Annotated in this window: 56 protein-coding genes (1 of these 56 cut by a window edge); 30 read left to right on the top strand and 26 right to left on the bottom strand. The window is 60.8% G+C overall.

Going from position 1 to position 52,676, the window contains the following annotated elements; translation table 11 throughout:
• Positions 1 to 213 precede the first annotated feature (213 nt).
• Positions 214 to 825, bottom strand: coding sequence for an LpxA family transferase (locus HX818_RS11510; protein WP_087693858.1), 612 nt, complete (start codon positions 823 to 825; stop codon positions 214 to 216).
• 114 nt (positions 826 to 939) lie between these two features.
• Here HX818_RS11510 and HX818_RS11505 point away from each other — a divergent pair, with 114 nt between their 5' ends.
• Together HX818_RS11505 and HX818_RS11500 are read left to right on the top strand one after the other, a co-directional pair.
• Positions 940 to 1,905 (top strand): threo-3-hydroxy-L-aspartate ammonia-lyase, encoded by a 966-nt coding sequence (locus HX818_RS11505; protein WP_177020112.1) that lies wholly within the window; start codon positions 940 to 942, stop codon positions 1,903 to 1,905.
• Positions 1,902 to 2,279: a RidA family protein gene (locus HX818_RS11500; protein WP_177020111.1), complete on the top strand. Its 378-nt coding sequence runs from the start codon at positions 1,902 to 1,904 to the stop codon at positions 2,277 to 2,279. Before HX818_RS11505 ends, HX818_RS11500 begins: the two co-directional genes overlap by 4 nt.
• A 1-nt stretch (position 2,280) precedes the next feature.
• Here HX818_RS11500 and HX818_RS11495 read toward each other — a convergent pair whose 3' ends face one another.
• A complete protein-coding gene (locus HX818_RS11495; RefSeq protein WP_003212543.1) occupies positions 2,281 to 2,907 on the bottom strand; it encodes a transcriptional regulator in 627 nt (208 codons plus the stop codon).
• Positions 2,908 to 2,964: 57 nt separating this feature from the next.
• Here HX818_RS11495 and HX818_RS11490 point away from each other — a divergent pair, with 57 nt between their 5' ends.
• Together HX818_RS11490 and HX818_RS11485 are read left to right on the top strand one after the other, a co-directional pair.
• On the top strand, positions 2,965 to 4,074 hold the full coding sequence (locus HX818_RS11490) for a DSD1 family PLP-dependent enzyme (RefSeq protein WP_177020110.1): 1,110 nt from the start codon (positions 2,965 to 2,967) through the stop codon (positions 4,072 to 4,074).
• A gap of 150 nt (positions 4,075 to 4,224) precedes the next feature.
• Positions 4,225 to 5,145, top strand: a complete 921-nt coding sequence (locus HX818_RS11485) for a pyridoxal-phosphate dependent enzyme (RefSeq protein ID WP_177020109.1) — start codon at positions 4,225 to 4,227, stop codon at positions 5,143 to 5,145.
• A gap of 114 nt (positions 5,146 to 5,259) precedes the next feature.
• Here HX818_RS11485 and HX818_RS11480 read toward each other — a convergent pair whose 3' ends face one another.
• The 4 genes from HX818_RS11480 to aldA all read right to left on the bottom strand — a co-directional run bounded on the left by HX818_RS11480 (position 5,260) and on the right by aldA (position 10,928).
• Positions 5,260 to 6,870, bottom strand: a complete 1,611-nt coding sequence (locus HX818_RS11480; protein WP_177020108.1) for a GMC family oxidoreductase — start codon at positions 6,868 to 6,870, stop codon at positions 5,260 to 5,262.
• Between the two features lie 27 nt (positions 6,871 to 6,897).
• Entirely contained in the window at positions 6,898 to 8,115 is a 1,218-nt protein-coding gene (locus HX818_RS11475) for a mandelate racemase/muconate lactonizing enzyme family protein (RefSeq protein WP_008432553.1), read from the bottom strand.
• A gap of 1 nt (position 8,116) precedes the next feature.
• The gene (locus tag HX818_RS11470; protein ID WP_177020107.1) at positions 8,117 to 9,427 is read right to left on the bottom strand and encodes a nitrate/nitrite transporter; all 1,311 of its coding nucleotides are present in this window, start codon (positions 9,425 to 9,427) and stop codon (positions 8,117 to 8,119) included.
• A 76-nt stretch (positions 9,428 to 9,503) separates the two neighbouring features.
• Positions 9,504 to 10,928: an aldehyde dehydrogenase gene (aldA, locus tag HX818_RS11465; RefSeq protein ID WP_177020106.1), complete on the bottom strand. Its 1,425-nt coding sequence runs from the start codon at positions 10,926 to 10,928 to the stop codon at positions 9,504 to 9,506.
• Positions 10,929 to 11,136: 208 nt separating this feature from the next.
• Here aldA and ccoN point away from each other — a divergent pair, with 208 nt between their 5' ends.
• Positions 11,137 to 12,564 carry a cytochrome-c oxidase, cbb3-type subunit I gene (gene ccoN, locus HX818_RS11460; RefSeq protein ID WP_003212552.1) on the top strand — a complete coding sequence of 476 codons (1,428 nt, stop codon included), beginning with the start codon at positions 11,137 to 11,139 and terminating at the stop codon, positions 12,562 to 12,564.
• Positions 12,564 to 12,785, top strand: a complete 222-nt coding sequence (locus HX818_RS11455) for a cbb3-type cytochrome c oxidase subunit 3 (protein ID WP_177020105.1) — start codon at positions 12,564 to 12,566, stop codon at positions 12,783 to 12,785. The genes ccoN and HX818_RS11455 overlap by 1 nt, the downstream gene beginning before the upstream one ends.
• A 110-nt stretch (positions 12,786 to 12,895) precedes the next feature.
• Here the strand turns inward: HX818_RS11455 and HX818_RS11450 are convergent, their stop codons facing one another.
• The gene (locus HX818_RS11450) at positions 12,896 to 13,390 is read right to left on the bottom strand and encodes a hypothetical protein (protein WP_003212554.1); all 495 of its coding nucleotides are present in this window, start codon (positions 13,388 to 13,390) and stop codon (positions 12,896 to 12,898) included.
• Between the two features lie 126 nt (positions 13,391 to 13,516).
• On the opposite strand from HX818_RS11450, the gene HX818_RS11445 reads away from it, so the two are divergent.
• A complete protein-coding gene (locus tag HX818_RS11445) occupies positions 13,517 to 14,212 on the top strand; it encodes an aspartate/glutamate racemase family protein (protein WP_177020104.1) in 696 nt (231 codons plus the stop codon).
• Here the strand turns inward: HX818_RS11445 and HX818_RS11440 are convergent.
• The 3 genes from HX818_RS11440 to HX818_RS11430 form a co-directional block, all read right to left on the bottom strand.
• Positions 14,209 to 14,721, bottom strand: coding sequence for a GNAT family N-acetyltransferase (locus HX818_RS11440; RefSeq protein ID WP_177020103.1), 513 nt, complete (start codon positions 14,719 to 14,721; stop codon positions 14,209 to 14,211). The two genes, HX818_RS11445 and HX818_RS11440, sit on opposite strands and share 4 nt — an antisense overlap.
• 78 nt (positions 14,722 to 14,799) lie before the next feature.
• A complete protein-coding gene (locus HX818_RS11435) occupies positions 14,800 to 15,945 on the bottom strand; it encodes a glycerate kinase (protein WP_177020102.1) in 1,146 nt (381 codons plus the stop codon).
• A gap of 91 nt (positions 15,946 to 16,036) precedes the next feature.
• On the bottom strand, positions 16,037 to 17,143 hold the full coding sequence (locus tag HX818_RS11430; RefSeq protein ID WP_003212558.1) for a sugar diacid recognition domain-containing protein: 1,107 nt from the start codon (positions 17,141 to 17,143) through the stop codon (positions 16,037 to 16,039).
• Positions 17,144 to 17,304: 161 nt separating this feature from the next.
• Here HX818_RS11430 and HX818_RS11425 point away from each other — a divergent pair, with 161 nt between their 5' ends.
• Both HX818_RS11425 and HX818_RS11420 read left to right on the top strand, forming a co-directional pair.
• Positions 17,305 to 18,615, top strand: a complete 1,311-nt coding sequence (locus HX818_RS11425; RefSeq protein WP_003212559.1) for an MFS transporter — start codon at positions 17,305 to 17,307, stop codon at positions 18,613 to 18,615.
• A gap of 254 nt (positions 18,616 to 18,869) precedes the next feature.
• A complete protein-coding gene (locus tag HX818_RS11420; protein ID WP_023658819.1) occupies positions 18,870 to 19,223 on the top strand; it encodes a hypothetical protein in 354 nt (117 codons plus the stop codon).
• A gap of 65 nt (positions 19,224 to 19,288) precedes the next feature.
• On the opposite strand, the gene HX818_RS11415 is transcribed toward HX818_RS11420, so the two are convergent.
• The gene (locus HX818_RS11415) at positions 19,289 to 19,993 is read right to left on the bottom strand and encodes an SDR family oxidoreductase (protein ID WP_177020101.1); all 705 of its coding nucleotides are present in this window, start codon (positions 19,991 to 19,993) and stop codon (positions 19,289 to 19,291) included.
• Positions 19,994 to 20,093: 100 nt separating this feature from the next.
• Here HX818_RS11415 and HX818_RS11410 point away from each other — a divergent pair, with 100 nt between their 5' ends.
• The 3 genes from HX818_RS11410 (at position 20,094) to rarD (ending at position 23,102) form a co-directional block, all read left to right on the top strand.
• The gene (locus HX818_RS11410; RefSeq protein WP_008432540.1) at positions 20,094 to 20,996 is read left to right on the top strand and encodes a LysR family transcriptional regulator; all 903 of its coding nucleotides are present in this window, start codon (positions 20,094 to 20,096) and stop codon (positions 20,994 to 20,996) included.
• 76 nt (positions 20,997 to 21,072) lie between these two features.
• Positions 21,073 to 22,083, top strand: coding sequence for an aldo/keto reductase (locus HX818_RS11405; RefSeq protein ID WP_008432538.1), 1,011 nt, complete (start codon positions 21,073 to 21,075; stop codon positions 22,081 to 22,083).
• A gap of 137 nt (positions 22,084 to 22,220) precedes the next feature.
• A complete protein-coding gene (rarD, locus tag HX818_RS11400) occupies positions 22,221 to 23,102 on the top strand; it encodes an EamA family transporter RarD (RefSeq protein ID WP_023658818.1) in 882 nt (293 codons plus the stop codon).
• Here the strand turns inward: rarD and HX818_RS11395 are convergent.
• The 3 genes from HX818_RS11395 to HX818_RS11385 form a co-directional block, all read right to left on the bottom strand.
• Positions 23,071 to 24,303 (bottom strand): dermonecrotic toxin domain-containing protein, encoded by a 1,233-nt coding sequence (locus HX818_RS11395; RefSeq protein ID WP_256346350.1) that lies wholly within the window; start codon positions 24,301 to 24,303, stop codon positions 23,071 to 23,073. The genes rarD and HX818_RS11395 overlap by 32 nt on opposite strands.
• A 158-nt stretch (positions 24,304 to 24,461) precedes the next feature.
• Complete coding sequence (hppD, locus tag HX818_RS11390; protein WP_003212566.1) at positions 24,462 to 25,538, bottom strand: 4-hydroxyphenylpyruvate dioxygenase; 1,077 nt, start codon at positions 25,536 to 25,538, stop codon at positions 24,462 to 24,464.
• 249 nt (positions 25,539 to 25,787) lie between these two features.
• Positions 25,788 to 26,711, bottom strand: coding sequence for a DMT family transporter (locus tag HX818_RS11385; protein ID WP_177020100.1), 924 nt, complete (start codon positions 26,709 to 26,711; stop codon positions 25,788 to 25,790).
• Positions 26,712 to 26,788: 77 nt separating this feature from the next.
• On the opposite strand from HX818_RS11385, the gene HX818_RS11380 reads away from it, so the two are divergent.
• The 3 genes from HX818_RS11380 to HX818_RS11370 all read left to right on the top strand — a co-directional run bounded on the left by HX818_RS11380 (position 26,789) and on the right by HX818_RS11370 (position 29,892).
• Positions 26,789 to 27,661, top strand: coding sequence for a LysR family transcriptional regulator (locus tag HX818_RS11380; RefSeq protein ID WP_003212568.1), 873 nt, complete (start codon positions 26,789 to 26,791; stop codon positions 27,659 to 27,661).
• 124 nt (positions 27,662 to 27,785) lie between these two features.
• The gene (locus HX818_RS11375) at positions 27,786 to 29,330 is read left to right on the top strand and encodes an EAL domain-containing protein (RefSeq protein ID WP_177020099.1); all 1,545 of its coding nucleotides are present in this window, start codon (positions 27,786 to 27,788) and stop codon (positions 29,328 to 29,330) included.
• Positions 29,331 to 29,526: 196 nt separating this feature from the next.
• A complete protein-coding gene (locus HX818_RS11370; protein WP_003212570.1) occupies positions 29,527 to 29,892 on the top strand; it encodes a histone-like nucleoid-structuring protein, MvaT/MvaU family in 366 nt (121 codons plus the stop codon).
• Between the two features lie 170 nt (positions 29,893 to 30,062).
• On the opposite strand, the gene HX818_RS11365 is transcribed toward HX818_RS11370, so the two are convergent.
• Entirely contained in the window at positions 30,063 to 30,599 is a 537-nt protein-coding gene (locus HX818_RS11365) for a DUF4946 domain-containing protein (protein WP_008432526.1), read from the bottom strand.
• Positions 30,600 to 30,792: 193 nt separating this feature from the next.
• On the opposite strand from HX818_RS11365, the gene gloA reads away from it, so the two are divergent.
• Positions 30,793 to 31,314: a lactoylglutathione lyase gene (gloA, locus tag HX818_RS11360; protein ID WP_008432524.1), complete on the top strand. Its 522-nt coding sequence runs from the start codon at positions 30,793 to 30,795 to the stop codon at positions 31,312 to 31,314.
• Positions 31,315 to 31,377: 63 nt separating this feature from the next.
• On the opposite strand, the gene ahpF is transcribed toward gloA, so the two are convergent.
• From ahpF to HX818_RS11345, 3 genes are all read right to left on the bottom strand, one after another.
• Positions 31,378 to 32,943: an alkyl hydroperoxide reductase subunit F gene (gene ahpF / locus HX818_RS11355; RefSeq protein WP_003212573.1), complete on the bottom strand. Its 1,566-nt coding sequence runs from the start codon at positions 32,941 to 32,943 to the stop codon at positions 31,378 to 31,380.
• A 127-nt stretch (positions 32,944 to 33,070) separates the two neighbouring features.
• Positions 33,071 to 33,634: an alkyl hydroperoxide reductase subunit C gene (gene ahpC / locus HX818_RS11350; RefSeq protein ID WP_003173835.1), complete on the bottom strand. Its 564-nt coding sequence runs from the start codon at positions 33,632 to 33,634 to the stop codon at positions 33,071 to 33,073.
• Between the two features lie 149 nt (positions 33,635 to 33,783).
• Positions 33,784 to 34,710: a site-specific integrase gene (locus tag HX818_RS11345; RefSeq protein ID WP_177020098.1), complete on the bottom strand. Its 927-nt coding sequence runs from the start codon at positions 34,708 to 34,710 to the stop codon at positions 33,784 to 33,786.
• Positions 34,711 to 34,871: 161 nt separating this feature from the next.
• On the opposite strand from HX818_RS11345, the gene HX818_RS11340 reads away from it, so the two are divergent.
• Positions 34,872 to 35,879 carry a DNA-binding protein gene (locus HX818_RS11340; RefSeq protein ID WP_177008525.1) on the top strand — a complete coding sequence of 336 codons (1,008 nt, stop codon included), beginning with the start codon at positions 34,872 to 34,874 and terminating at the stop codon, positions 35,877 to 35,879.
• Here the strand turns inward: HX818_RS11340 and gorA are convergent, their stop codons facing one another.
• Together gorA and HX818_RS11330 are read right to left on the bottom strand one after the other, a co-directional pair.
• Positions 35,880 to 37,238, bottom strand: coding sequence for a glutathione-disulfide reductase (gorA, locus tag HX818_RS11335; RefSeq protein ID WP_177020097.1), 1,359 nt, complete (start codon positions 37,236 to 37,238; stop codon positions 35,880 to 35,882).
• Between the two features lie 56 nt (positions 37,239 to 37,294).
• On the bottom strand, positions 37,295 to 39,433 hold the full coding sequence (locus HX818_RS11330; RefSeq protein ID WP_177020096.1) for a TonB-dependent siderophore receptor: 2,139 nt from the start codon (positions 39,431 to 39,433) through the stop codon (positions 37,295 to 37,297).
• Between the two features lie 133 nt (positions 39,434 to 39,566).
• Between HX818_RS11330 and HX818_RS11325 the strand changes: the two genes are divergently transcribed.
• Entirely contained in the window at positions 39,567 to 40,334 is a 768-nt protein-coding gene (locus HX818_RS11325) for a helix-turn-helix domain-containing protein (protein WP_177020095.1), read from the top strand.
• 55 nt (positions 40,335 to 40,389) lie between these two features.
• Here the strand turns inward: HX818_RS11325 and galU are convergent, their stop codons facing one another.
• Complete coding sequence (galU, locus tag HX818_RS11320) at positions 40,390 to 41,229, bottom strand: UTP--glucose-1-phosphate uridylyltransferase GalU (RefSeq protein ID WP_003212579.1); 840 nt, start codon at positions 41,227 to 41,229, stop codon at positions 40,390 to 40,392.
• Between the two features lie 307 nt (positions 41,230 to 41,536).
• Here galU and HX818_RS11315 point away from each other — a divergent pair, with 307 nt between their 5' ends.
• Both HX818_RS11315 and HX818_RS11310 read left to right on the top strand, forming a co-directional pair.
• The gene (locus HX818_RS11315) at positions 41,537 to 41,722 is read left to right on the top strand and encodes a hypothetical protein (protein WP_003212580.1); all 186 of its coding nucleotides are present in this window, start codon (positions 41,537 to 41,539) and stop codon (positions 41,720 to 41,722) included.
• 144 nt (positions 41,723 to 41,866) lie between these two features.
• A complete protein-coding gene (locus HX818_RS11310; protein WP_003212581.1) occupies positions 41,867 to 42,151 on the top strand; it encodes a hypothetical protein in 285 nt (94 codons plus the stop codon).
• On the opposite strand, the gene HX818_RS11305 is transcribed toward HX818_RS11310, so the two are convergent.
• The 4 genes from HX818_RS11305 to HX818_RS11290 all read right to left on the bottom strand — a co-directional run bounded on the left by HX818_RS11305 (position 42,152) and on the right by HX818_RS11290 (position 44,562).
• Positions 42,152 to 42,382: a hypothetical protein gene (locus HX818_RS11305; RefSeq protein ID WP_003212582.1), complete on the bottom strand. Its 231-nt coding sequence runs from the start codon at positions 42,380 to 42,382 to the stop codon at positions 42,152 to 42,154. It abuts the gene before it with no gap.
• A 63-nt stretch (positions 42,383 to 42,445) separates the two neighbouring features.
• Positions 42,446 to 43,369 (bottom strand): c-type cytochrome, encoded by a 924-nt coding sequence (locus tag HX818_RS11300; protein ID WP_177020094.1) that lies wholly within the window; start codon positions 43,367 to 43,369, stop codon positions 42,446 to 42,448.
• Positions 43,366 to 44,016, bottom strand: coding sequence for a c-type cytochrome (locus HX818_RS11295; RefSeq protein WP_256346349.1), 651 nt, complete (start codon positions 44,014 to 44,016; stop codon positions 43,366 to 43,368). Before HX818_RS11295 ends, HX818_RS11300 begins: the two co-directional genes overlap by 4 nt.
• A 195-nt stretch (positions 44,017 to 44,211) precedes the next feature.
• A complete protein-coding gene (locus HX818_RS11290; RefSeq protein WP_003212585.1) occupies positions 44,212 to 44,562 on the bottom strand; it encodes a hypothetical protein in 351 nt (116 codons plus the stop codon).
• Positions 44,563 to 44,774: 212 nt separating this feature from the next.
• Between HX818_RS11290 and HX818_RS11285 the strand changes: the two genes are divergently transcribed.
• From HX818_RS11285 to ada, 5 genes are all read left to right on the top strand, one after another.
• The gene (locus tag HX818_RS11285; protein WP_003212586.1) at positions 44,775 to 45,077 is read left to right on the top strand and encodes a DUF1883 domain-containing protein; all 303 of its coding nucleotides are present in this window, start codon (positions 44,775 to 44,777) and stop codon (positions 45,075 to 45,077) included.
• Between the two features lie 11 nt (positions 45,078 to 45,088).
• The gene (locus HX818_RS11280; protein ID WP_177019849.1) at positions 45,089 to 45,253 is read left to right on the top strand and encodes a hypothetical protein; all 165 of its coding nucleotides are present in this window, start codon (positions 45,089 to 45,091) and stop codon (positions 45,251 to 45,253) included.
• Positions 45,254 to 45,335: 82 nt separating this feature from the next.
• Positions 45,336 to 46,052, top strand: a complete 717-nt coding sequence (locus tag HX818_RS11275) for a 2OG-Fe(II) oxygenase (RefSeq protein ID WP_177020093.1) — start codon at positions 45,336 to 45,338, stop codon at positions 46,050 to 46,052.
• Complete coding sequence (gene alkB, locus HX818_RS11270; protein WP_102604914.1) at positions 46,042 to 46,722, top strand: DNA oxidative demethylase AlkB; 681 nt, start codon at positions 46,042 to 46,044, stop codon at positions 46,720 to 46,722. Before HX818_RS11275 ends, alkB begins: the two co-directional genes overlap by 11 nt.
• A gap of 76 nt (positions 46,723 to 46,798) precedes the next feature.
• On the top strand, positions 46,799 to 47,863 hold the full coding sequence (ada, locus tag HX818_RS11265; RefSeq protein WP_008432501.1) for a bifunctional DNA-binding transcriptional regulator/O6-methylguanine-DNA methyltransferase Ada: 1,065 nt from the start codon (positions 46,799 to 46,801) through the stop codon (positions 47,861 to 47,863).
• A 6-nt stretch (positions 47,864 to 47,869) separates the two neighbouring features.
• On the opposite strand, the gene HX818_RS11260 is transcribed toward ada, so the two are convergent.
• Entirely contained in the window at positions 47,870 to 48,454 is a 585-nt protein-coding gene (locus HX818_RS11260; protein WP_177020092.1) for an ABATE domain-containing protein, read from the bottom strand.
• Positions 48,455 to 48,630: 176 nt separating this feature from the next.
• Between HX818_RS11260 and HX818_RS11255 the strand changes: the two genes are divergently transcribed.
• From HX818_RS11255 to modC, 5 genes are all read left to right on the top strand, one after another.
• A complete protein-coding gene (locus tag HX818_RS11255) occupies positions 48,631 to 49,509 on the top strand; it encodes an alpha/beta fold hydrolase (protein WP_177020091.1) in 879 nt (292 codons plus the stop codon).
• Between the two features lie 110 nt (positions 49,510 to 49,619).
• On the top strand, positions 49,620 to 50,684 hold the full coding sequence (locus tag HX818_RS11250; RefSeq protein WP_177020090.1) for a nitronate monooxygenase family protein: 1,065 nt from the start codon (positions 49,620 to 49,622) through the stop codon (positions 50,682 to 50,684).
• 119 nt (positions 50,685 to 50,803) lie between these two features.
• Complete coding sequence (modA, locus tag HX818_RS11245; protein ID WP_256346348.1) at positions 50,804 to 51,571, top strand: molybdate ABC transporter substrate-binding protein; 768 nt, start codon at positions 50,804 to 50,806, stop codon at positions 51,569 to 51,571.
• Positions 51,572 to 52,252, top strand: coding sequence for a molybdate ABC transporter permease subunit (gene modB, locus HX818_RS11240; RefSeq protein WP_003212595.1), 681 nt, complete (start codon positions 51,572 to 51,574; stop codon positions 52,250 to 52,252).
• Positions 52,252 to 52,676, top strand: the 5' end (the start) of a protein-coding gene (modC, locus tag HX818_RS11235) for a molybdenum ABC transporter ATP-binding protein (RefSeq protein ID WP_177020089.1). 661 nt of this gene lie beyond the right edge of the window; 425 of the gene's 1,086 nt are visible here — the first part of the coding sequence; the start codon lies at positions 52,252 to 52,254; the stop codon falls past the right edge of the window. Before modB ends, modC begins: the two co-directional genes overlap by 1 nt.

Raw genomic sequence — 52,676 nt, 5'->3', positions numbered from 1 at the left:
GCCGTGTAGGCCGCTGTGCTCTTGCTTTTGATTTTGATCTGGCTCTGACTGCCCCAATAAGCCCGAGCCACAGCGAGGCGCCGACAGGCGGGGCAGAGCCCTGTGCTTACTTTGGGCTGGGCCGGCATTCCGGCTTTTCCAAAGCGAGTCGCTGTAAGAGCGAAACCATAAGCAGCCGTTACTCAACTAACGGATATGTACACCAAAAACCCCCTACCCCTCACAATCGAAAACCTCCCCACGCCTAACCACACTACCCGCCGCAAGCACCGCTCCCGGTGCCAACACACCATTGGCTCCAACCCGCGACTGATCCCCAAGCAGCGCGCCAAACTTGTCACAGCCGGTGCGCTGCAACTGCCCGTCAATGCGCACCTGCACTTCCTTGTCGTCACGCTCGTTCCGGTAGTTGGCCACGATACTGCCGGCTTCCAGGTTAACCCCGCGGCCCAATACCGAATCACCGACAAAGTTGAAATGCGCCAACTTGCTGCCGCTGAAGACAAAGGACGTCTTGAGCTCGGCACCCGGTCCGAAGATGCAATATTCATCCACCCAGCAACCGCCGCGAAGGTAGGCACCGGCAGCGATAAAACAGTGGGCGCCGATGATCAGCGGCGCTTTCAAAACAGCGCCCGCCTCCACGACCGCAGTACGGTGCACGGCAATCTCGTCATGAATCTCATAGTCATCATCAGAAAGCCCCGCCAGCAATTTGCGAACGATTTCCGGCGCCTGGGTCACCAACTCCCACGGCGCAAGATCCACCCAGGGTGCCAGCGGCGAACGGGAAAAATCAGCGATGTAATCGGTCAGTCGAATCAACGTCGAGCCCTCTACAGATCAGAGAAGCCCGAAACGCTAGCATGAAATGCAACTTTACAGTTTGTATAGATATGGATATTTTATCCATCCAACGACATTCGAGAGGTCCCTCCCATGCCACCGTCTTCCTACCATGACGTAATCAAAGCCGCCGAGCGCCTGGAAGGCTTCGCCCACCGCACGCCGGTGTTCACCTCGCGTACCCTCGATGCCGAGACCGGCGCTCAGGTGTTTATCAAGTGCGAAAACCTGCAACGCACCGGCTCGTTCAAGTTTCGCGGCGCCTTCAATGCGCTGTCGCGTTTTGATGAGCAGCAGCGCAAGGCTGGCGTCGTGGCGTTTTCCTCGGGTAATCATGCGCAAGGCATCGCGCTGGCCGCCCGGTTATTGCAGATGCCGGCCACCATCGTGATGCCCACCGACGCCCCCGCCGCGAAGGTCTCCGCTACCCGGGAATACGGTGCAAGCGTGGTGTTCTATGACCGCATCACCGAAGACCGCGAGCAGATCGGTCGCACACTCGCCGAGCAACACGGCATGACCCTGATCCCCTCTTTCGACCACCCGGACGTGCTGGCCGGCCAGGGCACTGCCGCGAAGGAGCTGCTGGAGTTCACCGGCCCGCTGGACGCGCTGTTTGTCGGCCTGGGTGGTGGCGGCATGCTCTCCGGCACCGCGCTGGCCACCCGTGCGCTGGCGCCCGATTGCCTCTTGTACGGGGTCGAGCCCGAAGCCGGGAACGACGGCCAGCGCTCCTTCCAGAGCGGCAGCATCGTGCACATCGACACGCCCGTCACCATCGCCGACGGCGCCCAGACCCAGCATTTGGGTCAGCACACCTTCCCGATCATTCGCGAGCAAGTCACTGACATTTTCACTGTCTCGGACGCCGAATTGGTGGCCTCGATGAAGTTCTTCATGCAGCGCATGAAGATGGTCGTGGAGCCCACCGGCTGCCTTGGCCTAGCGGCCCTGCGAAACCTCAAGCATCAGTTCCGGGGCCAGCGCGTGGGCGTCATCGTGACCGGCGGCAACGTCGACCTCCAAACGTATGCGCGGCTGCTGAGCGCTCCACAATGAACCTCATCCACACCCCCGCAGCCTCGGCGACTGCCGGTCACTACTCCCAGGCCGTAAGCCACCAGGGCACGCTGTACATCTCCGGTCAATTGCCGGTGAGCCCTGACGGGCGTCATAACCTCGAGGCTTCGTTTGCCGAACAGGCTCAAGTGGCCCTGGACAATCTGTTGGCGATTTTGAAGGCCGCAGGCGGCTCACCCGCAGACCTGGTGAAAGTCACGGTGTACGTGGTGGGGGTAAAACACTGGCCTGAATTTGATGGCTTGTACGCCGCTGCGCTGGGAGGTCACCGCCCGGCCCGCGCGGTGGTGCCGGTGCCGGAACTGCACCACGGCTATCTGATTGAAATCGAAGCCGTGGCGCGCTCGGCATAGGTCATTTGGCGTAGGTGTAGACCGCCGCCCGCGAGACCCCAAGGTGTGAGGCAACCGTTTCCATGGCACGCCGGATGTCCATCACGCCGGCTTCTTTCAGCTCTTGCATCAGCAGCCGCCGGTCGGCGGCCTTGAGGGCACGTGGGGTGGTCGCCAGGCGTGCGGCGAACTGGTCGATGCGTGCACGAATGGCGTCCGCACCGGACGGGTCGAGAGACTCGGCGGGCCGGTCGCCGCTGACCGAGCCGAACTGTTCCAGCATGCCCTGCAAGCCACGGAACAACGAGAGGTCGACGTTCATGCACAAGGCCGCCACGTACTTGCCGGTGGAGTCCTTGATGCCGATGGAAGTGCTCTTGACCTGACGCCCGTCGGCGAACTGGTTCTGGTAGTTGGCGATCACCTGCGGGTACTCGGGATCGGCAATCCGCGCCAGGCCCAGCTCGGTGGCCGGGTCACCCGGCTGCCGCCCGGAGAGGTTGTTGTGGATGGCCATGATTGCGTGCTGCGGGTCGCGCAGGTCGTGCAGCACGACCTCGCAAAACGGGCTGAAGGTCTTGCTCAGGCCTTCGGCAATCTGTTCGAGCTGGCTGATCAAGGCCGCTTGTTCGGGAGTGTGTTTTTTCATTCAGACAACATATCCAGTACTGGATAGACCGTCAATTTACCTTTTGGAGTGTGCACGATGGAAACCCCGACAGCTTTGCTGGATGTGAGCCGGATGCAGCGCAATATCCTGCGTATGCAGCAGCGTGCCGATGACTTGGGTGTGAGCTTGCGGCCCCATGTGAAGACCCATAAATGTGCCGAGGTGGTGGCGGCGCAAATCGCCGCCGGGGCCACGGGGATTACGGTTTCGACGTTGAAGGAGGCCGAGTATTTTTTCGACCTCGGCATTCGGGACGTTCTGTATGCGGTGGCGATGGCGCCGCATAAATTGCCTCAGGCGTTGGCGTTGCGTCGTCAGGGGTGTGCGCTGGAGCTGATCACCGACAGCCTTGCCGGGGCCCGGGCGATTGTCGAGTTTGGTGCGCTGCAGGGTGAGGTTTTTGCGGTGCTGATTGAGATTGACTGTGATGGGCACCGGTCCGGGGTGAAGCCTCAGGATCCGCTGTTGCTGGAGATCGCCAGGCTGCTGTATGGCGGCGGGATGCTTGCCGGGGTGTTGACTCATGCCGGGGAAAGTTACGGGCTGGATACGCCTGAGGCGTTGCGGGCGATTGCCGAGCAGGAACGGGCGCGCTGTGTTGCAGCGGCCGAGGTGATTCGGGGGGCGGGGTTGCCTTGCTTGCAGGTGAGTGTGGGTTCGACGCCCACGGCGCTGTCGGCGGTGAGCCTGGAGGGTGTGACTGAGCTGCGGGCCGGGGTTTATGCGTTTTTTGATTTGGTGATGCATAACGTTGGGGTGTGCCGCATTGATGAGCTGGCGTTGAGTGTGCTGACTACGGTGATCGGGCATCAGGTGGAAAAGGGCTGGATCATTACCGACGCGGGGTGGATGGCGATGAGTCGGGATCGTGGGACGCAGTCGCAGAAGCGGGATTTTGGTTATGGGCAGGTGTGTACCGAGGGTGGTGAGGTGATTGAGGGGTTGCTGGTGGGCAGCGCGAATCAGGAGCATGGGGTGGCTTGGTTCGACGGGGTGGCGGTGGATGTGGTTGAGCGTTTCCCGTTGGGCACGCGCCTGCGGGTACTGCCCAATCATGCGTGTGCCACCGGGACGCAATTTGGTAGCTACAGTGCGCTGCTGGGGAATGGCGAGGTGCGGGTGTGGGAGCGGTTGCGCGGTTGGTAGGTCGGGGGTTATCCGTTTCTTCGGTTAGGGCTGCGAACGCGGGAAGCCGGCAGGACTCGCTGCAAGAGCGAAACCATAGGTAGCCATGGCCTCTGGTGGCAGCCACGAGCTGAGGTAGGATGGCAGCCTCACCCAAAAGGAACTTGTGAAATGCTGCCGATTCGCACCCCGTTGATCCTGCACCCCGGCTTGTCCACCGCTACCCGGCGGGTCTGGCTGAAGCTCGAGAACCTGCAACCCTGTGGCTCGTTCAAGTTGCGCGGCATGACCACGCTGTGCGCCTACGCGGCGAGCCAGGGCAAGACCACGGTGGTATGCCCCTCCGGCGGCAATGCCGGGCTGGCCACGGCCTTCGCGGCGCGCGGCCTGGGGTTACAGGCGCGGATCGTGGTGCCGACCACCACCCCCGAAGCCACCCGCGCACGCATCCGCCAGGCCGGGGCCGAGGTGGTGGTGCACGGTGATCTGTGGGATCAATCCAATGAGCTGGCGCTGCAACTCTCCGAATCACCTGAGGCACTGTATGTGCCGGCCTTTGATCACCCGCTGTTGTGGGAAGGCCACAGCAGCATGATCGATGAGATTCTCGAGGACTGCCCTCAGGTGGGCGCCATCGTGACCTCGGTGGGTGGCGGTGGACTGCTCGCGGGCGTTCTGACGGGCCTGGAGCGTCATGGGCGGTTCGGCTGCAAGGTGATTGCGTGTGAAACGGCGGGCGCGGCTTCGTTTGCTGATGCCGTAGAGGCTGGAAAGCCAGTGCGGCTGGCGAAGATCGATACCGTGGCCAAGTCGTTGGCCGCGACCCAGGTGGCGGCGTGGCCGGTGCAGCATATCGGCAGGTTTGCCCATCAATGCGTGGTGTTGAGTGATGCCGACGCGATGATGGGCGTGGCGCGGTACGCCGATGATTTACGCCAGTTGGTGGAACCCGCATGTGGGGTTTCGTTGGCCGTGGCGTATCTGAAGCATGGGGCGATTGCCGGGATTGAGGATGTGGTGGTGATTGTGTGTGGTGGGGTAAGCATCAGTGCCGAAACGGTTGCCCAGTGGCAGAACACGGTCTCTCTATGATCGTTCCCACGCTCCGCGTGGGAACGCCGCCCTGGACGCTCCGCGTCTGCTCTTGAAGTCGTGACGCGTAGCGTCACAGGATGCATTCCCACGCAGAGCGTGGGAACGATCAATTCAGGCATCCTGCAGGATCAGATCCGCGCCCTTCTCCGCCACCATCAACACCGCCGCATGGGTATTGCCCGAGGTCACGTTGGGGAAAATCGACGCATCGACAATCCGCAGTCCTTGCATCCCGTGCACCTTCAGGCGCTTGTCCACCACCGACACCAGCGGGTCCGAGCCCATGGCGCAAGAGCCACACAGGTGATAGATCGAGCCGCTGTTCTCGCGGAAGTACTGCAGCATCTGCTCATCGGTTTGCACCGCCGGCCCCGGCAATACCTCGGCCACCGTCACGCCCTTGAGCGCCGGAGCCTGCATGATCTTGCGCATCAGCCGGCTGCCCTGGATCACCTCGTCGATGTCCTTTTGGGTGCTCAGGTAGTTGGGGTCGATCAAGGCCGCGTCCCGTGGGTTTTTCGAGGCGATGCGGATCGTCCCGCGGCTGGTAGGCCGGCACGGGTTGAAGCACAGCAGGAAGCCTGAATACGGCTCGGGCTTGAGGCTGGCCTTGTTGTTTTTCGGGATCTGGTACGACAGCGGGTTGAAGTACAGCTGCAGATTGGGGTGCGCCTGCCCTTCGTTGCCGCGAAAGAACCCGCCGGCCTGGTTGACGCTCATGGCCAGCGCGCCCTTGCGGGTCAGCAGGTATTTGAGGCCGAGTTTGAACTGGCCAAACAGCGAACTGAGCTGGTCGTTCAGGGTCGGGATATTGGCCTTGTAGTAATAGCTGGCGCACAGGTGGTCCTGCAGGTTCTGCCCCACCGCCGGCAGGTCCTTGACCAGCGGGATGTTGTGTTCGGCAAGCAGTTGCTTGTCCGCCACCCCCGACAGTTGCAGGATCTTCGGCGTATCCACCGCCCCGGCGCACAGGATCACTTCCTTGCGCGCGCTGAAGGTGCGAACCACGCCGTGCTGGGTCACGCTGATGCCGGTGGCGCGTTGTTGATCGTCGAACAGCACGCGGTCTACCAGCGCATGCAACTCCACGGTCAGGTTCGGCCTACCCAACGCCGGGTGCAGGTGCGCAAAGCTGCTGGAGCAGCGCTCACCGTTGCGGGTGTTGACGTCGTAGAGGCCCGCACCTTCGAAGTTCGGCCCGTTGAAGTCATCGCTCAGGCCATAGCCCAATTGCTCGCAGCCCTTGAGGAACACGTCGCAGATGGCGTGGGTCTGGCCCTTCATCGGGGTGATGCTGATGGGGCCGCTGCTGCCGTGGTATTCGGTGTCGCCCAGGGGGTGATTTTCCAGCTTGCGGAAGTACGGCAGCACGTCCTTGAAGCCCCAGCCGTCGTTGCCAGTAGCCGCCCAGTCATCGAAATCATGGGCCTGGCCGCGCACGTAGATCATGGCGTTGATCGAGCCGGAACCGCCCTGCACCTTCCCCCGCGGGGCATAGATGGCACGGTCGGCCAGCTGTTTTTGCGGCTGGCTGTAGTACATCCAGTTGAAGGTCGGGTTGTAGTACATCTTGGCGAAACCGACCGGGATCTTGAACCACCAGGAGCTGTCCTTGCCGCCGGCTTCCAGCAGCAATACCGAATGCTCGCCCGAGGCGGAGAGTCGGTTGGCCAGGACGCAACCTGCGGCGCCGGCGCCGGCGATGATGTAGTCGTATGTCATTCACGGTTACCGCATAAGTCGTTTTTTTTAGCCCTTGGCGGGCGAAGTGTCTTTCACGTCAGCAGGCGTGGGCGCCATTTGCAGGTGCAGCCGCTCGCCGGTGTACGGCGTGTGCTTGCGCACCACGTCCATGTTCAGCTCCACCCCAAGGCCCGGCTCGGTGGACGGGATGATGTAGCCGTCCTCCCATTGCAGCGGCTTGGTCAGCACTTCGGCATGGAAGCCGCCCCAGGTCATGATGCTTTCCTGGATCAGGAAGTTCGGCGTGCACGTGGCCAACTGGAAACTCGCCGCTGCGCCGATCGGTCCGTTGTACAGGTGCGGGGCGATCTGCGCGTAGTAGGCCTCGGCCATGCTCGCGATTTTCTTGGCTTCCAGCAGGCCGCCGCAGCGGGCCACGTTCATTTGCAGGATCGATGCACCACCGGCCTGCAAGAGCTTGAAGAACTCGTACTTGGTGGTCAGGCGCTCGCCGGTGGCGATGGGAATGCTGGTCTTCGCCGCGACCTGGGCCATGGCCTCTTCCTGGCCTGGTGGCACCGGTTCTTCGAACCACAGCGGGTCGTATTTCTCCAGGCGCTTGGCCAGGCGAATCGCCGACGACGGCACCATCTGCCCGTGGGTGCCGAACAGCAGGTCGCACTTGTCGCCCACCGCCTCGCGAATCTTGCGGCAGAAGGTTTCGCAGCGTTCCAGCACTTCCAGGGAGATCTGGTGGCCGGAGTACGCGGTGTACGGGCCTGCCGGGTCGAACTTCACGGCGGTGAAGCCCTTGTTCATGTTCTCGATCGCGCATTCGGCGGCCAGGTCCGGGTCGTCGTAGTCGTACTCGCCCTTGCTGTTGACCGGGTACAGGTAGGTGTAGGAACGCAGGCGTTCGTTGACCTTGCCCCCCAGCAACTCATAGACCGGTTTGTTGGCGGCCTTGCCGATGATGTCCCAGCAGGCCATTTCCAGGCCGCTGACCACGCCCATCATGGTCAGGTCGGGGCGCTGGGTGAAACCGCTGGAGTACGCCTGGCGGAAGAAGCGCTCGATATGGTGCGGGTCGTGGTTGAGCAGGTAGCGCTCGAACACGTCCTCGATGATCGGCAGCATGGCCTTGGGGCCGAAGGTGGCGGCGTAGATCTCGCCCACGCCTTCGATGCCGCAGTCGGTTTTCAGTTTGACGAACAGCCAGTACATGCCGCCGATGTGCGGCGGCGGTACGGCGACAATATGGGTTTCAAGGGCGACGATTTTCATCTCAGGCACCTGTCTGGTTGAATTTTTTACGATTGATCCGGGCGCGCAAGGTCAGGGCCGCGAGGGTCCCGAGCACGCCGATGAAGGCGATGTAGCCGAAGTACAGGTTGTAGCCGACCTGCCCCGGGTATGTGTCGGTGAGGTAGCCATTGATCAGCGGGATAAAGGTGTCCGGCAGGTAACCCACCACCGAGACGATGCCGATGGCCAGGCCGGTGATGCGCAGCGGGATGTCGCAGCTGTCGAGGATCGCCCAGTACAGGCCGCGAATCGCGTAGGTCATCAGGCCGATAAAGATCACCGTGCCGATCAGCAAGCCGAGGCTGCCAATGGCCGGGAACACGATCAGGCCGACCATCGCCAGGGTCACCAGCAGCAACGCGACGATCAGCACCGAGATGTTCGAAAACTTGTCCCCCAGCCAGCCGCCGCCGATCCCGCCGATGGGTCGCATCCACAACTTGATGGTGGTGATGGTGCCGGCCATCACGGCGGTCATGCCGCTGCCTTGCAGGTAATCGGAGAAGCTGTAGGTGGCCCAGAACATGTGGTAACCGCAGAACACGATGGCGGTCACCAGCCACAGCTCGGGGATTTTCACCAGGGTGGTGAGGTCGGCGATCAGGTTGAACTTGCCCTTCTCCACCGCCGCAGTTTCGGCCATGGACTTGGGATCCTTGAGCAGCACCAGCACACAACCAATGGCGATACACACGAACGAATACAGGTACACCACGTGCTTGAAGCCTTCGGCCGCAGTTTCGCTGCGGGTCTCGGTGGCGTAGGCGAAGAGCCCCAGGGCCACGGTCGCCAGCAAGGCTTCCACCAGGCCACGGCCGCCGTCGAGGATGCCGAAGAAGCGGCCCTGCTCACTGTGATGGGCGATCATCTTCACCCGCTTGAGCACCGAAGCCCAGAAGGTCAGGCCGGTGGTCAGGCCCCAGCAGCCGAAGATGATCATCAGGCCGGTCATCGACGGCACGGTGGAGTACCAGATACCCAGGGCCCCGGTGGCCACCAACGAAAAGAAGATCAGGAAGCGTGGCGGCAGGCGATCGGCCAACCAGCCGCTCGGCAGGTAGCTGAGCAGGAAGATCGTACCGAGCATCGAGTACAGATAACCCAGCTGGCTGTGGTTGATCTGGAACACCTCGAGCATGGTGGTCTGGTAGACCTGGCGCAGGTAGAGGATCGGGTAGATCGCCCCGGCAGCCAGTACCAGCAACATCAATTGGAAGTAGCGACTGGCTTTGTCGCTTTTAGCCGCGGACACGGCATCGAAACCCTGGGCAACGGGTGCAGGCTTGGACATCTTGTAGACCTCGAGCACCCACTGTGCAGGTGCCCCGATAATTGTTTTTATTGAGGTGAAGCCGGTGGTCGGTGAATCAGTACTTCATGACCACCAAACGGGTCTGGGTGAATTCAAGCATCCCGTGCTTGCCGTCATCGCCGCCCAGCCCTGAGCGTTTCCAGCCGGCGTGGAAACCCTGGTAAGGGTCGGCCGGGGTCCGATTGACGTACAACTCGCCGGCCTCGATGGCGTTGGCGACTTTCATGGCCGTGCGGTAGTTCTCGGTATAGAGCACCGACGACAGGCCGAACTGGTGATCGTTGGCCATGGCCAGCGCTTCGTCGATATCGCGGTACTTGAGCACCGGCAGCACCGGGCCGAAGATTTCTTCCTGGATGATTTCCATGTCCTGGCGGCAGGCGCTGAGCAGCGTCGGCGGGTAGAAATGGCCCGGGCCGTCGGGGAGTACGCCGCCTGTTTCCAGTACAGCACCGTCGGCGATGGCGCGCTCGACCATGGCGTGAATATTCTGCCGGGAGCTGGCGTTGACCAGTGGGCCCATCAGGCCCGCATCCGTGGCACGGTCACCGAATTTGACGGCGCTGATCTTGGCCTTGAGCAGGGCCAGGAATCGGTCATAGACGCTTTCCTGCACATACACCCGCTCGACGGCCGTGCACAGTTGGCCGCAGTGGGTGGTCTTGGAAGCGATGATGTCGCTGGCGGCTTTTTCCAGGTCGGCGTCGGCCTCGATGATCGCCGGGGTCTTGCCGCCCAGCTCCAGGGACGGCTTGGCGATGTTGGCCTTGCAGTAGTCGAGCACGATGCGCCCGGCGTTGACGCTGCCGGTCAGGGTGATCAGGCCCACGGCCTTGTGGGTGCACAGGGCGGCGGCGGTGGCGTGGTCCATGGTCAGGATGTTGATCACGCCGGCCGGCATGCCCGACTGCTCGACGGCGCGGGCGATTTCAAAGGCGGACAACGGCGTGTTGTTGCTTGGACGCACCACCACGGTGTTGCCGGCAATCAGCGCCGGGGCGATTTTGCGCAGCAGGGTATAGACCGGGTAGTTGAACGGAATCAGGCAAGCCACGACGCCAATGGGCTCGCGTTGCAGGAACAGGTTTTCGTCCGGGGTGTCGCTGGGGATGATTTCGCCTTCGATGCGGCGCGCCCATTCGGCGTGGTAGCGGGTGATCTGGGCGGCGTAGCGCGCTTCGTTGCTGGCGTCGTCGAGGCTTTTGCCGGATTCGCTGGCCAGCGCCCGGCCTATGCTTCCAGCGCAGGTTTCGAGGGCGGCGGCGAAAGCCCGCAGGTGTTCGGCGCGCTGGATGCTGGTGAGCTTGCCCCAGGTTTTCTGTGCGCTGGCGGCGGCATCGACGGCCGCAATGGCTTCATCAGGGGTGGCGGCGGACACCCGGCCTACCTGGGCCTCGGTCGCGGGGTTGTAGACCGCGATTTGGGCGGTGCTGGCAGGTTCGGCGAAGTGGCCGTTGTAATAGTTGCGCTCGATTTGCATATGGTTTTTTGCCCAATCGTTGTTGTTTTGCGAGTGACTTGCAGTTTTGTCATTGGGCGGGGGTTGGACAAACGATTTATTGACGGGGGTAACGTGCGAAAAATGCAGGTTAGTGGCTGATCCGTAGTAATGACCCGGGTCTGAGTCTGTATTGTTCTACCCATACTTCCTACAGTGCCGCCCACTTGGAACCGTGGGAGGACTAAGCATGCAACCACCATCAACCGCACAGGCCTACAACTACAAGGTCGTGCGTCAATTCGTCATTGCAACTATCGTCTGGGGCGTGGTCGGCATGGCCATGGGCGTGTGGATCGCCTCGCAACTGGTGTGGCCCGAGATGAACCTCGACCTGCCGTGGACCACCTTCGGCCGCCTGCGCCCGCTGCACACCAGCCTGGTGATTTTCGGCTTTGCCGGCAGCGCGCAATTCGCCGCCAGCTACTACGCAGTACAGCGCACCTGCCAGGTACGGCTGTACTCGGACAAGCTCGCTGCCTTTACCTTTTGGGGCTGGCAGTCGGTGATCGTGATCATGCTGGTCAGCCTGCCACTGGGTTACACCACCACCAAGGAATACGCCGAGATCGAGTTCAGCGGCGCGGTGTGGATGACCGTGGTGTGGGTGGCCTATGCGATCGTGTTTTTCACCACTGTGGTGCAGCGCAAGACCCGGCACATCTACGTCGGCAACTGGTTCTTCGGTGCATTTATCGTGGTGATCGCGATGCTGCACGTGGTCAATCACCTGTCGATCCCGGTGGACTGGTTCAAGTCCTACCCGGTGTATTCCGGGGCCACCGACGCGATGGTGCAGTGGTGGTACGGGCACAACGCCGTGGGGTTCTTCCTGACCACCGGTTTCCTGGGGATGATGTACTACTTCGTGCCGAAGCAGGTCGGGCGGCCGGTGTATTCCTATCGCCTGTCCATCGTGCACTTCTGGGCGCTGATCACCCTGTACATCTGGGCCGGTCCGCACCACCTGCACTACACCGCGCTGCCGGACTGGGCGCAGTCGCTGGGGATGGCGATGTCGCTGATCCTGCTGGCGCCGAGCTGGGGCGGGATGATCAACGGCATGATGACGCTTTCCGGGGCCTGGCATAAATTGCGCACCGACCCGATCCTGCGCTTCCTGGTGCTGTCGCTGGCGTTCTACGGGATGTCGACCTTTGAAGGGCCGATGATGGCGATCAAGACCGTCAACGCCCTCTCCCATTACACCGACTGGACCATCGGCCACGTCCACGCCGGCGCCCTGGGCTGGGTGGCGATGATCACATTTGGCTCGCTGTACCACATGATCCCGAAAATCTTCGGGCGCGCGCAGATGCACAGTGTGGGGCTGATCAATATGCACTTCTGGCTGGCGACCATTGGCACGGTGCTGTACATCGCGTCAATGTGGGTCAACGGCATCACCCAGGGCCTGATGTGGCGGGCGGTGAACGATGACGGCACCCTCACCTACTCGTTTGTGGAAGCGTTACAGGCCAGCCATCCGGGATTTGTGGTGCGATTCGTCGGCGGGGTGTTCTTCCTCAGCGGCATGTTGCTGATGGCGTACAACACCTGGCGCACGGTGCGAGTGGCGGATTTGAAGGTGGCGCAGCTTGACGCGCAGATCGCCTGATGTGGGAGATAGCGCTGAACCTGGCGGCGGTGATCAGTCTGTATGGCGCGGTTGAGTATTGCCTGCGGGGCCAGTCGAAGGAGAGCCTGGATGAGGCCAGCCTGATGCCGTTCGCCGATGACCCGGAAGTGGCACGGCGGGTGGAGCTGGCCACGGGCAAGCGGGTCAACGCGGTGGCGCCTGAGGAAACAAAGCAGGACTGGGGCAATATAGAGATCTAATTGTGGGAGCGGGCTTGCTCGCGAATGCGGTGGTTCAGTCAACATATACAGCGACTGACACACCGCTTTCGCGAGCAAGCCCGCTCCCACACAAGCACCACATTGAGCGACTAGCCGCGTTCGCGGGGAATCAGGCTCTGCAACTGCAACGCCAGGAAGTTGGCATCGAAGCCGAACGTATCCGGGTCTTTCAAACCGTTGGTTTTCTTCCACAGCCAGTCGTTTTTCCCCGGCAGCAATACCAGGGAAATGCTGCCGTAGCGGGCGGCGGTCAAGCCCATCACCGACAGCGAAATCAAACCGCCGGCGCCCATCACATCCGGCACGAACTCCACCGGTTTGCCGGCGATATGGATGGTCAGTTTCTCGGTCTTGAAGGTGGAGGTCTCCACCGGCACGCTGGGGCCGGAAGCCACGTACGCCTCGCGCTGCACTTCCAGCAAACCGACCGTCTTCACAGGCGCAAGCCACTGCTCGATCTGGCCGAACAACTCGCCGATCTTCTGCGCCCAATGGGCCGACTGCACTTCGAACTGCTGTTTCTTGTGGGCTTCGCTGTCGGCGTAATGACGCAGCATCTCGCCCAGTTGTTGTACATCGTCCATTGCCGTGTTCCTTGGGTGACCCATGTTGCGAGCCTTGATCATGGCAGATGCCGCACACCGGCGTATGACTAAAGCGCAGCGCGCGGGTAATGTGGTGCCCTCGCCCGTCCAATTCAGGAGCATCGCATGCGCACCATCGGCCTTATCGGCGGCATGAGCTGGGAGTCCAGCGCCGAGTATTACCGCATCATCAACCAGAACGTGCGCGACCAGCTCGGGCCGCTGCGCTCGGCACAACTGTTGATGTACAGCGTCGACTTCGGCCCGGTGGAGCAGGCCCAGCACGCCGGGCGCTGGGACGACGCGGCGCTGATCCTCGAAGACGCCGCCCGCCGCCTGCAAGCCGGTGGCGCCGAATGCATCGTGCTGTGTACCAACACCATGCACCTGGTAGCGCCGCAGATTGAAGCGGCGGTGTCGATACCGTTTCTGCATATTGCAGATGCTGCCGGCGCGGCGGCCGTGGAAGCTGGCACCCTGAGCGTTGGCCTGCTGGGTACCGCATTTACCATGGAGCAGGAGTTTCTCAAGTCACGCCTGGCGGCGCAGGGGCTGACCGTGCTGGTGCCGGACGCTGAAGATCGCCAGGCCGTGCACCGGATCATCTATGAGGAATTGTGCGTCGGGGTGATCAGCGACGCATCGCGCGAGGTGTACCAGCGGGTGATCGAGTCTTTGGCCGCCCGTGGCGCGCAGGCCATCATCCTCGGCTGTACGGAAATCAGCCTGTTGATCAAGCCGCAGCACACCGACCTGCCCTTGCTGGACACCACCGAGCTGCATGCGCAGGCTGCGGTGGCGTTTGCGTTGCAGGACGACTAGGCCGGCTTGCGGATGCGCGCCATGGTCAGGGTGTCGACGAACGCGCCGTCACGCACGGCGTAATCGCGCAGCCGGCCTTCGGTCTCGAAGCCGAACTTGTGGTACAGCCGGTGGGCGGCTTCGTTGTCGGCGTACACCGTGAGTTCCACCCGGTGCAGGTTCATCCAGTTATCCGCCACCTCCAGAGCCGCGCCCAGCAGCCGGGAGCCCACGCCCTTGCCCTGCCAGGCGGTGGCGACGCCCATGCCGAATGAACCGACGTGGCTTTGGCGCACGCGCAAATACTGTTCCAAACCCAGCTGGCCGATCACTTCACCGGCATGCAGCGCCACCAGCTGTAGCCGCCGCTCGTTGTCCTGCACCAGGCGTTTGCGCCAGGCCTCGACCGACTGGAAAGGCATTTGCAGCACCTGACGGCATACAGCCGGGTCGTTGTAGAGCGCAGCGACGCCTTCAAGATGGGCCTCGGTGAAGCGCGTGATAACGATCTTGGGTTCAGGTGTGTGCATGGTGTTTCGTCCTTTGAAAAACACGTGGCCGACCAGTGTAGGCGGCAAGGCCCCAGAATGGCGAGCCCTGCACTGCACTCATCGGGAACGCGCAGCCACCAATTTCCAGACCCGGGCAATGTCCGAGGCGCGCTCGCGCAACAGGCGCGGGGCCTCGCTGCAGGCCTGTTCCAGAGTAGTCGGGCCGGACGGCAAGGCGAACGCGGCATCCACGCCGTGGGCGTACATTTGCTCGTAGCCATCCCCCAATGTGCCGGCGATCACGATCACCGGCACGTTGTGCTGCCTGGCGATTCGCGCCACGCCAAACGGGGTCTTGCCGCGCAGGGTCTGGGCGTCGAACCTGCCTTCGCCGGTGATCACCAGGTCGGCGCCACGCACGGCTTGCTCAAGCCCAACAAGCTCTGCGACCACTTCAACACCCGCGCGAAACTGCGCGCCAAGGAACGCCTTGGCGGCGAAACCCAAGCCACCGGCGGCGCCGCTGCCGGGTTCGTCACGTACATCCTTGGGCAATACCTTGGCGCAGTGATCGGCGAAATGGCCGAGGGCCGCATCCAGTTGTTCGACTTGCTGGGGATTGGCGCCCTTTTGCGGGCCAAAAATCGCCGAGGCCCCGTGAGGACCGCATAAAGGGTTGTTCACGTCGGCGGCGATTTCGAAGCGCACTTCGTTCAGGCGGGGATCCAGTTGTTCAAGGCTGATGCGCGATAGCTTGCCCAGCGCCAGGCCGCCAAGGGGCAGCGCTGCTCCCTCGGCATCAAACAACTGCACACCCAGGGCTAGCATCGCCCCGGCGCCGCCGTCGTTGGTGGCGCTGCCGCCAATGGCCAGGATGATGCGCTGGGCGCCGGCATCCAGGGCGGCGCGGATCAGTTCGCCAGTGCCGAAGGTGCTGCTGGAACACGCATTTCGCTGACCCGGTGGCACGAGTTGCAGGCCGCTGGCTTCGGCCATTTCGATGATTGCGGTGTGGCTCTCGGCCAACCAGCCCCAATGCGCGTCGACACTGCCGCCCAATGGCCCTTGCACACGGCTGGTGCGCAGCTCGCCCTGGCAGGCGGCGAGTACCGACTCCACCGTGCCCTCACCACCGTCCGCCATCGGGCACTTGATCAGCTCGGCGTCGGGCCACACGCTGGCCAACCCCTCGGCAATGGCATTCGCCACGCCTTCAGCACTCAGGCTGTCCTTGAACGAGTCGGGGGCGATGATGATTTTCATGGGCTTTCTCCGGTTTTTATAACGCCCATGCTGCCAGTTGGCACCGGCAATAACGCCGGTCCATTGCACAAGAGTGGCTGGGGTTTGTTGTTCATTTGGACAAAGCTTGCGGCAATAGCTGCACGCCGAGGTACAACGCGAGCATGCCGTCGAGGGTCAGCGGGTCGACGCCGCTCAGCTCGGCGATGCGTTCCATGCGGTAGCGCAGGCTGTTGCGGTGGATCCCCAGGGCATCGGCGCAGGCCTGGCTTTGGCCGTCGTGGTCGCACCAGCTGCGCAGGGTCGCCAGCAACTGGCCGTTGCTGTCCTTGGCCAGTACCTTGCGCAGCGGGTTGAGCAGTTCGTCGAGGGCGTCGTCGTTGCGGTGGCGCCAGAGCATGACCGGCAGGCGGTAGCGATTGAGGGTCAGCAACCGCGATTCGGGCAGCACATCACGGCCATAGGCGAGCAGGTCGCCGACCCGCCGGTAACAACGGCGCAGGCCGGCCAGCCCGTCCGCTTGCCCGCCGACGGCGACCCGCAAGATGTTCCAGCCCAGGCCGTCGAGCTTTTCCAGCAGGCGCGGGTTATCGACCTGCACCGACGCAGGCCGGCACCACAGCAGGGAAAACTGCGCGGAGCTGACGCACCAGCTGTCGGGGTAGCGCGAGGTCAGCCAGGCGCTCAAGGCCTCGGCCGACTGGCCGCTGCCCAGCTCGAACAGGTACGGCGTGCGCGCCAGCTGCGGCTTGAGGCCCAGTTGCTGGGCTTCATCCACCAGGCGCGGCGAATCACCGGTCTCGGCCAGCAGCAGTGCCAGCAGATCATCGCAGCGCTGGCGCCGCCATTGCTGCTCGGCTTGCTGGTGACGCTGGCTGACCAGCATTTCGGCGGTCATGCGCACCAGTTCGGCATAGGTGCGCAGCAATTCCGGCTCACCGGTAATGCCCAGCACGCCGATCAGGCGCTGGTCGTGCAGCAGCGGCAGGTTGATCCCGGGTTGCACGCCCTTGAGGTGCTTGGCGGTCTGGCCGTCGATTTCCACCACCCGCCCGTTGGCCAGCACCAACTGCGCGCCTTCGTGGCGGGTGTTGATCCGCTCGGGTTCGCCGCTGCCCAGTATCAGGCCCTGGCTGTCCATGACGTTGACGTTATAGGGCAGGATCGCCATGGTGCGATTGACGATATCCTGCGCCAGGTCATGATCCAGCTCGAACATGGGGTTAAATTCCTGAAAAAAACCGGTTGTTCATAGGCACAGCGCAAACCATGCTTCACTGTGCGCGAGCACAAAGACAGCACCCCTTGAGGTGGCCGAGACTCGTTGGGCGATCAACGTTACCCTCGCATCGCGAAAAATCATAATAAAGAGAGACTGCCATGTCACAGAGCGCCGCTGTTACCCAGGCCACCGATGACGATAAAAACGCCGTATACAAGCGCATCACCCTGCGCCTGATCCCCTTCATTTTCATCTGCTACCTGTTCAACTACCTCGACCGCGTCAACGTCGGCTTTGCCAAGTTGCAGATGCTCGACGACCTGAAATTCAGCGAGACCGTGTACGGCCTCGGTGCCGGGATCTTCTTTATCGGCTACGTGCTGTGCGGCGTGCCGAGCAACCTGGCGTTGACCAAATTCGGTCCACGGCGCTGGATTGCGCTGATGATGATCGTCTGGGGCGCCCTGTCCACCTGCCTGTTGTTCGTTACCACACCGACGCACTTCTACGGCTTGCGCCTGCTGACCGGCGCCGCTGAAGCCGGGTTCTTCCCGGGCGTGGTGCTGTACCTCTCGCAGTGGTTCCCGACCTTCCGCCGTGGGCGGATCATGGCGCTGTTCATGTCGGCGATTCCGGTATCCGGCCTGCTCGGCAGCCCGTTCTCCGGCTGGATCCTCAACCACTTCGCCGCCGGCCAGGGCGGGCTTGCGGGCTGGCAGTGGATGTTCCTGCTGCAAGGCGTGCCGACGGTGATCCTCGGCGCCCTCGCCTACTTCCTGCTCAGCGACAGCTTTGCCAACGCCAAGTGGCTCACGCCCCATGAGCGCGCGGTGCTGGAAGCCGACCAGGCGACCGACCTGGCCAACAAACCGAAGACCACCAGCGACTCGCTGCTGGAAGTGTTCAAGAACCCGGCGATCTGGGCGTTCGGCCTGATCTACTTCTGCATCCAGAGCGGTGTGTACGCCATCAACTTCTGGCTGCCATCGATCATCAAGAACATGGGCTTCAGCGATAACCTGGTGATTGGCTGGCTGAGTGCGATCCCGTACCTGCTGGCGGCGGTGTTCATGCTGCTGGTGGGCCGCTCTGCCGACTTGCGCAAGGAGCGTCGCTGGCACCTGGTGGTGCCGATGCTGATGGGCGCGATCGGGCTGGTGATTGCGGTGAACTTTGCAACCACGCCGGCCATTGCGATCCTCGGCCTGACCATCGCCACCATGGGTGCCCTCACCGGCCTGCCGATGTTCTGGCCGGTGCCAACCGCGATGCTCAGCGCAGGTGCGGCAGCGGGCGGTCTGGCGTTGATCAACTCCATGGGCCAGATGGCGGGGTTCCTCAGCCCGTATATCGTCGGGTTTGTGAAAGATGCCACCGGGTCTACGGACCTGGCGCTGTACCTGCTGGCGGCGGTGATCGTCGCGGGCAGTGTGTTGGCGTTGCGCATGACGCGCACACTCAAGGCTTGAATCAGCGCTGACCGGTGCCGCGATATCGAGGGCGGCGCCGGTCATCTATCTGCTCATATAAAGGCGTGTTTTTATGGGCAAACAACTGCCTGACAGCCGTATTAACCTCTACGCCCATTCCAGGTAACAAATAGGCTACAACCTTTACCCAGCCTTTACTTTCGTACCCCATCATCCCGTCCGAAACCGCTGTCTGAAGCCTATGCCCGGGGATATTATCAAGACCGGTTCGGTGCATACGTAGAGGACTTATCATGATCAGTCGACTCTCAAAAATGAAAGTAGCCATGTTGCTCATTGCCACCCTCGCCATCGCAGGGCAAGCAGAAGCCCGTGGAGGATATGGCTATGGCTGGGGTCACGGTTATGGGTACGGGCATGGCGGTGGTTGGGGCTGGGGTGGCCCGGCTTTGCTGGGTGCGGTTGTCGGCGGTCTCGTAGTGGGTTCGGTGGTCGCCAACTCCCAGCCTCCGGTCTATGTGCAGCAGCAACCGGTTTACGTGCAACCGCAGCCGGTGTACATCCAACAGCCGCCACCGGTCTATTACCAGGCGCCGCCTCCAGGCTATTACTACCCGCCACAACCGGTTCCGGTGCCACGTTATTAAGCACGGCCCTATTACTGATAATGCAGGTCCCGCCTGAAAGCGGGACCTTTTTTATTCAGCTGCCTTTAGAGTAATCCGCCGCCGTCGACATCAATCACGCTACCGGTGACAAACCCGTTCTCCATCGCCAACACATACCCGGCAGCCACTTCTTCGGCCTGCCCCACGCGCCCCACCGGCAACGCCCCGCCCGCCTTGGCAAACATTGCCAGTCGCTGCTCATCGGACAACCCGGCATACGCCTCGGTGTCGATCACCCCCGGGCTGACCACATTGACCCGCCGTGGCGCCAGTTCCTTGGCCAGTTGCTTGCCCAGCGCTTCGGTCGCCGCATTGATGCCGGTCTTGATGAATTGCCCCGCAACCGTTTTGCGCCCCAACTGCCCCGACGTCAGGGTGATGCTGCCGCGCTCGGCGAGAAATGGCAGCGCCGACTGGATCGCCCGCAGCGAACCCCAGAGCTTCACGTTGAAGTTGTCTTGCGCCAGGTTCAGGTCGGTCTCGATCAGGGCCTTGGCCTGCACCGCAGGCCCTGCGGTGTAGACCAGATGGTCAAACGGCCCCACGGTTTCGAACAAGCGCTGTAATGAGGCTGCGTCGGTCACGTCCACCTGCTCGCTGCGCACCCCGTTCTCCACGGTTGAAGACAAGCGCCGCCCGGCCAGCACCACATGGGCACCGCGTGCCACGGCCTGCTTGGCCACCTCGGCACCGATGCCGCTGCTGCCGCCAATGACGATGATGGTTTTGCCGTTGAGGGGAGATGTCATGGGGAAATACCTGGCTGAGAAAATGAGCTTTCATCTTCCCAGCTTGGCAATCGTTGAAAAATCCCGGTAAAACGACAAGATCTTTAAAGGATTTTTACAAATGAGCTCAATCCTCGACCTTGAAGTGTTCGTACGCACTGCTGACACCGGCAGCCTGTCGGCAGCCGCCCGCAGCCTCAGCCTGACCCCGGCCGCAGCGAGCATTGCCCTCAAGCGCCTGGAAACCCGCCTGGGCATCCGGCTGCTGGCGCGTTCCACCCGCAGCATGCGCCTGACCGAAGAAGGCCGGCGCTACCTCGACAGTGTGCGCGTGGCCCTGGAGGCGCTGTCGGAAGGCGAACAGGCGGTCAAGCAGCAAGGCCAGAGCCTGAGCGGGTTACTGCAATTGGCCGCGCCCTCGGATTTCGGGCGCAATGTGCTGCTGGGCTGGCTGGATGAGTTCAAGCTCGAACACCCGAACGTGCGCCTTCAGTTGCTGCTCAACGACAGCAATGCCGACCTGTTCCGCGAAACCGTCGACATCGCCCTGCGTTTCGGCGTACCACGGGACTCCAGCCTGGTCGCGTTGCCGGTGGTGCCCGACCACACGCGGGTGGCGTGCGCCAGCCCCGACTACCTCGCGCGCCACGGTACGCCACGCCTCCCCCAGGACCTGGCACAACACAGCACGCTGCGCTATATGCGCCAGGGTCGGGCGAACAACACCTGGTACTTTCGCCAGGGCGAGGTGCTGCAGGAAGTCGAGGTCGGCGGCGACTACCTCAGTGATGACGGCGAGATCGTGCGGCGCTGGGCATTGGCCGGGCACGGCATCGCCTATAAAGCGCGGCTGGATGTAGCGCGCGATATCAAGGCCGGGCGCCTGGTGCCGTTGCTCACCGATTGGCAAGGCGAACCGACCCCGTTCAATCTGATGTGTCCCCATCGGTTGCAGGTGTCGGAGCGGGTCAAGGTACTGCACCGCTTCCTGCAACTGCGCTGCGCCGAACTATTACCGCAATAACCGTCGCGGGGCTTGTTCCAGAGCCTTGCTCTCTGGTATTGGATAGGGCCTGTCTCCCCCTTTTGAGGTGTTCACGATGATTTACCGCACACTGGGCCAGTCCGGGTTGAAGGTCAGCGCACTGACCCTGGGCAGCATGATGTTTGGCGAGCAGACCAACACCGAGGACTCGCTGCGCATCATCGACAAGGCCTGGGATCAAGGCATCAACTTTATCGACACCGCCGACGTCTACACCGGCGGGCGCTCCGAGGAAATCGTCGGCGAAGCCATCGCCCGCCAGCGCCAGGATTGGGTGCTGGCCTCGAAGGTCGGCATCGGCCCGGCGGATGGCCTGCCGAACCGCAGCGGCCTGAGTCGCAAGCGGATTTTCAATGCGCTGGAAGCCAGCCTGACGCGCCTCGACACCGATTACCTGGACATCTATTACCTGCACCGCGAAGACCACAACACGCCACTGGAAGTCACGATTTCAGCGATTGGCGACTTGATCCGCGAGGGCAAGATCCGCCACTGGGGCTTGTCCAACTACCGCGGCTGGCGGATCGCCGAAGTGATCCGCGTGGCTGAGCGCCTCGGGGTGGACAAACCGATCATCAGCCAGCCGCTGTACAACATCGTCAACCGTCAGGCCGAGGTGGAGCAGATCACCGCCGCCGCCGCGTATGGCCTGGGCGTGGTGCCTTACAGCCCGCTGGCCCGTGGCGTGCTCAGCGGCAAATATGCGCCGGACGTAACGCCTGAAGCCGGCAGCCGTGCCGGGCGCCAGGACAAGCGCATCCTGGAAACCGAATGGCGCGTTGAATCCCTGCGCATCGCCCAGCAGATCCAGCAATACACCCAGGGCCGTGGCGTGGGGATTGTCGAGTTCGCGATTGCCTGGGTCCTGAACAACTCGGCGGTCAGTTCGGCGATTGTCGGGCCGCGCACCGAGGCGCAGTGGGATGCCTACACCGGCGCGCTGGAGGTGAAGATCACGGCGGAGGACGAAGCATTCATCGACTCGCTGGTCACGCCAGGGCATGCGTCGACGCCAGGGTTCAATGATGTGAGCCACTTTGTGTCGGGGCGAGTTGCCCGGCCATAAGTCCCTTTTATGGGGGGACCTGAGAAATCCTCCCATAAACCGCTCCAAAACAGAGCAAACATCTCACCTCAAAAGCACTATATTCCCTCCCTGAAATCCCCCCTTCTTTTGTATCAATCGGCTTTCGTGAGGACAGTGTGTCTAAAGGTGTTGTGTTATCGGTCTTGGCCTCGGTGTTGTTTGCCGTGATGTATTACTTCACGTCGCTGCTTACGCCCTTGAGCGGCCTGGAGATCTTCGGCTGGCGCATGTTGTTGACGGTGCCCTGCATGACCGTGTTCATGATTGTCAGCGGCGAGTGGCGACGGGTGTGGGAACTGGTTCGGCTGGTTGCGGCCAAACCCGCGCTGATCGGCGGGGTCGTGGTGTCTTCGGCCCTGCTGGGGGTGCAGTTGTGGCTGTTCATGTGGGCGCCGCTCAACGGTCGCAGCCTGGATGTATCGCTGGGCTATTTCCTGCTGCCATTGACGATGGTGCTGACCGGTCGGCTGGTGTATGGCGAACAATTGTCACGCCTGCAAAAGATTGCGGTGTTCTTCGCCGGTGCTGGTGTGCTGAACGAGTTGTATCAGGTGGGCGGATTCTCCTGGGCAACCCTGGTAGTGATTATCGGCTACCCGGTTTACTTCGTACTGCGCAAACGCCTGAAGACCGACCACCTCGGCGGGCTGTGGCTCGATATGGCGCTGATGTTGCCGGTGGCACTGTGGTTCGTGCAAAGCGGCGAACAGGGTTTTGCCGTGCTCGACGCCCACAAGGGCTTGTACGCCTTGATCCCGATGCTGGGCTTGATCAGTGCGTCGGCGCTGGTGTGCTACGTCGTCGCCAGCCGCTTGTTGGCCTTCAGCCTGTTCGGGCTGCTCAGCTATGTAGAACCGGTGCTGCTGCTCGGCGTGGCCTTGTTGTTGGGCGAAAGCATCAAGGCGGGGGAATGGCTGACGTATCTTCCGATCTGGCTCGCGGTGATGGTGCTGGTGTTTGAAGGCTTCAAGCATTTGGTGCGTCAGCAGAAGGCCTGACAGCGCTTTTTTTTGCTGCCATTTCGAGCATTACAGCCGTTTGCGACAACCCCCCTCGGATGGCCCCGTAATACGGAATCCTGCCTTGGATTTCGTCGCCTATTTGGGTCAGTGCGGCGTCCATTTGCGCCTTTTCAACGCCAAACAGCTTACCGAGCCGGTTGCCATGGTTGAGTTCAAGCAAGGTGCCGGTGACGGGGTTTTTGACGATTTTTTCGATGGACTGCGCCACATCCTCAGGCACGCCCAGTGCGATCAAGGCCGTCCCAATGCCTGAACCCGGATTCTTCAGTTGGCGGATGAACTCGTCGAACAGCCCCCATAAATCGTTGGCACCTACATTATCCAGGCTGACACTGACGACCGTTTTCAAGTATTGCTCTCGCGAGACAGGCGACAGCGGCTGGTCATTGTTCAGGCCGTTTTTCACAAAGTAGAAGTTGCCCTTGTTACCTCCTCCATGGAAGTTGCCGTAGGCATCGTACTGATAGAGTACGGTTTCTCCGTCCGGACGTGTGCCTGCGAAAGTCACCCGGCCATCACGGGTCTCAACTTTCAGGTAGGTCCCCGTCAGCCCGTTGACCGGTACCGGCGGCACGCTTGGGTGCTTGTCCAGGCGATTGAAAATATCGCCCTTTTCGTAGCCAAAAGGCCCGACCACGGCATTGATATCGCCTGCGGCGAAGCGCGTCATCGTGTCTTTTACCCGCTTTGTCTGATCGGCAGGCGCATTGCGGGAAAAATGCCCGGCAAATACATCCAACTTGTCAGGGTCGATGGCGACCTCTTTGAGCCAGGCGTTCATTTCTTCAAGGTTATTGAATTCGAAGAACGAATTGCCCTCCACGTCAGGAATGTACAACAGGATATTCGTTCCGGTTTCAGAGGCGGGTACGCGTTTGACCACCAGAATGTCGCTCGACTGGATCCCGTCCACCGCGAACGTGCAGACCTGCGCGCCGACGGTTGATGAGGTACCCGGGGCCAATACGGCATTGGCCAGTTCGACGCCTGCGGCGGTCAGCTCGCCCTGCGCACTGCTCCATTCCACGTTCGAGGAAAACGTCACGCGGGCGACAGTGGCAGGACTTAATGGGGAGGGAACAGTTGGGGCCAAGGGACTGATGGCCGGTTCGTCGTTGACGGCTGCTGCCTGATTCAAACCTGGAGGTGGACTACCGGTGTGCGCAATGACTGTCATACATGAACCTCAACTGGGCATATGACACTGAGTAACGCTGGCAGTGAATTCCGTTCCTGGCCGCTGGCAACCGCCTGTGTCCCGATGTTTCTGCCGGGCAACAAAAAGCCCGGCCGGGTGCAATCCCGGTCGGGCTTTTTTGTGTATCGCCCAGGCGATCAGTCAGCGGTCAACACACCACGACGCACTTGGTCGCGCTCGATGGATTCGAACAGCGCCTTGAAGTTACCTTCACCAAAGCCGTCGTCACCCTTACGCTGGATGAACTCGAAGAAAACCGGGCCCATCAGGGTTTCCGAGAAGATCTGCAGCAGCAGGCGCTTGTCCCCCGCCACTGACGAGCCGTCCAGCAGGATGCCCCGTGCCTGCAGTTGATCCACCGGCTCGCCGTGGTTCGGCAGGCGGCCTTCGAGCATCTCATAATAGGTGTCTGGCGGCGCGGTCATGAAGCGCATGCCGATCTTCTTCAACGCATCCCAGGTCTTGACCAGGTCATCGGTGAGGAAGGCAACGTGCTGGATGCCCTCGCCGTTGAACTGCATCAGGAACTCTTCGATCTGCCCGGCACCCTTGGACGATTCTTCGTTCAGCGGGATGCGGATCATGCCGTCCGGGGCGCTCATGGCCTTGGAGGTCAGGCCGGTGTATTCGCCCTTGATGTCGAAATAGCGCGCCTCACGGAAATTGAACAGCTTCTCGTAGAAGTTCGCCCAGTAGGCCATGCGGCCGCGGTACACGTTGTGGGTCAAGTGGTCGATGACCTTGAGGCCCGCGCCCACCGGGTTGCGCTCGACACCTTCGAGGTACACGAAGTCGATGTCATAGATCGAGCTGCCTTCACCAAAGCGGTCGATCAGGTACAGCGGCGCGCCGCCAATGCCCTTGATCGCCGGCAGGTTCAGCTCCATCGGGCCGGTTTCGATATGGATAGGCTGGGCGCCCAGTTCCAGGGCCCGGTTGTAGGCCTGTTGCGAGTCCTTGACGCGAAACGCCATGCCGCACACCGACGGGCCGTGCTCGGCCGCAAAGTAGGAGGCGATGCTGTTGGGTTCGTTGTTGAGGATCAGGTTGATCTCGCCCTGCCGGTAGAGGTGTACGTTCTTGGAACGGTGGGTCGCGACCTTGGTGAAGCCCATGATCTCGAAGATCGGCTCCAGGGTGCCCGGGGTTGGCGATGCGAATTCGATGAACTCAAAGCCCATCAGGCCCATTGGGTTTTCGTACAGGTCTGCCATTTTCGGTGCCTCATCATCATTCTTGTAATTAACAAATGTTTATTTGCGAGCAAGGATGAGGTCAGCGGGTGGCGCACAGGAGATACCCCGCACGCTGCGGGCGAGGAAGTCACCAAAGATGAGGGGGGACCCGAGTAGCTTCATGGTTACATCAGTCTCTGACGGGCGAGGCTTGCGTTAGCGCAAGTCCTTATTCTTGTATGCGTAAATCGATTCTACACAGCGTAAACAGATTTGTCCGTACTCTTATCAAATCCCCATTGCCCTGGCCCGCGCAAGGGGTTTGTTGCACAGATAGATGCCCAGCAGAATGACCGCCCCACCCAGCAGCATCGGCACGGTCAGTTGCTCGCCAAGCAGCAATGCGCCGCAGATCACTGCCGTCAGCGGATTGAGGGCGATAAATACACCCGCACGGGTGGCGCCGATGCGGCGCAGGCCATCGTAGTAGCCGATGTAGGCCAGTGCCGAGCCCAGCACGCCCAGGTACAGCAAACTCATCAGTTGGGGCAGATCAATCCGGCCCAATGCGGCCATCGTTAGTCGGCCCGTCACCAGCGTGGTGATCGTCAGCATCAGCGTGCCCAGCAGGATCGACCAAGTCACGGTTTGCAACGGCCCCAGGCGCTGGTTGAGACTCCGGGAAAACAGCGAGTACACGCCCCACCCCACCACGCAGCCGAAAATCAGCAGGTCACCGACCCACGCATCTGCCGTGCCCTGCAGCAACTGCGGGTTGCGACTGACGATCACCAGCCCTGCGCCACCCAGGCACAGCGCGATCCCCACCAGCTTGAAGCAGCCCAGGCGTTCCTTGAACAGCAGCCACGAGGCCAGGCCAATCACTGCCGGGTTCAGCGCCACGATCAACGACGCCCGGGACGCATTGATGTAATGCAGGCCGTAGAAAAAACACAGGTTGTAGAAAAAGATCCCGAAAAAGCCCAGCACCATCAATTGCATCCATTGCGCGGTGGTCGGACGCACCAGGCGAATACGCGCGACGCCCAGGAAGGCCAGCAGCGCCAGGCTGGCCAGTGCAAAGCGCACGGTCGCCGCCAACAGTGGGTCCAGGCCTGCCGCCAGATAGCGCCCGGCAACGAAGGTGCCGCCCCAGATCATGGTCACGGCCGCCAGCTTCAGATACGTCAGACGGTCAGGGCTCGGGTTCATCAGATTTCTACTCACAAGACACGGGATTGGCTTATTGTTTGGTTAATCCCCGATCATCGTAAAATGAGTAAATACTCATGACCCTTACCCAACTGGAAATCTTTTCCCTGGTGGCCGAACTTCAAGGTTTCACCAGCGCCGCCAATCGCCTGGGCATCAGCCAATCGGCGGTGTCCCATGCGATCAAATCCCTGGAGCAGGAACTGGGTGTGGAGTTGATCCGACGTCATCAGTCCCAGGTCGAACTCAGCGATATCGGCCAACAACTGCTGTTGCGCGCCCGGGCCATGCTCGGGTTGGCCAACACGCTGCAACAGGAAGCCGCCGATGCCCGCGGGATGAAGCGCGGCACGCTGCGCATCGGCTCGTTCGGGCCGACCTCATCGATTCGCTTGTTGCCCGCGATCCTGCAGCATTTTCGCGAGCAGCATCCGGGCATCGAGGTGCATGTCGACGAAGGCCCCGATCGCCAGGTGACGCAGTGGCTGGAAGAGCGGCGCGTCGACGTTGGGTTTGTGGTGCTGCCTGAAGAGCGCTTCGATACGTTCCCGTTGATTGAGGACCAACTGGTCGCGCTGCTGCCCTTGGGGCATCACTTGGGCGCGCAGCCAAGTGTCAGCCTGAAAGCGCTGTGTGGTGAACCTTTTATCCTGACCCAGGCTGGTTCGGCCGAACTGGTCTCAAGGCTGTTCGTCGGTGCAGGGTTGCAGCCGGATGTGCGTTACCGCTGCTCACAGCTGCTCAGCACCCTGGACACCGTGCGCCGGGGCGACGGCGTGACCATTGTCGCCGAGTTGTCGCTGCCTGAATCCACGCAGGCGGATTACCTGATCAAACCGCTCAAGCCTGCCGTCAAACGCCAGGTGGGGCTGGCGGTACTGGACCGTCGGCAGTCCTCGCCGGCAACCCTGGCATTTATTCAACTGGCCACACGGTTGAAGCTTTATTGAACATGCACAGACGCCTGCCGCCATCTATCATGGCCATTACCGATACGCTTTGTTGGAAGGCCACCGAGGTTGTCCCGACCGCATTTGAGCGTCCTATTGCCCTCTTTCGCTACAGGCTGCGCAAATGCCACTGACCGTCAAAGGCCCCCGAAAGGCCTCCACTCGCCACCTGATCACCCTGCTCAGTGGCGCGCTGCCCATTTTGCTGGGTGTGCTTATCCTGTATTGGCAAGCCGGGCGCACCCTCGAGCACAGCACCGCGCAAACCGCCCAGGAGGCCGTGCGCCAGTTTGACCTGATGCTCGACAACACCGCCCTCGCCGCCCAGGACCTGCTGCCACTGGCCGGCCATGAATGTGATAACCCGACTCAACTGAAGCTGCGGGAACAGGTCACCCGCCGGCCGTTCGTGCGCGCCACCACCTTGTCCTGGCAGCGCAACATCTATTGCAGCTCGTTGTTTGGTGGCAACTACCAGTCCCCGGTCAACCCTGAGGACTACGTCGGCGGCCGTCTCTGGCTGATGAAAGGCAACCCGGTGACACCCGACACCGCATTGCTGGTGTATCGCCTCACCGAGGGAGACCGGGGGGCCTTCGCCTCCATTGATGGCTACCACTTGACCAACGCGTTGCGCCTGATCAGCCGATTTACCGACCTGGTGTTGCAGGTGGGGCCTAACTGGCTGGCGGCGGATGGCAAGGTGCACAGCACAGCGCTGCCGACATTTTCCGTCGCGCATCATCATCTCGACTCCACACGGTATACCTACAGCGTGGAAGCCGGGATGCCGGAGGGTGAAACCTGGCGCTACATGCAGGCGCGGTATCCTGCACTGTTCGTTCTGGTGGTGTTTTTCGGCGTGCTGGCAGGCATCCTCGCCCACTGGCTGCAAAAGCGCTCATCGGCACCGACCCTGGAACTGCAACGGGCCCTGGGCGCCAATGAATTTGTGCCCTATTACCAGCCAGTGGTGCGTGGCGACAACATCCGGCAGTGGGCCGGCTGTGAAGTGCTGATGCGCTGGAATCATCCCAGGGAAGGCCTGGTGCGCCCGGACCTGTTCATTCCCCTGGCCGAACATTCGGGCCTGATCGTACCGATGACCCGCGCCCTGATGCGCCAGACCGCCGCACAGTTGGCGCCCCACACCGCGCAGTTTGCCGACAATTTTCACGTGGGCATCAACATTACCGCTCGCCATTGTCACGACCTGGGGCTGGTGGAGGACTGCCGGGAGTTGCTCGCTGCCTTCCCGCCGGGCAAGGTGATCCTGGTCCTGGAGTTGACCGAGCGCGAGTTGATCGAACCCACGGATATCACCCGCCAGCTGTTCCAGGCGCTGCATGAAATGGGGGTAATGATCGCGATCGACGACTTTGGCACCGGCCACTCCAGCCTGGGTTATTTGCGCAACTTCAATGTCGATTACTTGAAGATAGATCAAAGCTTCGTGGCAATGATCGGTGTTGATGCACTCTCGCGGCATATACTCGACAGCATCATTGAACTGTCTGCCAAGCTGGACCTGGGCATCGTTGCCGAAGGCGTCGAAACACAAGAACAATGCGACTATCTGGCGGCCCAAGGCGTTGATTTCTTGCAAGGCTACCTGTTTGGCAAGCCTGTACCTTGCGACGAGTTCATTAGATTCCTGAACAGCCATTGAATAGCCAGCCACTTCAACGGAAATATTGTTATTTATACAAAAGACATGATTTACTCATGACTGATTAACTACTACAATTTTTCCTGCCTGTGCTGAATTGGCAGGAAGGCCACTTTCATTGAGTCGCCTTAAGGCTCTTGGCTTATCGCTTTGTTTGCAGTAGATATCAGCCAAATACACTATTGGAGTATAGATTTTGTCCAGACTCGCCGAATTTCGCGCAGCAGAAAAAGCCCTTCAAGAGCAGCTTGCCCAGCTGGAATCCCTGAAGAACGATGCTGGTTTGAAGAAAGAAATCGAATTCGAAGAAAAGCTGCAAGGGCTGATGAAGACCTACGGCAAAAGCCTGCGCGACATCATCTCCATCCTGGATCCTAACCCGGGCAAGTCCGGCGCTTCCGTCGCTGCCGCACCCAAACAGCGCCGTGCCCGCGTCGTCAAGGTTTACCACAACCCGCACACGGGTGAACTGATCGAAACCAAGGGCGGCAACCATCGCGGCCTGAAGGCGTGGAAAGAACAGTACGGCGCAGCCACAGTAGACTCCTGGCTTCGCGGCTAATGCTTTGCGGCTAGTACAAACGCACTAAGAAAAGCCCTGCACATGCAGGGCTTTTTTGTTTACAGCCATCGATAGTGAAACAAATCAGGACGCTGGCACTTTCAAAAACGAACTTTAAAAAACATTTCACTTTGTTCAAATCGACTTATTTGTCGCGATGCCTACAACGCTCAAAGTTTAAGGCTGTCACGCACCGAACTGACTTCATCCTTGCTTGATTCGTAAGCGTCGGCCTGGCCTGCGTATGAAAAAACATAGGCCTTATCGGTATCGACAGCCCCCACCAACGTTTGCGACAGCACATGCCGACCGTTCTCGGTGATTACACAGGTAGTTTCCAATGCCTCAAGCCGGCTCAATGTTGTGGGGTGCATCTTGGTGCACACACTTTGATAACCACCCTGGGCAAAGTCCTTCTGGATGGATTTGCGCATTTCCAGCAGCACGCCTTGCAGGTTGACCGTATGCCCCGCTTCGATTGGCGTGCCCGTCAACTCCATGACCATCAAGGTCGCGCCATTCTCATCATTCTTTATGGCCCGCTGGCGGGACACCGCCGACGGTTGTGCCGGGGCCTGGTCGTCGGGCGCCACTTCCTCTACCTGCCAGCCGCTGGGCCAATGAATTTCCGGGTCAGCCGCCCATGCAGCGGTGCTGCCCAGCAACAGGCCCAGGGTACTCAACAACGGTGCGCGAAATCCGGTCATTACGAAAAACACTCAAGGTTCAAGCGACAAAGTTTGGGCCCCTGCACCCGCTGGCCGCAAGGGTTGCGTCACCTTTTTCATTTGGCGCAACCGGCAGGGCTGCGTATCATGGACCGGCTGCACGGATGCCAGCCGCAAGCCAAGGGATGCTCCAACCGGAGCCACGTTTGCCCCATTTTTCTCTGGAGGGCCCATGAGCCTGCACGAACTGAACACTTTCCCGGGCGTCACCGCCCAGCCTGACGCCGCCACCACGAACTTCGTATTCAACCACACCATGCTGCGGGTCAAGGACATCACCAAGTCGCTGGATTTCTACACCCGCGTACTGGGTTTTTCCCTGGTTGAAAAACGTGACTTCCCGGAAGCCGAATTCAGCCTGTACTTCCTGGCCCTGGTCGACAAGGCCCAGATCCCGGCCGACGCTGCCGCCCGCACCCAGTGGATGAAGTCGATCCCGGGCATCCTGGAACTGACCCACAACCACGGCACCGAAAACGACGCGGACTTTGCCTACCACAACGGCAACACCGACCCGCGTGGCTTTGGCCATATCTGCATCTCGGTGCCGGACATCGTTGCTGCCTGCGCGCGCTTTGAAGAACTGGGCTGCGACTTCCAGAAGCGCCTGAGTGACGGCCGCATGAAAAGCCTGGCCTTCGTGAAAGACCCGGATGCGTACTGGGTTGAAATCATTCAGCCAACGCCGCTGTAAGGTTCCGCCGGCAATAAAAAACCCCATGATCACTCATGGGGTTTTTCATTTCCGGGCCGGAATTTACGCCGGGGCGGAAGTGCGGATCAGGTGATCGAAAGCACTCAGGGAAGCCTTGGCGCCCTCGCCTACTGCAATCACGATCTGCTTGTACGGCACAGTCGTTACGTCGCCGGCGGCAAAAACGCCTGGCAGCGAAGTCTCACCACGTGCATCGACGATGATCTCGCCACGTGGAGTCAACTCCACAGTGCCTTTGAGCCAGTCGGTGTTGGGCAGCAAACCGATCTGTACAAAGATGCCTTCCAGGTCGATAGTCTTGAACTCGCCACTGTCGCGATCCTTGTAGGCCAGGCCGGTAACTTTCTGGCCATCCCCCTTGACCTCACTGGTCAGCGCGCTGGTAATCACGTCAACGTTCGGCAGGCTGTACAGCTTGCGCTGCAACACGGCGTCGGCGCGCAACTTGCTGTCAAACTCAAGCAAGGTCACGTGGCTGACGATACCGGCCAGGTCGATGGCTGCTTCAACGCCGGAGTTACCGCCGCCGATCACCGCGACGCGCTTGCCCTTGAACAGGGGGCCGTCGCAGTGCGGGCAGAAGCACACGCCCTTTGCCTTGTATTCCTGCTCGCCCGGTACACCCATTTCACGCCAGCGGGCACCGGTGGCCAGGATCACGGTCTTGGACTTGAGGGTCGCACCGCTTTCGAAACGGATTTCGTGCAGCTCACCGTTGTTTTTCGCCGGGATCAGCGCAGTAGCACGCTGCAGGTTCATGATGTCCACGTCGTACTGACGCACGTGGGCCTCCAGGGCGCTGGCGAGTTTCGGCCCTTCGGTTTCCTGTACCGAGATAAAGTTCTCGATCGACATGGTGTCCAGCACCTGCCCGCCGAAGCGCTCGGCTGCAACACCGGTACGGATGCCTTTACGTGCAGCGTAGATAGCCGCTGCCGAACCCGCTGGGCCACCGCCGACGACAAGTACGTCGAACGCATCTTTGGCGCTGATTTTCTCGGCGGCTTTTTCGATACCGCTGGTGTCGAGCTTGGCGAGGATTTCTTCCAGGCCCATGCGGCCCTGGCCGAAGTTCACACCATTCAAGTAAACGCTGGGCACGGCCATGATCTGACGATCATCGACTTCTGCCTGGAACAGCGCACCGTCGATGGCGACGTGGCGGATGTTCGGGTTCAATACTGCCATCAGGTTCAGCGCCTGGACCACGTCCGGGCAGTTCTGGCACGACAGCGAGAAGTAAGTCTCGAAGCTGAACTCGCCTTTAAGGGCGCGAATCTGTTCAATCACTTCGACACTGGCCTTCGAGGGGTGGCCGCCGACTTGCAGCAGCGCCAACACCAGCGAAGTGAATTCATGGCCCATTGGGATGCCGGCAAAACGCAGGCTGATATCGGCACCCGGGCGGTTGATGGAGAACGATGGCTTGCGCGCATCATTGCCATCGCTTTTCAGGGTAATCAGCGTCGAAAGGCTGGCTACATCCTGCAAGAGGGCAAGCATTTCCTGGGATTTCGCACCGTCATCGAGGGAGGCGACGATCTCGATCGGCTGGGTGACCCGTTCCAGGTATGACTTCAACTGAGCTTTAAGATTGGCGTCCAACATACGGGCGATTTCCTATTAATTCGGTTTATTGCAGACAAAAAAACGCCCGAGCGAATCTCGCCCGGGCGTTTCGAGGGCGGATGCAGCTTACTTAGGTGCGGTAACCCGCCCTTGGCATTTCACAGACTTAGATCTTGCCGACAAGGTCCAGGGACGGAGCCAGGGTGGCCTCGCCTTCTTTCCACTTGGCTGGGCAGACTTCGCCCGGGTGAGCAGCAACGTACTGGGCCGCCTTGATTTTGCGCAGCAGCTCGGAAGCGTCACGGCCAACGCCGCCATCGTTCAGTTCAACGATTTTGATCTGGCCTTCAGGGTTGATCACGAAGGTGCCACGGTCTGCCAGGCCAGCTTCTTCGATCAGCACGTCGAAGTTGCGGGAGATGGTCAGGGTCGGGTCGCCGATCATGGTGTACTGGATTTTGCCGATGGCTGGCGAGGTGTTGTGCCAGGCAGCGTGGGCAAAGTGGGTGTCGGTGGAAACGCTGTAGATTTCGACGCCCAGTTTCTGGAATTCGGCGTAGTTGTCAGCCAGGTCTTCCAGTTCGGTTGGGCAGACGAAGGTGAAGTCGGCTGGGTAGAAGAACACGACAGACCATTTGCCTTTCAGGTCAGCGTCAGTCACGTCTACGAAGTTGCCGTTTTTGTAGGCGGTAGCTTTGAACGGTTTTACTTGGCTGTTGATGATAGGCATCGTTGACTCTCCGTCAGGTTTGTAGAAGGGCTTAGTAAGTTGATGAGGTGAATCCTACCCACTCTCCCGGCCGATGGCTCATTGGCAAACCTGATGCTGACGATTGGTTTTCACTATCAAGAGACTGTATTAATAGAAGAAACCTTGAATCACTCGAGGGATGCCCGGGTCATGCCGAGAAAGGGCGTCGCTTCAACATAGCGCATGGCCGATTTCATGTCTTTCCAGCCGACGTAAGTCATCAACGACTTCAAGTCCCAGCCACTGCGATGAGCCCAGGTAGCGAAGCCCCGGCGCAGGGAGTGGCTGGTGTACTGATCGGCCGCAATCCCGGCACGCTCCAGCGCCTGGCGCAACAGCGGGATCACGCTGTTGGCGTGCAAGCTCTCCTCGCCCAGGTTGCCCCAGCGATCAATGCCGCGAAACACCGGGCCGCGCACCAGCGCTGAAGCGCTGAGCCATTCGCCGTAGGCCTGCACCGGGCACAGCCGCAACAGCGCCGGCGTCTGGTAGGTGCGGCCGATATTTTCCCGATCACTTTTGCTGCGCGGTAGATACAGGGTGATGCCCGAACCGGGCACCGCCTGCACGTGCTCGATATTCAACCGGCATAACTCATCGCTGCGAAAGCCACGCCAGAAACCCAGCAGGATCAACGCCGCGTCACGCTTGGCCCGCAGCCATCGAGGATGGTCTTCTGCGCGCCGGGCGTCGTGGCCTTCCTGTTCGAGGAACTGGATGACCTGCTCCAGGTGCTGCAATTGCAATGGCTCCGCCTGCTTTTCCTGAGCCGGGTGCAGGGCGCGAATGCCTTTCAGGACTTTGCGCACCACTGGCGCCTTGGTCGGATCAGGAAACCCCTGGCTGGTGTGCCACTGGGCCAGCGCCGATAAACGCAGCTTCAACGTGTTGACCGACAGCACGCCCGCATGCGCCACCAGATAGCGCGCCACGCTGTCGCTGGTCGCCGGCAGGAATCCGCCCCAATTCACCTCGAAATGCTCGATTGCCGCTCGATAGCTGCGGCGGGTGTTATCGCGGGTGGCCGCATTCAGATAACGGTCCAGCTCACTCATGCCTGTACTGCCATTGGCTGTTGTCCATTTCAAAACCTGTATCACACGGGATAATACGCCAATATCCCATCTGATAAATCATCAATTTCGGCTTTAAAACAATCGTGATATAGTACGTATATACATACTACGTACCACAATACCAAATCGACGGAGACTCCATGGCTCGCGGCGGCATCAATAAAGCAGTAGTTCAAACGGCACGCCTGGCGATCCTTGCCCGTGGCGAAAACCCGAGCATCGATGCAGTACGCATCGAGATGGGCAATACCGGCTCGAAAACCACGATTCACCGCTATCTGAAGGAGCTGGACGAAAGCGAAACCCGCCAGACCATCACCGAAGCGCCCATTGACGACGAACTGGGTGAACTGGTGGCGCGACTGGCCCAGCGCCTGAAGGAGAAGGCCCAGGAGCCTATCGACCTGGCCCTGGCGCAGTTCCAGCAGCAGAAAACCGCCCTGCTCGCCCAGGTTGAGGAGCTGGAAGCGGCCCACTCCCAGCTCAAGCAGCAGTTCGATATCCAGTCCGCCGCCCTGGCCGATGAAAGCGCGGCCTTGCAAAGCACTCGCTCCAGCCTGCAAACCGAGCAAACCCGCAACGCCGGGCTGAGCCAGGCGTGCAGCGATTACGAGTTGCGGATCAACGACAAGGACGAGCAGATTCGCTCACTGGAAGAGAAGCACCTGCATGCCCGGGACGCCCTGGAGCATTACCGCAATGCGATCAAGGACCAGCGTGAACAGGAACAGCGTCGCCATGAAGGCCAGTTGCAGCAGGTCCAGGCAGAGCTGCGCCAGGCCCAGCAGAGCGCGATGGTGCGCCAGGATGAAATCACTCAGTTGCACCGCGATAACGAGCGCCTGCTGATCGAGCATCGGGTGACCGTGAAGGAATTGAGCGCACTGCAGGAACAGGCCCGCCAGGACCGTGAACAGCAGCGTCAATTGAGCGAGCAAGTGAGTGTGATCGACAGCGAGCGTACCCTGTTGCAGGAACGCTTGCGGGTTGCCCAACTGGAGAATCAGGCGCGCCAGGAAGCGCTGGCCGAGCATCAGAAGGCCAACAAAACCCTGGAACTGGACCTGGTCAAGGCCCAGGCCAGTATTGATGCGCTGCGCCTGGCAGCCGTCGTTGCGACGGCGCCGGAAGCAACTACCGAGGGCTGATTACTGCGCCACTGGCGTGCGCATGGTGACGAATTCTTCCGCCGCCGTTGGGTGCACGCCGATGGTTTCATCGAAATGCTGCTTGGTCGCGCCCGCCTTGAGCGCGATCGCCAGGCCCTGCACGATCTCGCCAGCGTCGGGGCCGACCATGTGGCAACCCAGGACCTTGTCGGTCTCGGCGTCGACCACCAGCTTCATCAAGGTCTTTTCCTGGCAGTCGGTCAGGGTCAGTTTCATCTGCCGGAAGCGGCTTTCGAACACCTGCACCTTGTGCCCGTCTTCACGGGCCTGCTCTTCGCTGAGGCCCACGGTGCCGATATTCGGCAGGCTGAACACCGCCGTCGGGATCATCGCGTAGTCCACCGGACGATATTGCTCAGGCTTGAACAAGCGACGTGCCACGGCCATGCCTTCAGCCAGGGCCACTGGCGTCAGTTGCACGCGGCCGATCACATCACCAATCGCCAGGATCGACGGTTCGGCGGTCTGGTACAGCTCATCCACTTCGACAAAGCCGCGCTTGTCCAACTTGACGCCGGTGTTTTCCAGCCCCAGGTTATCGAGCATCGGGCGTCGGCCAGTGGCGTAGAACACGCAATCGGCTTCCAGCACGCGGCCATCTTTCAAGGTGGCCTTAAGGCTGCCATCGGCCTGTTTATCGATACGCTCGATGTCGGCGTTGAACTGCAGGTCCAGGCCACGCTTGGTCAGCTCCTCCTTCAAGTGCGTACGCACCGAGCCGTCAAAACCGCGCAGGAACAGGTCGCCGCGATACAGCAGCGAAGTCTGTGCGCCCAGGCCATGGAAAATCCCGGCGAACTCGACGGCGATATAGCCACCGCCGACTACCAGCACACGCTTGGGCAGCTCCTTGAGGAAAAACGCCTCATTGGAGCCAATGGCGTGCTCGCGCCCCGGGATGTCCGGGATCTGCGGCCAGCCACCGGTGGCCACCAGAATGTGCTTGGCGGTAAAACGCTCGCCGTTGATTTCTACCTGGTGCGGGTCCACCAGCCGCGCATGCCCTTCGTGCAGGGTCACGCCGCTGTTGACCAGCAGGTTGCGGTAGATGCCATTGAGACGGTTGATTTCACGATCCTTGTTGGCGATCAGGGTCGCCCAATCGAAGTTCGCTTCACCCAGGGACCAGCCAAAACCGCTGGCCTGCTCGAAGTCTTCGGCGAAATGCGCGCCGTACACCAACAGTTTCTTCGGTACGCAGCCCACATTCACGCAGGTACCGCCCAGGTAGCGGCTTTCAGCCACCGCCACTTTGGCGCCAAAACCCGCAGCGAATCGTGCAGCGCGCACACCGCCGGAACCGGCACCAATTACATAAAGGTCAAAATCGTAGGCCATTTCACTCTCCTCGGCAGGACAACAGCATACCTGCTGCCGCGCCAGAGGTCAGCGCCTTACCAGCGATACGTCGCGCTGGCCTGCAACGAACGGGTTGCGCCCCAGTAGCAAAGGAAACCGTTGCTGCAGTAGGCCAGGTATTCCTTGTTGAACAGGTTGCTGACGTTGAGGGCCAGGCGCCAGTTCTGCACGTCATAGTGCGCCGCGGCATCAAACAGCGTGCGCGATGACACCTCCAGCGTGTTGTCGGCGCTGCCGTAGCTCGGCCCGAAATAGCGCGCACCCGCCGCGAAACCGACGCCCTGCAGCGGGCCGTCGTGGAAGGTGTAGTCCGCCCACAGCGAGGCACTCTTGCCCGGGATGCCGGTCGGGTGTTCGCCCTGGTCGCCGTCATTGGATTTGAGGATGCGCTGGTCCATCCAGGTGTAAAAACCGATCAGGCTGAGGTTCGAGGTGACCTCGGCATGGGCTTCCAGCTCGATGCCGCGGGAGCGGATTTCGCCTTTCTGGGTGCCAAAATTGGGGTCGACATCGTCGGTGGTCAGGACGTTTTGCTGACGCAGGTCGAACACTGCCGCGCTGTACAGGCTGCGGGAGCCCACAGGCTGGTATTTAACGCCGGCTTCGTACTGCTTGCCGGTGGTCGGCACAAATGTCGCGCCCAGCCGGTCAGTGCCCAGTTGCGGCTGGAACGATTCGCTGTAGCTGACATACGGCGCAACGCCGTTATCAAACACGTAGCTCAGGCCGGAACGCCAGGTGAGTTTCTCGTCGTGCTGGCGCGTGTTGCTCAGGTTGGCGCCAGTCAACGCGCTGTCCTGATTGTCGTAGGTACGCGCCCAGTCTTGCCGCACACCGATCAGCCAGCGCCAATGGTCGAAGCTGAGCTGGTCCTGCAGGTACACGCCAAACTGGCTCTGGGTGGTGTATTGGTTGATGGACACCGGCACCCTCGGCAAGGCGCTGAAGTCGGGGTTGTAGATATTGATCGCACTCGGGAAATACTGACCGCCCCGGTTGATGGTCTGCAACAGCCGCTGGAAGTCCGCCCCCATCAGCACAGTGTGCTTGACCGGGCCGGTGCTGAAGTCGGACTGCAACTGGTTATCAAGGGCGAACTGGCCAAGGTGCTCATGATTGACGTTGGCCCACAGCGGCGCGGTGGCAAGGTTGGCGTCCAGCGGCCCGGTGAGGGAAGTCTGGTAGTAGTCGACGTCATCATGCATATAGCGCAGGTGCTGGCGAAAGCTCCAGGTGTCGTTGAACCGGTGGCTGAACGCGTAGCCCAGGGAAAACTGATTGCGCTTGAAGCGATCGCGGTCCGGGTCGCCCAGGTAATCATCGGGGCGCAAGCGCCCATTCGGGTTGTGCAGCGCGGTGCCATACGCGGGTACCGGGTTGAACAGCCCACCTTCCGGGTCGTATTGATAGTTGGCCAGCAGGGTCAGGCTGGTGTCGTCGTCGATGTTCCAGGTGATGGCCGGCGCGATGGCGATGCGCTGGTCCTTGATGTGATCGGTCTGGGTATCGGCCATGCGGCCCAGCCCGGTCAGCCGATAGGTCACATCGCCCTGCTCGTCCAGGCGCCCGCCAAAATCGAAGCCGGCCTGATAGCGGTTGTCATTGCCCACGCTCATTTGCAACACGTGCAGTGGCTCATCCGTCGGCCGCTTGCTCTGCATGTCCACCAGGCCGCCCGGCCCGCTCTGGCCGTACAGCACGGAAGCTGGCCCGCGCAGCACGTCAATGCGCTCCAGAAACCAAGGGTCGACCCGAGGCGTAGCGAACCAGGTCGTGCGATTGAGCTTGAGCCCGTCGAGGTAGGAGTCGGCATCGAAGCCGCGAATGCTCAACTGGTCAAACCGCAGGTCGTTATCCTGGGAGTAAACCCCTGGTGTGTAGCGCAATGCCTGGTCGACGGTTTGCGCCGCCTGGTCATCCATCTGCTGGCGGCTGACCACCGAGATCGATTGCGGCGTCTCCACGATCGGCGCGCCGGTTTTGGTGCCCACGGTGGTGTTGCGCGCCACATAGCCTGGCACCACGCCGTCTGCCGGCTCGGCCTCGGCGGCTGTCACCGCGGTGTCCTTCAACACGATGGGCGCGTCATCGGCCCACACAACAGGAGCAAGCGCCAACACCACCAGCGCCAGCCTGGAAAGGTAAAACGGAGGAGAAGACAACGCACCGGACATGACGATTCCTTGAAAAGTCTTTTTGTTAATCGTTCTTATTTAATATTGAATCGCGTTAAAGATCCGGTCATTCTTCTACGCGCACGGGTCAATTAATGACCGTTCCAACCTACATCTCAGGAATCATTCTTGATTGGACAACATCTGGCGTAAACGCTTTGGGGCGCCCGCTCGCAGCACCAGCGAGGAATTGCGGGTTCGGGCCCATGACTATGTCGATGGCGCACGGGAGATTTGGCACAGCCATGAATATGGCCAACTGGTGCACGCCACCCAAGGCGTGATCCGGGTGCTGACCCGCATGGGCGCCTGGACCGTCCCGCCGGCATACGGCTTTTGGATTGCGCCGGGTGTCGACCATGAATTGCACATGGTCGGTGAGGTTGCGATGCGCGCACTGTACGTGGAAAGCGATCAATTACCCACGGCGTGGCAATCCTGCCGATTGATCAGGGTGGAGCCGCTGCTGCGGGAGCTGATTCTGGGCATGCTCGCACCCGACGCCCACACTGCCCTGCTCACGCCATTGCTGCTGCACCAGTTGATATCCGCGACTGAAACCGAAGGCTGCAGCCTGCCATTGCCCCGGGACAAACGCGTGCTCAGTGTGTGTGAAATGCTTCTGGAAGACCCGGCGAACCCGGCCACCCTGGAAGACTGGAGTGAATCCATCGGCGCCAGCGTGCGCACCCTGCGCCGGCGGTTTCGGGATGAAACCGGGCTGAGCTTCAACCAATGGCGCCAGCAGCTACGGATTGCCGAAGCCGTTTGCCAGTTAGCCCAGGGCCGACCATTGGGGGCTATTGCACGGGACATGGGCTATGCCAACGGCAATGCGTTTGGTGCAATGTTCAAGCGGGTACTGGGCGAAGCCCCCAGCCGCTATTTGGGCAAGGCATAAAAAAACCTGCGGTCTTTCGACTCGCAGGCTTTTTCAACGGGCTGGCAACGATAAATCAGTAAGCCTTGCCAGTCTTGTAGAAGTGCTCGTAGCAGAAGTTGGTCGCTTCGATGTAGCCTTCAGCGCCACCGCAGTCAAAACGACGACCCTTGAACTTGTAGGCAATCACGCAACCGTCTTTTGCCTGCTTCAGCAGGGCGTCGGTGATCTGGATCTCGCCACCCTTGCCTGGCTCGGTTTCTTCGATCAGCTTGAAGATGTCAGGGGTCAGGATGTAGCGGCCGATGATCGCCAGGTTCGACGGAGCATCTTCCGGCGCTGGCTTTTCAACCATGTCGCGTACGCGGATCAGGCCATCACCGATATCGTCGCCGGCAATCACGCCGTACTTGTTGGTTTCCTGAGGATCGACCTCTTGAACCGCGACGATGGTGCAACGGTACTTCTGGTACAGCTTGACCATCTGGGTCAGGACGCCGTCGCCTTCCAGGTTTACACACAGGTCATCGGCCAGTACCACGGCGAACGGTTCGTCACCGATCAGCGGACGACCGGTCAGGATCGCGTGCCCCAGGCCTTTCATTTGGGTCTGGCGGGTGTAGGAGAACGAGCACTCGTCGAGCAGCTTACGGATGCCGACCAGGTATTTTTCCTTGTCGGTGCCCTTGATCTGGTTTTCCAGCTCGTAGCTGATGTCGAAGTGGTCTTCCAGGGCGCGTTTGCCACGGCCGGTCACGATCGAGATTTCGTTCAGGCCGGCATCCAGTGCTTCTTCCACGCCATACTGGATCAGTGGCTTGTTCACCACCGGCAGCATTTCTTTGGGCATGGCCTTGGTCGCTGGCAGGAAGCGAGTGCCGTAACCGGCTGCTGGGAACAAGCATTTCTTGATCATATGAGTCCTTACAAAGGGCTGTGCGTACGAAATTCGGCGCAGTCTAATCAGGCCGCAGTCACCTTACAATGGGTCCTGCTGGCGTTGCGATGTCAACATAGAGAAAAAATGTCGGCGTAAGTTCCGCCGGCATTCAATCAAGTACCTTCGCCGCTGTTAGAAATCGTCGGCTTGTGCCCGTCATTCAAAGGGCTCCAACCTTTTTAGCACGCTTTATGGCGATCGGCACTGACCTGCAACAACTTGCGCCGCCCCACGCCGTTTGGCGCTATCATTACGCCCTTGAACCAGACAACGAGATTGATAGATGTCAGAACCAAAAGGCGTGAACGGCTACCTGATCACCAAGCGAGCGGACGGCTGGCACTTGATCAACTTCCATGGCGACAGCGTTGCCGGCGCATTCGCGACCGAAGCTCAAGCCTGTGCCGTGGCCGAAGTGTTTGTGGATGAGGCCGGCCACGCGTCGAGCAAGCGTCCGAAAACCAAGTAACACCGCGGTAACGCCAATCAAGCCTCGTTTGACGGGGCTTTTTTGTGTTTGTCTGTACGTTGATGGCGGTTCGCTATAATCTCGCCTGTAACGCCCCACGACAGTGTCAGCGCTCCCCTCCAACACCCTGATGACGACTCCTACATGAACAAGATCCTGGCACTGATTGCGGTACTGGCGCTTACCGGTGGCTGCACCACCACTTCCGACACGGTCCTGAAGAACGGCGAACAAGGACTGGCCATCGACTGCTCCGGCGAAGCCAACTCCTGGGCCAGCTGTTATGAAAAGGCTGATGCGTCCTGCGCGGGCACCGGCTACCGGATTGTCGGCACCGAAGGCACACCGGCCCTGAAAGAAAGCGACAAGACCCTGGGCAAGGATGTCGGCAACTACAAGACCCGCAGCGTGACGGTGGTCTGCAAATAATTACATGTGAATTTCGGCGAACTTGATGCCCAGGCCGCGAATGGTCTCGATCAAGTCGTCCAGGCGGGAGAAGGATTCGACTTCATCCTGGTCATCCACCAGGAAGTAGCTGCGACCGCCGCTCTTCTTGAAGAACACGATCCACTCGCCCGTATCCGCGGGATTTTGAATCACATGGGTCGCAGAAATATGCCCCCCTGCATGCTGTTCCCTGACTTGCTCACGTTTCATGACTGAGTTTCCGAAAAGACAATGCCGCTGATTCAGCGGCATTTTTTATGGGTTATCGACAGTTTAACGGATGCCTTGCCCGATCAGTACGCCATCGACCGTCTGCCCGTAAAGATTGACGCCGTCATTGGCGTGGAACTTCACCCGGGTTTTCTCCACGGAGCCGTCCACGAGGCGCGGGTCCTGAGGACGCTCGTGACGGTTGACGTAGGCCGCCACGTCCCAGGCTTGCTGGTCGGTCAGGCTGCCGCCCTGGCCCAGGGGCATGTTGTGCTTGATGAAGGACGCTGCCGTATTGATTCGATGCATCCCGGCGCCCCAGTTGTAGGAGTCTTTACCCCAGAGCGGCGGCATCACGTAGTTGTCGCCTACTTTCTGGCCCTGGCCTTCGGCACCATGGCACACCGCGCACTGGCCCTTGTAGACCTCTGCGCCCTGGGCCAGGTCGTAACCCTTGGTGGGTGCCGGCACGTCCGGGTAGCCACGGCCCGGCAGTTCGACGCCCAAGGGAGCCTTGCTCGCCAGCCAGTAGGCATACACCGACAGCGCGGTAATCTCCGGGCTGTCTGCAGCCGGTGGCGTGCCGCCATTCATGCTGAACTGGAAACAGCCCTGCAAACGCTCGGCGAAGGTGTTGACCTTGTCGTTCTTTTTTCGATACGCCGGGTACATCGGGTAGGCACCCCACAGCGGCGCCGAATTGGCCAGGCGACCCTGGTCCAGGTGGCAATTGCTGCAATTGAGGCCATTACCGACAAATTGCGGCGCCAGGCGCTTGGTGTCGACAAACAGCGCGTAGCCCTGTTTCACCAGCTTGCCGTAGGCGTTGTCCGGCAGCTCGCTTTCTTTTGGCGGCTGGAACTGCACGGCAGCCCCATGAGCGCCGGCTGGCTGCAACTGTGACTGGTCTTCCATGGCAATAGGGGCGGCATGGACGGGTACGCCGATCAGGCTTCCCAGCAGCGGAGCAAACAAGAAGCGCTTCATGGCTTGGCCTCCTGGCCGCTCAACGAGGCAAAATAGATGGCCACGGCCTGCACTTCTTCAGCGCTGAGGGATTTGGCGATATGGCCCATCAGAGCATTCGGATCGTTATGGCGCGTGCCGCTGCGCCAGGCGTTCAACTGCGCCGCGAGGTAGGCCGCAGATTGTCCGGCCAGGGGTGGAAACCCGTCGCCGACGCCCACGCCGGCCGGGCCATGACAGCTGACACAGGCCGGAATCTGGCGCTCCCACGCGCCTTGCAGGGCAATCTTTTGCGCAGCGTCAGTAGGCATCTCGCTGCGGTGCACCGGCACAGGTGCGGGCGCAGGCATTGCCGCCAGCTGCCGGGTTACAGCGCTGACTTCCTCTTCCGTGAGGGCGTTGGCCAGCGGTTGCATCACCGGGCTGTTACGGGCGCCACTTTTAAAATCCTGCAGCTGCTTACGCAAATACACCGCCGATAAACCGGCCAAACGCGGAAAACCCGCGGCTGCCAGCCCCAGGCCATCAGCCCCGTGGCAGGCCACGCACGGCGCAGCTCCCGGCTGCGAGCCGCCCTGCATATAAACGTTTTTCCCCTCCAGCGCGTGTGCATTGCCCAACATCAGCAACAACGCGCTACCCATCAGAACTCGTTCCAGAGACATCATCACGACTCCATTTTTATAGTTATATGCTTAGGCGAATTAGGCATAAGCCTACAAATGGTAGGTCAATGGCCCGGTCGCGACAACACTCATCCGCGAGCAAAAGGACGGTGTACTGAACCTCGCGCACAAAAAAGCCCGACGCTGCGGCAGCAGGGTCGGGCTTCTTGATCGGATTCGAGGTGGGCGGCTACAGACTCAGCCGGAAATGCACGCTTCCCCCGCAGCCTTCACGTCACCTGGACGAATAGGCACATTGGACATGCTCTCGTAGAGCTTGATACTGCTCCCGCTGGAGCGCTCTTCAATTTCAAAAATGGCCGACGGGTCGGCAGAAAACTTCTGCGGTACGATAACTTGAACACCATCCTTGTGAGGCTCGATCTGCGAAGGCCTGCGGGTTTTAGACAATTTCTGGACAACGCACGCCGCGTATTCCTGTGGTTTTTTCCCGGAGATCACTGCCAGCGTTGGTGGGGTCTGCTTGATATCCGCCACCGAAGCACATCCACCCAACGCCAGGGCCAGAACCAACACACTCCACTTCATATAAAAACCTCCGATAAAGACCCTACGACAGCGAAGAAGGTATTTTTCTCCCGCCCACGTAGGATTTATCCCTGATAACTCGGTAAATAACTGTTTTAAATTGTCGAAGTCGTCGACGACGGTCCGATAATAAACGTGCTGGGGCTGATAAACTCCATCTTAACCTACGTATCGTTCTGATTTTTCAGAAAAAGCCCTTCTGGAGACACCTTATGAAATTCATCCACCAGCGTGAGCACCTCAATGAAGGAGATATTGTCGTCATTGAATGCTCGCAAACCTGCAACATCCGCCTGATGAGCGATGCCAACTTTCGCAGCTTCAAGAACGGCGGCCGCCATACTTACCACGGCGGCGCGTTCGACAAGTTCCCGGCAAAAATCACTGCGCCCAGCACCGGGTTCTGGAACATCACCCTGGACGTCGTGACCCGCCGCGCCATCAGCGTGACCAAAAAGCCGACCTTGTCCCACAAGATCCGCATTGTGCGCCGCACCAATTCGAAACTGAGCTGACAGGAATGCCCGTGACTACCACCAAATATGTGATCAAGTACAAACTCAACGGTGAGCGCCGCTTCGAGTTCGCCCAACTGCAAGCAGGCAGCGTGGAGGAAGCCAAGGAAGCCCTGGAGAAAATCCACGATGCCAGCGATGAGATTACCGACATCAATGTGAGCAAGGCGCTGTAATTCGAGCGCAAGCATCGGAGTGTTCTGACGCTGACGACTTTCTAGACTGGCAGCCCTAATGCGCTGCCACAGGAACTTGTCGATGCCTTCCACTCCACTGCATGAACGCCTGGCCAAGCTGGACTGGGCCGCCATCGAGCACGCCCTCGATGAACAGGGTAACGCACTGATTCCAGCCCTGCTGGATCAGCAGGAATGCGCTGAACTGAGCGGCCACTACCCCCGACCCGAACTGTTTCGCTCCCATGTGATGATGGCCAGGCACGGCTTTGGCCGGGGCGAATACAAATATTTCCGCTACCCGCTGCCAACGCCGATCTGCGCGCTGCGTGAACAGCTGTATGGGTTCCTGGCGCCCCAGGCCAATCGCTGGAACGAACAGATGAACCTGCCGATCACCTATCCGGCGCACCATGCCGACTTCATTGCCCGCTGCCACGCAGCCGGGCAGCAACGCCCTACCCCGTTATTGCTGCAATACGGTCCAGGCGACTACAACTGCCTGCATCAGGATCTGTACGGGGAACATGTGTTTCCCCTACAAGTTGCCATCCTGTTGTCGCAGCCGGGAAAGGACTTTCGTGGCGGGGAGTTGGTGCTGACGGAGCAGCGGCCAAGAATGCAATCCCGGGCCCAGGTCGTCCCTCTTAACCAGGGTGACGCGGTAATCTTCGCGGTCAATCAGCGCCCCATGCCGAGTGTGAGGGGGTTTCATCGGGTGACCTTGCGCCATGGGGTCAGTGTTCTGCACAGTGGTACCCGGCATACCTTGGGAGTGATTTTTCACGATGCGCAGTAAGACCCTTCCCGGATCAACCGCCGATTTGTTCGCCGATGAGGCGCTGCAACAGCCCCCGGGGCGCGAGCAAATCGGTGAACAATCCTACGTCCTCAGGGGCTATGCCCTGCCCTGGCTCGAGCGTTTGCTACCGGAACTGCGACGGGTATTGGCTCAATCGCCCTTCCGGCAAATGGTCACGCCCGGTGGTTTTACCATGTCGGCGGCGTTAAGCAGTTGCGGTGAATTGGGCTGGACGACCGACTCGACCGGTTATCGCTACTCCCCGATTGACCCGAATAACCAACAACCCTGGCCAGCCCTGCCGGCCGCATTGCGCGAACTGGCCGTGATGGCCGCAGCAGATGCAGGTTTCGACGATTTCGAGCCGGATGCCTGCCTGATCAACCGCTATGTGCCAGGCGCGAAAATGTCCCTGCACCAGGACAAAAACGAGCGTCGCTATGCTGCCCCGGTGGTCTCCGTGTCATTGGGTTTACCGGCGATCTTCCTGTTCGGCGGCCATGAGCGCAGCGACAAGACGCAAAAAGTCTCGCTGTTCCATGGCGACGTAGTGGTGTGGGGCGGCGTGGACCGCCTGCGCTTTCACGGCGTGATGCCGATCAAGCCCGGCACGCATCCGGTCATGGGGCCGCAGCGCATCAACCTGACGTTTCGCACGGCCGGATGAATTTGACCGCAAGCATCGGAGTGATGGGAATGCCCCACGGGACTAACCTGGCATTCTTCAACCAGGAGCCACCACCATGACCGCGCGCCACGCCACCGAACAAGACCCCCGCTGGGCCGCGATTGTCGCCCGAGACGCCAAGGCCGACTTGACCTTCGTCTATGGTGTGAAAACCACCGGTGTGTACTGTCGCCCCAGCAGTTCCGCACGGCGCCCGCGCCCGGAGAACGTCGAGTTCTTCGACACCCCGCAACAGGCTGAAGCGGCGGGCTACCGGCCCAACAAGCGCGCGTCGGGGGACCAGACCCAGGTGGCCGCACGCCATGCGCAACTGGTGGCAGCGGCCTGTCGGCACATCGAACAGGCCGAAACCCTGCCGCCCCTTGAAGATCTGGCCGCCCTCGCCGGCTTGAGCCCGTTCCATTTTCATCGGGTGTTCAAGGCGGTGACCGGCCTGACGCCCAAGCGCTACGGCAGCGCTCATCGCTCGCGCAAGGTACGGGACGGCCTCAAGGACCAGCACTCGGTGACCGATGCGCTGTACGACGCCGGCTTCAATTCCAACAGCCGCTTTTATGAGGCTGCCGACCAATTGCTCGGCATGAAGCCCCGCGACTACAAAGCCGGCGGCACCAACACGGATATTCGCTTTGCCGTTGGCCAATGCTCATTGGGCGCCATTCTGGTGGCCCAGAGCAATCGCGGTGTGTGCGCGATCCTGCTGGGGGATGACCCGGACAAACTGGTGCGCGACCTGCAGGACCAGTTTCCCCGCGCCAATCTGCTGGGTGCCGATCACGACTTCGAACAATTGATCGCCCAGGTGGTGGGCTTTATCGAAGCGCCGGCCCTGGGCCTGGACTTGCCCCTGGACTTGCGCGGCACTGCGTTTCAGGAACGCGTGTGGCAAGCCTTGCGGGAAATCCCGGTGGGATGCACCGCCAGCTACGCCGAGATCGCCCAGCGCATCGGCGCGCCGACCGCCTATCGCGCCGTGGCCCAGGCGTGTGGTGCCAACAGCCTGGCGGTGGCGATTCCCTGCCATCGCGTGGTGCGCGCCGACGGCAATCTGTCGGGCTACCGCTGGGGTGTCGAGCGCAAGCGGCAGTTGCTGGAGCGCGAAAGCCCGGCAGAATCCTGAGGACGTCTACACCAGTTTGCGCTTGCGAAACTCGGCCACCTTATGCCGATTGCCACACAGCGCCATGCTGCACCAGCGGCGCCTGTGGCCCTTGGTGCGGTCGTAGAACCACAGCACGCACTCGGGATGTTCGCAGGTGCGGACCAGGCCGAAATCCCCTTCCACCAGTAACGTCGCGGCGGCTTCGGCAATCGGCGCCAGGAACTGCTCGGCAGTCTGCACCTTGCGCTGGCGCTCCAGCCGCAACTCGCCAGGCGCCGGCCAAGCCAGTTGCGGGTGACTGACCGCCTTGCGCAGGAACGCATTCAGCGCGCCGGGATCGCCCTGCTGGCCGGCCTTGCGCTGTTCCAGTAACACGCGGATCACTTCCCGCAATCCCCGCGCCGCGCCCAGCAGTGCCCCCTCCTCAAATACCGGTACTGCGCCCTCCTCGGCCCAGCCAAGCCGCACCAGCCAGCGCTCGACATCGGCATCGCCTTGCCAGAATTCAAAGGGCACACCGTCGACATTCGCCCGGGTATTGAGCATGTCCAGCACGGGATGATCAGCCAGGACGTAGGGTTCCAATGGGGATGGGGTGATGGCGGGCATGGCGAATCCTCTTCAAGTCCGCGCCATCGTAACCGCTGATTTCGCTTTTGAATAGTTACTAAATTCGTCAATCAGTAACCCATTAAATTAATTTGACAGGTTACATTTTCAAGCGCAGCCTGCAAAACCAGTAACCCAACAAATCAATTTAACCAGTTACAAAGAGGACTACGATCATGTCGATTTCAGCCCCGGTTGTTCGCTATCAGCACGTTGATGCCGATGGTGTGCGCATTTTCTACCGTGAAGCCGGCGACCCCTCCGCGCCGGTGTTGCTGCTGCTGCATGGCTTTCCCAGTTCGTCCCATATGTACCGTGACCTGATCCCGCTGCTTGCCACCCGCTACCGGATCATCGCCCCGGACTTGCCAGGCTTCGGCTTCACCGAAGTCCCCGCCGAACGCAATTACCACTACAGCTTCGATAACCTGGCGATCACCGTTGGCCACTTCGTCGAGGCCCTGAACCTCAGTCGCTATGCCCTCTATGTGTTCGACTATGGCGCACCGGTGGGCCTGCGCCTGGCCGTGGCCCACCCGGAACGGGTCAGCGCGCTGATATCGCAAAACGGCAATGCCTACCTGGAAGGTTTGGGTGACGCCTGGGCTCCGATCCGGGCCTACTGGGCCGAGCCGAGCCAGGCCAATCGCGAGGTGATTCGCAACGCGGTCATCAGCCTGGAAGGCACGCGTTATCAGTACCTGCATGGCGTGTCGCAACCGGAGTTGGTGGCGCCGGAGTCCTACATGCTCGACGTGCTCCTGATGCAGCGTCCCGGCAATGACGAGATCCAGTTGGACCTGTTCCTCGACTACCGCAACAACCTGACGCTGTACCCGGCGTTCCAGGCGTTTTTCAAGGCCACGCAAGTGCCGGCGCTGGTGATCTGGGGCCAGAACGATCCCTTCTTCATCCCGCCGGGCGCCCATGCCTACAAAGGCGACAACCCCAACGCCGTGGTGGAATTACTCGACACCGGCCACTTCGCCCTGGAAACCCACGCCGCGCACATTGCCCAACGGATTCATGCAGTACTGGGCGACGCCATCAACTGATAACCGCCCATGAAACACTGGATTCGTCCAGTGAATAATACAGACTGGCCTGGTGCTGCCTGGCCCTGCTAAAACGACGGAACAGCATTCCACCGTTGGAGAAGCGTCCCATGAGCACCTGGCCAGACACCCGAATTCTTGACCTGCTGGGCATCGAGTTACCGATCATTCAGGCGCCCATGGCCAATGCCACGAGCACGGCCATGGTGATTGCGGCCAATCTGGCCGGCGCCCTCGGTTCAATGCCGGCGGCGGCGCTCAGCATCGAGCAACTGCGCGAAGCACTCACCACGATTCGCCAGGCCAGTTCGCGGCCGCTGAACGTAAATTTCTTCTGCCATCAGCCACCGACGCCGGATGCTCACCGCGACCTTCAGTGGAAGAACCTGCTGGAAACCTACTACCGTGAGCTGGGCGCCGATTTTGACGCGCCGACGCCCGTCTCCAACCGCGCACCGTTCAACAACGCCGCCTGTGAAGTGGTGGAAGAATTCCGCCCGGAAGTGGTGAGCTTTCACTTCGGCCTGCCGGAAAAATCCCTGCTGGACCTTGTCAAGGCCACCGGGGCGAAAGTGCTGTCGTCGGCTACCACCGTCGAAGAAGCCATCTGGCTGGAACAGCACGGCTGCGATGCAATCATCGCCATGGGCAACGAAGCCGGTGGCCATCGCGGGATGTTCCTCAGCGACGACCTGAATAGCCAGATCGGCACCATGGCGCTGGTGCCACAGGTTGTCGATGCCGTGCGCGTGCCGGTGATTGCGGCCGGCGGCATCGGGGATGCCAGGGGCATTGTCGCGGCCTTCGCCCTTGGCGCGTCAGCGGTGCAGATTGGCACCGCGTACCTGTTTACCCCCGAGGCCACCGTCTCGAAGTCACACCACCACGCCTTGCGCACTGCCCAGGCCAGTGAAACCGCGCTGACCAACCTGTTCACCGGGCGCCCGGCGCGGGGCATCATCAACCGCGTAATGCGTGAGTTGGGCGCGATCAACCCCACGGCGCCGGCGTTCCCGCTGTCCGGCGGTGCGTTGATGCCGCTCAAGGCCAAGGACGAAGCCGGCTTCAGCAACTTGTGGTCGGGCCAGGCGCTGCGCCTCGGCAAAGACATCTCCAGCTATGACCTGACGCTCGAACTGGCCGCGCAAACCCTGGAAAAACTCGGCCGACGCTGAACCTGAACTCCCGGGACAACTTTGCGCTGTACCGGCAGTGGCCAACCGCTATATATTCCCATACATAGCGGTAGTCCCCTTCTGCCTATAACAAGCCGCAAACCCCAAGGAGCTTCTTGATGATGATTCGCGCCTCACGCCTGGCCCCCACGGCCCTCGCTACCCTGATCGCCGCGTTTGGCTTCTCCTCGGCGAGTGCCGATGAAGTACAGGTGGCCGTGGCTGCCAACTTCACCGCACCGATCCAGGCGATTGCCGCCGACTTTGAAAAAGACACCGGCCATAAACTGGTCGCTGCCTACGGCGCTACCGGCCAGTTCTACACCCAGATCAAGAACGGCGCGCCGTTTGAAGTGTTCCTCAGCGCCGACGACACCACCCCGCAGAAGCTCGAAGCCGAAGGCGACACCGTCAAGGGCTCGCGCTTCACCTACGCGGTCGGCACCCTGGCACTGTGGTCGGCCAAGGAAGGCTACGTCGATGGCAAGGGCGAAGTGCTGAAGAAAAACCAGTTCCAGCACCTGTCCATCGCCAACCCGAAAGCCGCGCCTTATGGCCTGGCCGCCACCCAGGTGCTGGCGAAGGAAGGCCTGACCGAGAAGGTCAAGGACAAGCTCGTTGAAGGCCAGAACATCACCCAGGCCTATCAGTTCGTCTCCACCGGCAACGCCGAACTGGGTTTTGTAGCGCTGTCGCAGATCTACAAGGACGGCAAAGTCACCAGCGGTTCGGCCTGGATCGTGCCGTCGTCGATGCATGACCCGATCAAGCAGGACGCGGTAATCCTCAACAAGGGCAAGGACAGCGCCGCCGCCAAGGCCCTGGTTGAATACCTCAAGGGTCCGAAAGCCGCCGCGGTGATCAAGTCCTACGGTTACGAGCTGTAAATGCCGCTGTCGAGTGCCGATTTTTCCGCGATCTGGTTGACCCTGAAACTGGCATCGCTGACCACGGTCATCCTGCTGATCATCGGCACTCCGATAGCCCTCTGGCTGTCGCGCACCCGCTCGTGGTGGCGCGGCCCCATTGGCGCGGTGGTGGCCCTGCCGTTGGTGTTGCCACCCACGGTGATCGGCTTCTACCTGCTGTTGACCATGGGCCCCAACGGCTACTTCGGCCAGTTCACCCAATGGCTGGGCCTGGGCACCCTGACCTTCAGCTTCGCCGGGCTGGTGATTGGCTCGGTGATCTATTCGATGCCGTTCGTGGTGCAGCCGTTGCAAAACGCCTTCTCCGCTATTGGCACTCGCCCGCTGGAAGTGGCCGCGACCTTGCGGGCCAATCCCTGGGACACCTTTTTCACGGTGATCCTGCCCCTGGCGCGCCCGGGGTTTATCACCGCGTCGATTCTCGGTTTTGCCCACACCGTCGGCGAGTTCGGCGTGGTACTGATGATCGGCGGCAATATTCCCAACAAGACCCGGGTCGTCTCGGTGCAGATCTACGACCACGTCGAAGCCATGGAATATGCCCAGGCCCACTGGCTGGCCGGGTCCATGGTGGTGTTTTCTTTCCTGGTGTTGCTGGCGCTCTACTCCAGCCGTAAAACCAAGGCGGGCTGGAGCTGATGTCGATGATCGAGGTACGCCTGCAACTGAAGTATTCCGGGTTTGCCCTGGACGTCGACCTGCACCTGCCCGGTCGCGGGGTGACGGCGCTGTACGGCCATTCCGGCTCCGGCAAGACCACCTGCCTGCGTTGCATCGCCGGGCTGGAGCGGGCTGAAGAGGGTTTCGTGCAGATCAACGACGAGGTCTGGCAAGACAGCCGCAAAGGACTGTTCGTGCCACCCCACAAACGCGCCCTGGGCTACGTGTTTCAAGAAGCCAGCCTGTTCCCGCATTTGTCGGTGCTGGCCAACCTGGAGTTCGGCCTCAAGCGCATCCCGCGCCAGCAACGCCGGGTGGAGATGAGCCACGCCACCGAACTATTGGGCATCGGCCACCTGCTGGAGCGCCATCCGCAGCACCTTTCCGGCGGTGAGCGCCAGCG

This window comes from Pseudomonas sp. F9001, from assembly GCF_013385435.1.
Lineage (GTDB): Bacteria > Pseudomonadota > Gammaproteobacteria > Pseudomonadales > Pseudomonadaceae > Aquipseudomonas.
This window is presented reverse-complemented; position numbering and strand designations above follow the sequence as displayed.

Excerpts from the sequence above, each read along its gene's own strand:
- HX818_RS11250 (WP_177020090.1), top strand. The coding sequence starts at position 49,620 with ATGAGCACCTGGCCAGACACCCGAATTCTTGACCTGCTGGGCATCGAG.
- modB (WP_003212595.1), top strand. The coding sequence starts at position 51,572 with ATGCCGCTGTCGAGTGCCGATTTTTCCGCGATCTGGTTGACCCTGAAA.
- gloA (WP_008432524.1), top strand. The coding sequence starts at position 30,793 with ATGAGCCTGCACGAACTGAACACTTTCCCGGGCGTCACCGCCCAGCCT.
- HX818_RS11260 (WP_177020092.1), bottom strand. The coding sequence starts at position 48,454 with ATGCCCGCCATCACCCCATCCCCATTGGAACCCTACGTCCTGGCTGAT.
- galU (WP_003212579.1), bottom strand. The coding sequence starts at position 41,229 with ATGATCAAGAAATGCTTGTTCCCAGCAGCCGGTTACGGCACTCGCTTC.
- HX818_RS11290 (WP_003212585.1), bottom strand. The coding sequence starts at position 44,562 with ATGAAGTGGAGTGTGTTGGTTCTGGCCCTGGCGTTGGGTGGATGTGCT.
- HX818_RS11505 (WP_177020112.1), top strand. The coding sequence starts at position 940 with ATGCCACCGTCTTCCTACCATGACGTAATCAAAGCCGCCGAGCGCCTG.
- HX818_RS11345 (WP_177020098.1), bottom strand. The coding sequence starts at position 34,710 with ATGAGTGAGCTGGACCGTTATCTGAATGCGGCCACCCGCGATAACACC.
- HX818_RS11410 (WP_008432540.1), top strand. The coding sequence starts at position 20,094 with ATGAGCTCAATCCTCGACCTTGAAGTGTTCGTACGCACTGCTGACACC.
- HX818_RS11330 (WP_177020096.1), bottom strand. The coding sequence starts at position 39,433 with ATGTCCGGTGCGTTGTCTTCTCCTCCGTTTTACCTTTCCAGGCTGGCG.
- HX818_RS11285 (WP_003212586.1), top strand. The coding sequence starts at position 44,775 with ATGAAATTCATCCACCAGCGTGAGCACCTCAATGAAGGAGATATTGTC.
- modA (WP_256346348.1), top strand. The coding sequence starts at position 50,804 with ATGATGATTCGCGCCTCACGCCTGGCCCCCACGGCCCTCGCTACCCTG.
- HX818_RS11480 (WP_177020108.1), bottom strand. The coding sequence starts at position 6,870 with ATGACATACGACTACATCATCGCCGGCGCCGGCGCCGCAGGTTGCGTC.
- ccoN (WP_003212552.1), top strand. The coding sequence starts at position 11,137 with ATGCAACCACCATCAACCGCACAGGCCTACAACTACAAGGTCGTGCGT.
- HX818_RS11435 (WP_177020102.1), bottom strand. The coding sequence starts at position 15,945 with ATGAAAATCATCATCGCCCCCGACTCGTTCAAGGACAGCCTGAGTGCT.
- HX818_RS11445 (WP_177020104.1), top strand. The coding sequence starts at position 13,517 with ATGCGCACCATCGGCCTTATCGGCGGCATGAGCTGGGAGTCCAGCGCC.
- HX818_RS11375 (WP_177020099.1), top strand. The coding sequence starts at position 27,786 with ATGCCACTGACCGTCAAAGGCCCCCGAAAGGCCTCCACTCGCCACCTG.
- HX818_RS11500 (WP_177020111.1), top strand. The coding sequence starts at position 1,902 with ATGAACCTCATCCACACCCCCGCAGCCTCGGCGACTGCCGGTCACTAC.
- aldA (WP_177020106.1), bottom strand. The coding sequence starts at position 10,928 with ATGCAAATCGAGCGCAACTATTACAACGGCCACTTCGCCGAACCTGCC.
- HX818_RS11415 (WP_177020101.1), bottom strand. The coding sequence starts at position 19,993 with ATGACATCTCCCCTCAACGGCAAAACCATCATCGTCATTGGCGGCAGC.
- HX818_RS11300 (WP_177020094.1), bottom strand. The coding sequence starts at position 43,369 with ATGAAGCGCTTCTTGTTTGCTCCGCTGCTGGGAAGCCTGATCGGCGTA.
- HX818_RS11380 (WP_003212568.1), top strand. The coding sequence starts at position 26,789 with ATGACCCTTACCCAACTGGAAATCTTTTCCCTGGTGGCCGAACTTCAA.
- HX818_RS11395 (WP_256346350.1), bottom strand. The coding sequence starts at position 24,303 with ATGACAGTCATTGCGCACACCGGTAGTCCACCTCCAGGTTTGAATCAG.
- HX818_RS11440 (WP_177020103.1), bottom strand. The coding sequence starts at position 14,721 with ATGCACACACCTGAACCCAAGATCGTTATCACGCGCTTCACCGAGGCC.
- HX818_RS11430 (WP_003212558.1), bottom strand. The coding sequence starts at position 17,143 with ATGTTCGAGCTGGATCATGACCTGGCGCAGGATATCGTCAATCGCACC.
- HX818_RS11385 (WP_177020100.1), bottom strand. The coding sequence starts at position 26,711 with ATGAACCCGAGCCCTGACCGTCTGACGTATCTGAAGCTGGCGGCCGTG.
- HX818_RS11310 (WP_003212581.1), top strand. The coding sequence starts at position 41,867 with ATGAACAAGATCCTGGCACTGATTGCGGTACTGGCGCTTACCGGTGGC.
- HX818_RS11305 (WP_003212582.1), bottom strand. The coding sequence starts at position 42,382 with ATGAAACGTGAGCAAGTCAGGGAACAGCATGCAGGGGGGCATATTTCT.
- HX818_RS11450 (WP_003212554.1), bottom strand. The coding sequence starts at position 13,390 with ATGGACGATGTACAACAACTGGGCGAGATGCTGCGTCATTACGCCGAC.
- HX818_RS11475 (WP_008432553.1), bottom strand. The coding sequence starts at position 8,115 with ATGAAAATCGTCGCCCTTGAAACCCATATTGTCGCCGTACCGCCGCCG.
- HX818_RS11485 (WP_177020109.1), top strand. The coding sequence starts at position 4,225 with ATGCTGCCGATTCGCACCCCGTTGATCCTGCACCCCGGCTTGTCCACC.
- hppD (WP_003212566.1), bottom strand. The coding sequence starts at position 25,538 with ATGGCAGACCTGTACGAAAACCCAATGGGCCTGATGGGCTTTGAGTTC.
- HX818_RS11420 (WP_023658819.1), top strand. The coding sequence starts at position 18,870 with ATGATCAGTCGACTCTCAAAAATGAAAGTAGCCATGTTGCTCATTGCC.
- ada (WP_008432501.1), top strand. The coding sequence starts at position 46,799 with ATGACCGCGCGCCACGCCACCGAACAAGACCCCCGCTGGGCCGCGATT.
- HX818_RS11275 (WP_177020093.1), top strand. The coding sequence starts at position 45,336 with ATGCCTTCCACTCCACTGCATGAACGCCTGGCCAAGCTGGACTGGGCC.
- HX818_RS11295 (WP_256346349.1), bottom strand. The coding sequence starts at position 44,016 with ATGATGTCTCTGGAACGAGTTCTGATGGGTAGCGCGTTGTTGCTGATG.
- HX818_RS11365 (WP_008432526.1), bottom strand. The coding sequence starts at position 30,599 with ATGACCGGATTTCGCGCACCGTTGTTGAGTACCCTGGGCCTGTTGCTG.
- gorA (WP_177020097.1), bottom strand. The coding sequence starts at position 37,238 with ATGGCCTACGATTTTGACCTTTATGTAATTGGTGCCGGTTCCGGCGGT.
- HX818_RS11405 (WP_008432538.1), top strand. The coding sequence starts at position 21,073 with ATGATTTACCGCACACTGGGCCAGTCCGGGTTGAAGGTCAGCGCACTG.
- HX818_RS11425 (WP_003212559.1), top strand. The coding sequence starts at position 17,305 with ATGTCACAGAGCGCCGCTGTTACCCAGGCCACCGATGACGATAAAAAC.
- ahpF (WP_003212573.1), bottom strand. The coding sequence starts at position 32,943 with ATGTTGGACGCCAATCTTAAAGCTCAGTTGAAGTCATACCTGGAACGG.
- HX818_RS11315 (WP_003212580.1), top strand. The coding sequence starts at position 41,537 with ATGTCAGAACCAAAAGGCGTGAACGGCTACCTGATCACCAAGCGAGCG.
- HX818_RS11470 (WP_177020107.1), bottom strand. The coding sequence starts at position 9,427 with ATGTCCAAGCCTGCACCCGTTGCCCAGGGTTTCGATGCCGTGTCCGCG.
- ahpC (WP_003173835.1), bottom strand. The coding sequence starts at position 33,634 with ATGCCTATCATCAACAGCCAAGTAAAACCGTTCAAAGCTACCGCCTAC.
- alkB (WP_102604914.1), top strand. The coding sequence starts at position 46,042 with ATGCGCAGTAAGACCCTTCCCGGATCAACCGCCGATTTGTTCGCCGAT.
- HX818_RS11255 (WP_177020091.1), top strand. The coding sequence starts at position 48,631 with ATGTCGATTTCAGCCCCGGTTGTTCGCTATCAGCACGTTGATGCCGAT.
- HX818_RS11455 (WP_177020105.1), top strand. The coding sequence starts at position 12,564 with ATGTGGGAGATAGCGCTGAACCTGGCGGCGGTGATCAGTCTGTATGGC.
- HX818_RS11340 (WP_177008525.1), top strand. The coding sequence starts at position 34,872 with ATGGCTCGCGGCGGCATCAATAAAGCAGTAGTTCAAACGGCACGCCTG.
- HX818_RS11495 (WP_003212543.1), bottom strand. The coding sequence starts at position 2,907 with ATGAAAAAACACACTCCCGAACAAGCGGCCTTGATCAGCCAGCTCGAA.
- HX818_RS11490 (WP_177020110.1), top strand. The coding sequence starts at position 2,965 with ATGGAAACCCCGACAGCTTTGCTGGATGTGAGCCGGATGCAGCGCAAT.